Consider the following 55,968-nt stretch of genomic DNA (forward strand, 5'->3'; position numbering starts at 1 on the left):
GGGCGCCGACGGCGGCATGGCCCGTCCCAGCGGCCAGGGCGCTTCGGCTTCGCGGGCGCGCGCCCAGGCGGCGGCATGGCGGCGCGACAGGGCGGCCTTGGCGCGCGCATCGGGGGTGCAGAGCACCTCGACCGCGGCCGCGCTCAGCGTCTGGATGCTCAAAGCGACTTCAGCGCCTCCAGCACCTCTTCGGCGTGGCCGGGGACTTTCACCTTGTGCCAGATCCGTGCGATCTTTCCGTCATTGCCGATCAGGAAGGTCGTGCGTTCGATACCCATGTAGGTCTTGCCGTACATGCTCTTTTCCTTCCATGTGCCGTAGGTTTCGCACATGTCGCCGTCCGCGTCGGACAGAAGCGGCATTCCGAGCCCATGCTTCTGGACGAATTTCTCGTGTTTCGCGACGGTGTCCTTGCTGACGCCGAGCACCGCGGCGCCTGCCGCCTCGAAGGCGTCCAGCAGCCCGGTGAAGGCCACCGCCTCTTTCGTGCAGCCGCTGGTATCGTCGCGGGGATAGAAGAAGATCACCAGTGCCCGGCCCGCGAAATCGGACAGGGAAAGCGTGTCGCCCCCATCACGGGGCAGTGAAAAAGCAGGCGCGGTATCGCCCGGGGACAGCGTATCGTTGGACATTGGTCTTCTCGTTTGGTTAATGATTATTCGCTGATATGGCACCGGCAGGGGCCTCGGCAAGGGCAGGGGTCACGCTTCGGCGGGCGCCGGACACCACGGGTTGTCCATAAAATCGCCCCTTTGTGCGGGAAAGAGTTCAACTGTGAAAGGACCACGCAGATGGAAGGCAGCGGCATCGCCGCCGCCCGGGCACATGCCGCGCCGCAAAAGCCGCGCGCTGCGGCTTTGTGCGTTCTGCGCGCACCAGGCGGCCTCCATGGTTGCCCGCGCCATGAGCTTCGCGCTGCTGGTCGTGCTGCTGGTCCTGCTTGCGGTGGACGGGCGCAACCTGGTACTGGAACATCTGGACCCCAGGGCCAAGAGCTGGATCGCCGCGCGCCTCGGCGCGGATGAGATCACCGTGGGCACCATCGAATTCTCGCTCGGCGCGGGGGAGGACCCCGCCGGCCTTGTGCTGCGCGACCTGGAGATCAGCCAGGGCGATACCGGACCCAGCCTGAGCCTGCCGCGGCTTGAGACGGATTTCCAGGTGCTCGCCGGGTTGCAGGGGCAGGTGCGCCCCTCGACGCTTGAGCTGGGCGGCCTGGCCCTCAGGCTGAAGCGCAGCACCGACGGGGGGCTGCTGCTCGGGGCGGGGGGTGCGGATGCGCCGATGCTCGCGCTGCTGAAACCCGGCGGCGCGGCGGCGGCAACGCCGAATTTCGGCGCGATCCTGCAAGCCACCGAGGCGCTGGACCGGATGGACATGCTCTCGGCGCTGAAGACAGTGGATATCATCGGCGTGGACCTCGATTTCTCAGACGAAGGCACCGGCCGCGTGCTGAGCGCGAAGGACGCCACGGCCTACCTGCGCCGCGAAGGCGATGCGCTGAGCGCCGGGCTGACCGCCCGCCTGACAGAGCCGGGCGCGCGCACGGACCTGACGCTTCAGGCCAGCCTGCAACGCGCGCCGGACAGCCGCCAGACCCGCTACGCGGTGCGGTTCCAGAACGCGCGGCCCTCCGACATCGCCGACCAGGTCGGGGTGCTGACCTGGCTGTCGCTGATCGATGCGCCGGTCGATGGCGCGCTGACGGCGGAGTTCGCGGCCGACGGCGCATTGCTCGGGCTGTCGGGCACGCTGAGCATGGGGGCGGGATACGTCCGCCCCCTGCCGGAGCGGGTGGTGCCCTTCACCAGCGCTTCGGTGCGTTTCGCCTATGACGCGGCGCGCGACCGGTTCGAGATCTCGACCTTTCAGCTCGACACGATCCACGGCAAGCTGCAGGCGGCAGGCCCGCTTCTGCTGGAGCGTGACGCCACGGGCGATATCGCAGCACTTGTCGGCCAGCTTGAGCTATCAAGCGTGACGCTGGCCGCGGACAGCGTCTTCGCGGACAGTATCGACTTCGCCACCGGGCAGGCGATCGGGCGCATCACTTTCGACCCGTTCCGCCTGGAAATCGGCACCCTGTCTTTGCGCAACGGGGACCTGCGGGCCACCGTTACCGGCGCGGTGGAGGCGCGGCCCACCCACTGGCAGGTCGCGCTGAACGCCGCGCTCGAGGAGCTGCCAGTGGACCGTGTCCTCGCGCTCTGGCCCGAGGCGTTCAAGCCGAAGCTGCGCGGCTGGCTGGCCGAACATATCGAGGACGGGCGGCTGACCCATTTCACGACGCATCTGCGCCGGACCGAAGGGGGCAAGACCTCCGCCATCGATTTCGCCTTCGAGGAGGGGCGCGCGCAGCTGTTCCGCGACATGCCGCCCATCGTGAACGCCAGCGGGTCGGGCCAGCTGGTGGACGGGCGCTTCGACCTGGTGCTCGACACGGGCCACACGGCGCCGCGCCCCGGGGCCAGCGATGCGGAAGGGATCGACCTAGCGGGCAGCCGCATGGTCATCGAGGACACCCGCCAGAAACCCGCGCTGAGCGATGTGGCGCTGAAGGGGCGGGGCAATATTCCGGACATGCTGGCGCTGATCGACATGCCGCCGCTGAACCTGCTGCAACGGGTGCGGATGCCCGCCGATTTCGCCACCGGCACCGCCGAGGTGGCGGCGGACCTGCAATTCCTGATGCACCGCCAGCTGAAGCCCCGCGACGTGGCGGCCGAGGTGACCGCCACCCTGCACGACGTGGAAGCCCCGCGCATGATCCCCGGCCGCAGCATGACAGCCGAGACGCTGTCGTTGAGCGCAAGCAACGCCGGGCTGCGGATCGAAGGCCCGGTCATGGTCGCAGGGGTTCCCGTGGACGCCAGCTACACCCGCGACTTCGGGCCAGAAGCCGGTCCGCCGACCGTCACCGGGCGCTTGCCGGTGACCGTGGCCAATGCCGCCGCGCTGGGAATCGCCCTACCGGGCGACCTGATCGAGGGGCAGGGCGACGGGACCTTCCGGCTCAGCCTGCACCCCGATGCGCCGGCGGACTTCGATGCGACGGTGCGCCTATCCGGCACGGGCCTGACGATCCCGGCGCTGAACTGGCGCAAATCGCCCGCCGCGGCGGGAACCTTGCGGGTGACGGGCCAGCTTGGCGCGCCGGTGCGGATCGACCGCTTGCAACTGGACGGGCCGGGCCTTGCCCTGTCGGGCGCGATCGGCTTCGACGGGGGCAAGCTGACCGGGGCAAAGCTCGACCGGCTCGCGCTCGGACGCTGGCTGGATGCGCCAGTCACCTTCCGGCAGGGCGCGGACGGGCGGGCGAAGGTCTCGGTCAACGGCGGGCGGATCGACTTGCGCGGCGGTACGCCAACGCTAGGGCAGGGTCGCGCGGCGCTGGACCTGACCCTTGCCCCGGACGAGGTGATCGTGAGCGATGCGATCCGCCTGAGGGGCGTGCGCGGGTCACTGTCGAGCGGCGCGCGCCCGCTCGGCCGCTTCGACGCCACGCTGAACGGCGCAACCCCGATCACGGGCGTGGTGCGCAGCGGGGGCGAAGTGTTCCTGCAGGCCGACGACGGCGGCGCCGCGTTGCGCGCGGCAGGCATATTCCGCAACGCGCTTGGCGGCACGCTGCGCGTCGCGCTGAAGGCGACACAGGGCGGCGGGCCGATCAACGGCGCCTTCTCGTTGCAGAATACCCGTGTCGTCAGCGCAACGACCCTGAGCGAGATCCTGCGCCGCGCCGACGCCGGGCGGCTGGCCAGCCAGATCGACGAGGCGGGGCTGGGCTTTGACGACGCACAGGGGCGTTTCTCCATCGACAAGGGTCAGATCCTGCTGAGCGAGGCGCGAGCCGTCGGATCCTCGCTCGGGGTGACGCTTGCGGGGCGCTACGACCTGGCGAGCAGGGCGCTCAACATGGAGGGGGTCGTCTCTCCGCTTTATGCCGTCAACGGGTTGTTCGAGCGTTTGCCGGTGGTGGGCCGCCTGCTCGGCGGACGCCCCGGCGAAGGGCTGCTCGGCGCGACGTTCACGGTAACGGGATCGGGCAAAACGCCTCAGGTCGCGGTCAATCCCTTGTCATTGCTCACCCCCGGTGCCACGCGGGAGATATTCGAAACACGCGCCGGGATCGTGCCCGGCGGCTGAGCCCGACCGAGAGACCCCATGACCACCCGCCTGACGCTTGCCGACTACGATTTCGAGCTTCCCGAAGCCCTGATCGCGCTGCGCCCGCTGCGCCCGCGCCCGGCCTCGCGCCTGCTGGTAGCAGAGGGTGGCGGGATCGCAGACCGCCACGTGCGCGACCTGCCGGACATCCTGCGAAAGGGCGACCTGCTGGTGTTCAACGACACGCGGGTGATTCCCGCGCGGCTGAGCGGCACGCGCCAGCGCGAAACGCCCCACGGCAGCGGCATCGCGCGGGTGGAGATCACGCTGACCCACGCGGGCCCCGACGGGCAGTGGGACGCGCTGGCCAAACCCGCCAAGCGGCTGAGCCCGGGCGACCTGGTCCGCTTTTCCGAGCAACTCTCCGCCCGGGTGCTGACGCGCGAGGAGGGCTGGGTACGGCTCGACTTCTCGCACAAGGGCAGGGACTTCGACGCTGCGCTGGAAGCGGCGGGGCAGATGCCGCTGCCGCCCTATATCGCGGCCAAACGCGCCGCGGATGCGCAGGACCACGAGGATTACCAGACCGTCTTCGCGCGCAACCGGGGCGCCGTCGCCGCGCCAACCGCTTCGCTGCACTTCGACGAGGCGCTGCTCGCGGCGCTGGAACAGGCCGGGGTGCAAAGCACCTTCGTCACCCTCCATGTCGGGGCCGGCACCTTCCTGCCGGTCACGGTGGAGGATATCGACACCCACAAGATGCACGCCGAATGGGGCGAGATCGGCACCGAGGCAATCGCCGCGATCGCGCGCACCAAAGCCGCCGGCGGGCGCGTGATCCCCGTCGGCACCACCGCCCTGCGGCTGGTTGAGACCGCCGGCGCGCAAGCCAGCGGGCTGGCCCCGTTTCGCGGCGAGACGGATATCTTCATCCGCCCCGGCCACCGCTTCACCGTGGCTGACGGGCTGATGACCAACTTCCACCTGCCGAAATCCACCCTAATGATGCTGGTTTCAGCCCTGATGGGCGTCGAGCGGATACGCGAGATCTATGCCCACGCGATCGCGCAGGAATACCGGTTCTTTTCCTACGGGGACAGCTCGCTGCTGCTGCCCTAGGACCCGTCCTAGACATATGAAACCGACCCCCGGTGTCGCTTAAGGGTCAGACGGCTTACTGGCCGATCCCCTACCCAACCCACAGAACAAGCGGAGGCAAACGTCATGCTGAGCGTGCTGAAGAATTCCTGGGCCCTGTTTCTGGGCCTGCTTCTGCTGATGATCGGCAACGGCCTTCAGGGTACGCTGCTGGGCCTGCGCGGGGCGATCGAGGGATTCGACGCATCCATAATGTCGCTGATCATGTCCGCCTATTTCGCCGGGTTCCTGTTCGGCTCTCGGCTGACGCCGATAATGATCCGCCGGGTGGGCCACGTGCGGGTGTTCGCGGCACTCGCCTCGCTGATCTCGGCGGCATTCATCCTGTATGCGGCCCTGCCGAACCCGCTGATCTGGGGGGCGATGCGGCTGCTCGTGGGCATGTGCTTCGCGGGCGTCTACGTGGTGGCGGAAAGCTGGCTGAATGAAAGCGCCACCAACGAAAACCGGGGCCAGGCGCTGTCGCTCTACCTTATCGTGCAGATGGTGGGCGTGATCTCGGCGCAGGGGCTGCTGAACCTTGCGGACGCAGGTGGCTACACGCTGTTCGTCATCATGTCGGTGCTGGTGTCCGTTTCCTTCGCGCCGATCTTGCTGTCGGTGAGCCCGGCGCCGGTGTTCTCGGCCACCAAACGCATGACCCTGCGCGAGGTCTACAACGTCTCGCCGCTGGGCATGGTCGGCATGTTCCTTCTGGGAAGCATCGTCGCGGCGATGTTTGGCATGTCGGCGGTCTATGCCACCGAGGCGGGGCTGACGATTGCCCAGACGTCTCTTTTCGTAGCGATGATCTATTTCGGCGGCATGGTCCTGCAGTTCCCCATCGGCTGGATGTCGGACCGGATGGACCGCCGCTGGCTGATCCTCGGCTGCACCGCCGCCGGGGCGCTGTCCGTGGTGGTGCTGCTGCCCTTCGTCGATAGTTTCACCGTGGTCTGCATCCTCGGCTTCGTGATCGGGGGCGTATCCAACCCGCTTTATGCGCTGCTGATCGCCTATACCAACGACTTCCTCGAGCATGAGGACATGACGGCCGCCTCGGGTGGGCTGATCTTCGCCACCGGGGTCGGGGCGATCTTCGGGCCGCTGATCATCGGTGTTCTGATGAACGCCTTCGGCTCGTCGATGTTCTTCATCTTCATCGGCGGCGTCCTGGCGCTGATCGCGGCCTATGCCGCCTATCGCATGACGCAGCGCGCCGCGCCGAGCGCGGACGACACGTCGAGCTACGCGCCGGTGCTGCCGCAGGCCACGGCCGTCGCGGTGGAATTCGCGCAGGAATACGCCATCGAGCGCGCGATCGACGAAGAGGAAGCAGAGGACGCCGCTGTCGCCCCCGCCAGTGCCGACGCAGCACCCTGACGGGGGATTGCAGTTTCGCCACAACCTGCCACCATGCGGGGATGACGAAGAACGACATCACATATGAAGACGTGCTCCACTTCTGGATCGACGACGTGGGGCCGACGGACTGGTACACCGCCTCGGATGAGCTGGACGCCAGGATCACCAAGCGTTTCCTGCCCGCCTGGGAAGCCGTGCGTCAGGCCGGATCTGCCCCGTGGACGGACACGCCGGAGCAGATGCTGGCCTCCGCGATCCTGCTGGATCAGTTCTCGCGCAACATGCACCGGGGCAGGGCCGAGGCGTTCCTGCTGGACCCGCTGGCGCGGGACACGGTGCGCACAGCGCTTGCGCGGGGCGACGACGCGGCGATCCCCGCGCCCCAGAAGCAGTTCCTGTTCCTGCCCTTCACCCATGCCGAGGACATGGCGACCCAAGACGAGGGGCTGGCGCACCTGGAACGCGCGATGCCCGGGTCCCCGACACTCGAACACCTGCGCGCGCATCGTGAAATCATCCGCAGATTCGGCCGCTTCCCGTTCCGCAACGCGGCCCTCGGGCGCGACACCACCGCCGAGGAGCAACGCTTCATGGACAGGGGCGGATACGGCGAAATCCTCAGGGAACTGCGCGCGGCGCAGGACGAGGGTGCGGCATGACAACCGGGCGGTGGTAGTCGGCTGAGAAATGGTTTAATGGTAAGCTAATTTATCCAGGGAGGAGCCACGCAATGGCAAACCAGTCTTTCGATGTCGTCATCATCGGCGCGGGCCCCGGCGGCTACGTGGCCGGCATCCGGGCGGCGCAACTGGGACTGAAGGCCGCCGTGATCGAGCGCGAACACCTCGGCGGTATCTGCCTCAACTGGGGCTGCATCCCGACGAAGGCGATGCTGCGCTCCTCCGAGGTGTTCCACCTGATGCACCGCGCCAAGGAATTCGGGCTGAAGGCCGAGGGGATCGGCTATGACATCGACGCGGTGGTCAAACGCTCGCGCGGGGTGGCCAAGCAGCTGTCCGGCGGGGTCGGCCACCTGCTGAAGAAGAACAAGGTGACCACCATCATGGGCGAGGCGACGATCCCCGCCAAGGGCAAGGTGTCCGTCAAAACGGACAAGGGCACCGAGGAAATCACCGCCAAGAACATCATCCTGGCCACCGGCGCGCGGGCGCGCGAACTGCCGGGGCTGGAGGCGGACGGAAAGCGGGTCTGGACCTACAAGCACGCGCTGCAACCGCCGCATATGCCGAAGAAGCTGCTGGTGATCGGCTCGGGCGCGATCGGGATCGAGTTCGCCAGCTTCTACAACACGCTGGGCGCCGACACGACCGTGGTCGAGGTGATGGACCGGGTGTTGCCGGTCGAGGATGCCGAGATCTCGGGCTTCGCCAAGAAGCAGTTCGTCAAGCAGGGCATGAAGATCATGGAAAAGGCCATGGTCAAGTCGCTGGACCGCAAGGCCGACAAGGTCATCGCCGAGATCGAGACGGGCGGCAAGACCGAGAAGCAGGAATTCGACACGGTGATCTCTGCGGTCGGAATCGTCGGCAATGTCGAGGGGCTGAACCTTGAAAAGCTGGGCGTGAAGGTGGACCGGACCCACGTGGTCACCGACGAATACTGCCGCACCGGTGTCGAGGGGATCTACGCCATCGGCGATATTGCCGGCGCGCCCTGGCTCGCTCACAAGGCCAGCCACGAAGGCGTCATGGTCGCCGAGCTGATCGCGGGCAAGAACGACGTGCATCCGGTAAAACCGGAAAGCATCGCGGGCTGCACCTATTGTCACCCGCAGGTCGCCAGCGTCGGCTATACCGAGGCGAAGGCGAAGGAACTCGGCTACGAGATCAAGGTCGGCCATTTCCCCTTCATCGGCAACGGCAAGGCCATTGCGCTGGGTGAGCAGGAAGGCATGGTGAAGACCATCTTCGACGCCAAGACCGGGGAGCTTCTGGGCGCCCATATGGTCGGCGCGGAGGTGACCGAGCTGATCCAGGGCTACGTCGTCGGTCGCCAGCTCGAAACCACGGAAGAGGATCTTATGCACGCCGTCTTCCCGCATCCGACGTTGAGCGAGATGATGCACGAATCCGTGCTCGACGCCTACGGGCGGGCGATCCACTTCTAGGGCCGCGTCCCGCGCGGCGTCCGTTCACCGGATAAATGGGGGCCGCATCGCGGCCCCTTTTTCGTGCCGCGCTAGCCCGCGCGGCGGCGGGGGGCTTTGACGGTTTGCGCGGCGTCCACGGTGAAGACATCGGTCATCCGGGTCAGCTCGGACGCCATGTGGCTCAGGCTGCCCGCGCTGGCGGCGTTTTCTTCGGCCATGGTGGTGTTGGACTGGGTGATCGCGTCAAGCTGGGTGACGGCGCGGCTGACCTCGGTGACGCCCTCGGCCTGCTGGGTGCAGGCTACGGAGATATCGCTGATCCGGGTGCTGAGGTCGTGCACCGCGGTCATGATCTCCCCGATGGCGGTGCCGGAGCTGCGCACCAGTTCCGCGCCCTCTTTCACCCGCGAATCGCTTTCCCCGATCAGCTTACCGATATCCGCCGCCGCGTCGCTCGAGCGTTGCGCAAGGCTGCGCACCTCGGCCGCAACGACGGCGAAGCCCTTGCCGGCATCGCCCGCCCGCGCCGCTTCGACGGCAGCGTTCAGCGCCAGCAGGTTGGTCTGGAAGCTGATCGAATCGATCACGTTCGTGATTTCCCCGATCCGGGCAGAGACATCCTCGATCGCGCTCATCGCCTGGATGACATTTTCCACCACGGAGCGCCCCTTGCCGGCCTTGACCTGGGCATCCTCGGCAATCGCGGTGCTGCTGGTGGCGTTTTCGGCGGTGTTGGCGATCGTGGCCGAGATCTGCTCCATGGAAGCGGCGGTTTCCTCAAGCGTCGCGGCCTGCCGGTCGGCGCGCTCGGACATTTCCTTCGCACCGTCGGCGATCCTGTGGATTTCCACGTTGATCGTGCTCGCCTTCGTCGAGATCCCCGCGATCAGGTCGCCCAATTGCCCGACCATCAGGTTGAAGCCGCTTTTGAGGTTGTCGAGGTCGCTGTCGAAATCCTCGGTGATCCGGGCGGTCAGGTCCCCGTCGCGCACCTTTTGCACCGCCGCGTTAACCGCGGACAGGGCCCGCACGCGCGGGGTGCTGTCGGTGGCGAACTTGACCACGCGGATCAACTCGCCATGGGCGTTTCGAAGGGGGGTGTAGGTGGCGTTCAGATAGACTTCCTGCCCGTCGCTGCGCAGCCTGCAGATTTCCCCGGTGAAGGTTTCCCCCGCCACGATCCTTTGCCAGAACGCCCGGTACTCCGCTTCCCGCAGCAGGGACTCTGGCGCGAAGATACGGTGGCGTTTGCCCTGAAGCTCTGCCTTGTCGTACTTCAGGATCTTGCAGAAATTATCGTTGGCCCGCAGGATGTTGCCATCGAGGTCGAACTCGATCACGGCCAACCCCGCCTCAATCGCGGTCATCTTGGCGCGCTTGTGGACGATTTCCTCCATCTCCGCCGTCATTTCGGTGGCGGACATCAGGATCCGCTCAAGCCTTCCGGCGGCGTCGGGGATGCCGACATAGGTCGCCTCGAGCCAGAGCGCCTTGCCGGACTTGGCGAAGCGTCGCACGCGGTTGACGAATGGCTTTCCACTGCGCAACTCTTCCCAGAAGGTGGCGTATTCTTCGGTGCGGGAATATTCGGGCCAGACCAGCATGGCATGGCTTTGGCCGACCAGTTCCGCCCGCGTGTACCCGAAGTAATCCAGGAAGCGGTCATTCACCGCCAGGATCTGCTCATCGGGCGAGAGTTCGAGGACAAGGTAACAGTTGTCCAGCGCCTTGAATGTCCGTTCGATGGCCTGTGCATTGCGCACGGTCGCCTTCGCGGTGAAGAATCCCATCCCCTTGTCCCGTCAGGTTTCGCCTGTGCCGGGTCTAGACGACGGAAGTTCCGATTCCCTTAATCGCGGGGGCCGCCGGGCGTCACTCGAACACGTCTTCGGGACGCTCCATTTCGGTGAGCTTCAGGTACACCAGCAGCGATACCGTGGCGGACAATCCGCTCAGCGCCGCGTTCACCGCGATGATGCCCGCCTGCCAGATCAGCGCTGGCCCCACGCCTTGGACAACCTGCTGAAGGATAAGCGAAACCGGCACCGTCGCGAGGAAGAACACCAGCACCAGGCGCAGGACGACCCCGGCAAGGGGCCAGCCCTCCGGGCGGGCCAGTTCGATGGAGCGGCGCAGCGCGCCCATGCTGGGCGGCTCAAGTACGATGATCGCGGTCATAGGCAGCAACAGCGCGGCCACGTAGATGCCCGGCACTATCAGCAACAGAAGCCCGGCAACCGTCAGCCCCGCCGCGGCGACGGGCAGCACGATCAGCGGCACCAGCCGGGGCTGAAGCCGCGCCCAGACCGCCTCCAAGGGGCGGCGGCGGCCAAGGCGCCCGTCGTCCGCCAAAAGGATCTGCGCGGCGAAGATGAGCGAGCCGATCACCGTCTCGAACACCAGGGTCGGCATTGCCCCGAGGGCCGGGCGCATGATACTCGCGAAGGACCAGGATCCGAGCCCCGCGACGAAGCCGAAGGACACCAGGACGAATGCCTGCTGCTTGAAGAGTTGAAGCGCGCTCTTGAATATGGCGCCACCGTCGAATTTGAGTTGTGGCGTCACGTCTTCGGCCTCGTTTTCGTGGTCTGGTCCCGATGTAGGGGTTCAGGGCGCGATTGACCAGAGTCCGCCTCTGCAGGAACTGCAAAAGTCCGCCATGCAGGACCTGCAAACCCGGTTGCGGCGGTTTGGCCCTGACATTTGCCACGGAAGTTGTTTAATGTTCAACGACGTCCCGAATGGAGCACAGCTATGACGAGTCGTGACACCAAGACCCGCGACCTGAAGAACCGCGCCGAGCGCCACCCCGAGAAGCAGCGCCGCGAAGACGCGCCGATCCTGCGCAAGCCCGAGTGGATTCGCGTGAAGGCCCCGACCAGCCAGGGCTACCGCGACACCGCGAAGATCATGCGCGAAAACAAGCTCGTCACCGTGTGCGAGGAGGCAGGCTGCCCCAACGTCGGCGAATGCTGGAGCCAGGGCCACGCCACCATGATGATCATGGGCGAAATCTGCACCCGCGGCTGCACCTTCTGCAACGTCGCCACCGGGCGGCCCGACGCGCTGGACGTGTTCGAACCGGCCCGCGTCGCCGTGGCGGTGGATAAGCTGGGGCTGAACCACGTGGTCATCACCAGCGTGGACCGCGACGACCTGGACGATGGCGGGGCCGAGCATATCGCCCAGACCATCCGCGCGGTGCGGCGCAAGACGCCCACCACCACGATCGAGGTGCTGACGCCGGATTTCCTGAAATGCCCCGACAGCGCGCTTGAAACGGTGGTGGAGGCGCGCCCCGACGTCTTCAACCACAACCTCGAAACCGTGCCGGGCCTCTACCCGCAGGTGCGCCCGGGCGCGCGCTACTTCCATTCCCTGCGCCTGCTTCAGCGGGTGAAGGAACTGGACCCTGCGATGTTCACCAAGTCCGGCATCATGGTCGGCCTGGGCGAGGATCGCCAGTCCGTGCACCAGGTGATGGACGACATGCGCGCCGCGGACGTGGATTTCCTGACCATCGGGCAATACCTGCAACCGACGCCGAAGCACCACGCGGTGGCCCGTTTCGTCACCCCCGACGAGTTCAAGAGCTATGAAAAGGCGGCCTACGGGAAGGGCTTCCTCATGGTCTCGGCAACGCCGCTGACGCGGTCCAGCTACCACGCGGGGGATGATTTCGCCCGTCTGCGCGCCGCACGGCTGGCCAAACTGGCAGACTGACGGGGGAGGGGCCCGCGATCGCGGACCCCGGCACCTCAGGCTGCGCGCGGATTGCGATCGGGGCGCGCCTTTCCGAGCAGGCCGAACAGGTCGCGCGGGTCCGCCGGGTCGGGCAGTAGCTCGATATCCTCGGCGTAGCCGGTCCCGCGCGCAAGGTCGTGCAGGTAGGTCAGGGCGGTGAAATCCTCCACCGCGAAGCCGACGCTGTCGAACAGCGTGACGTCCTGCGGCCCGCGCCGCCCCGCCGCTGCGCCGGTGATCACTTGCCACAGCTCTGTCACCGGATGATCCGGGGCGAGTTGCTGGATCTCCCCCTCAACCCGCGTCTGCTCGGGGTATTCCACGAAGATGTTGGCCCGGTGCAGAAGCGGCGGGGCGAGTTCGGTCTTGCCGGGACAGTCGCCCCCGACAGCGTTCAGATGCACCCCGGCGCCGATCATGTTGTCGCTGAGGATGGTGGCGAACTGCTTGTCCGCCGTCACCGTGGTCACGATATCCGCGCCGGCCACCGCCGCCTCGGCGGAGGGGGCGGTGGTGACCTCGAAGCCCAGCGGGACAAGGTTGGCCCGCGCCTTTTCCGTGGCGCGCGCGTCGATATCGTAAAGCCGGAGCCGGTTGATCCCCAGCACGGCGCGGAACGCCAGGGCCTGGAACTCGCATTGCGCGCCGCTACCGATGATCGCCATGGTGGTCGAGTCCGGGCGCGCCAGGTGGCGCGCGGCCATCGCCGACATCGCCGCCGTGCGCAGCGCGGTCAGCACGGTCATCTCTGACACGAGCACCGGGTAGCCGGTCGCCACGTCCGAAAGCACCCCGAAGGCCACCACCGTCTGCAAGCCCGAGGCGGTGTTGACGGGATGGCAGTTCACGCATTTGAACCCATAGGTCTGCCCGTCCGAGGTCGGCATCAGCTCGATCACCCCGTCGCGCGTGTGCGAGCCGATGCGCGCCACCTTCTCGAAACTCTGCCAGCGGCGGTAGCTGTCCTCCATCGCCCCAGCCAGCCCCTTCAGGAACGGCTCTGGCCCGATGTCACGAACCAGGTTCAGGATGTTGGAAACGCTCACGAAATCTACCATGCTTACGTCCTCGTCTTAGGCTGCGGACCGGGTGCGCCGGTCAAGGATGCGGCGGCCCATCAGGCTGGCCGCCAGGTCCACCATCAGATGCGCGGTCCGCCCGCGTTCATCGAGGAAGGGGTTCAACTCCACCAGGTCGAGCGCGCGGAGCAGGCCGCTGTCGTGCACCATTTCCATGACCAGATGCGCCTCGCGGAACGTCGCGCCACCGGGCACGGTGGTGCCCACGGCCGGGGCGATGGCGGGGTCGAGGAAGTCGACGTCGAAGGACACGTGCAGCCAGCCCCCCGCCGCGGCGACCGCTTCAAGGAACGGCCCCAGCAGGGCGGCGATGCCGCTTTCGTCGATCGCGCGCATGTCGTGCACCGTCGCGCCGAGCGTATCAAGCCGGGCCCGCTCCGCCGGATCGACCGAGCGGATGCCCATCATGCAGACGTTGGACAGCGGGACAGGCGCGGCGGGGGCGGGAAAGGCGCCCGCGAACCCGCTCTGCCCGGTGAAATAGGCCACCGGCGTGCCGTGCAGATGGCCGCTGGTCGTCGTGTCGAGGTCATGGAAATCGGGGTGCGCGTCCAGCCACAGGACGAACAAGGGCTTGCCCGCCACCGCCGCCGCCCGCGCGACCCCGCTGACCGAGCCTGCCGCCAGAAGGTGATCCCCGCCAAGGAAGATCGGCAAGCCGCCGTCCTGCACCGCCGCGAAGGCCGCCGCCTCGATCGCGCGGGTCCAGGCGACCGCTTCTCCCAGCTTGTGCAGGGCGGGGTTCGGGTGGGGCAGGTCCGCCGCGCGATCCGGGGTGACATCGCCGAGGTCCCGCACCGGGTGGCCAAGGCTTTCCAGCGCCTCCGCCAGCCCGGCGGTGCGCAGGGCGGCGGGCCCCATCATGCAGCCGCGCATGGTGGTTCCGGCTTCGGTCGGAATACCGACAAGGGTGCAGGCCGTGCTTTTCATGTGACCAGTCTGACGCCGGGCGCTGACCATTCGCGATAGGATAATTGTCTATGATGACGGGTTATCTTTCCAGAATGGCTATCCTATATTTCCATTATGGATGATCTTGACCGCCGCCTTATCACCGCCCTGCGCCACAACGGGCGCGCCGGCATTTCCGAGCTGGCCGCGATCCTCGGGGTGACCCGGGTGACCGTGCGCAACCGCATGGCCCGGCTTGAGGAATCAGGCGAGATCACGGGCTACACGGTCGTGCTGCGCAACGACGCGATGCGCGCCAACGTGCGCGGGCTGATGATGATCGCGATCGAGGGGCATATGACCGAGCGCATCCTGCGGCGCATCGGCACGTTTCCCGAGGTTGTCGCGATCCATTCCACCAATGGCCGCTGGGACCTGATCGCGGAAATTGCCACCGACACGCTGGAGGCACTGGACGAGGTGCTGCACGCGATCCGCCGGATCGAGGGGATTACCGCGTCGGAAACGAACCTGCTGCTGTCGACCCCGCGCTCGTCCCGCGCGGCGGCGTTGTAGGCGGCCAGCCGGTCTGCCGGGGACACTGTCGCGCGCTGGCCCCGCCAAACCCGACGCATCCGGCATGTCGGAATGCTGCGCGCCGGGCTGTGACTATCCGGGAAGGACCGCCGACAGCCCGACTTCCGCGCAGATCACTTCACGAAGCGGACCTTGCCGATGTGATCCAGGTTGCGATTGCGCTGCGCGTAGTCGATGCCGTAGCCGACGACGAACTCGTCCGGGATCTCGAAACCCGTCCAGGTGGCCTTCACGTCCACCTCTCGCCGGGCGGGTTTGTCGAGCAGGGCGCAAACCTCCAGCCTTGCCGGGTGGCGGGTGCGCAGGATGTTGAGCACATGCAGCAGCGTGTAGCCGGTGTCGACGATATCCTCGACCACCAGCACGTCGCGGCCCTCGATCTCTCCCCTGAGGTCCTTCAGGATTCGCACCTCCCGGCTGGAGGTCATCCCATCGCCATAGGACGACGCTTCGAGGAAATCCACCTCGACCGGCAGGTCGAGTTCGCGCACGAGGTCGGCGATGAAGACGAACGACCCGCGCAGCAGCCCGACGACGACCAGCTTGTTCGTGCCCTTGAAATGCTGCGAGATCTGGTCCGCCAGTTCCTCGACCCGCGCGGCGATCGACTTGGCCGAAATCATCTGGTCGATCACATAGCCTGAATGATCGGGCTCCATCGCGTACTCCTTGTATTCCTTGCCCCGAGCCTGCGACAAAGCGGGGTTTTGTCAATCCGGTTCCAGCGTTGCATATAGCATCCATGCCGACGCACAACGAAGACCGACTTATGCCTTATTCCGCCGACCAGCTATACGCTTTGGTCGCGGATATCGAATCCTATCCGGCGTTTCTACCGTGGTGTTCTGCTGCGCGGATTCGCAAGCGGACGCCGACCGCCACGGGCGAGCAGATCGACGCCGATCTCGTCATCTCGTTCAAGGTGTTTCGCGAGCGTTTCGGCAGCCGCGTGCTGCTGCACCCCGAGGCGCGCAAGATCGATGTCGAATACCTCGACGGGCCTTTTCGCTACCTGAACAACCACTGGCAATTCATCCCCGAGGGCGAAAACGCCTGCCGGGTGAAGTTCTTCGTGGATTTCGAGTTCCGCTCGCGCACCTTGCAGGCGCTGATCGGCGTGGTGTTCAACCAGGCGATGCAGCGGATCGTGCGCGCGTTCGAGGAACGGGCCACGGACCTTTACGGCCCACCCGCGGGCTGACTGCCCTGCCAGCTTCATTCGGCGCGCGCGGCGTCCAGCAACAGGGACAGCGCGGTGTCCACGCTGGCGGCGCGCACGGCGCTGCGCCCGATCGGGCCGAAGTCGATCTGCCGGGTCAGGGTCGGCGCGCCTGTGCGCGCCAGCCCGAAGCAGACGCGCCCCTCCGGCTTGTGCTCTGAGCCGCCGGGACCGGCGATTCCGGTGATCGAGACGGCAAGCTCCGCCTCCGAGCGGGCGAGGGCCCCTTCCGCCATCTCCCGCGCTGTTTCTTCGGACACCGCGCCGACGCGCTCCAGCGTCTCGGGCGAAACGCCAAGAAGCTGCACCTTGGCGGCGTTGGAATAGGTGACGAAGCCGCGCTCCACCACGTCGGAACTGCCGGGGATCTCGGTCAAGGCCGCCATGACCAGCCCGCCGGTACAGCTTTCCGCCGCGGCGACGTGCCAGCCCTTCGCGCGGCAGGCGTCCAATACCTTTGCGGCGGCGCTCATACGCCCAGCATCCCGTGCGCGACGCCAGCGCCGATGACGATCAGCACCGCCGCCATCGCCCCCGCGATCACGTCGTCCAGCATCACGCCCAGGGGCGAGTGCAGCCGGTCGGCCCAGCCCACCGGGCCGGGTTTCAGGATGTCGAACAGCCGGAACAGCACGAAGGCCCCGACCCAGCCCGGCCAGGGAAACAGCGTCGGCGCGGCACCTGCGAACCACAGCCCGGCGGAAAGCGGCAGCAGGGCGATCCATTGTCCCGCCACCTCGTCGATCACCACTTCCGAGGGGTCGCTGTTCTCGGCCCCGCGGGTGAATTCCGCCGTCGCCCAGGTGCCGAGGACAAAGACAAGGACCGTGGCGATCAGCAGCAGCGGAAAGCCGCCGAGCACATGCAGCCCGTATCCCACCGGCAGGGCGGCGAGGGAGCCGAAGGTGCCCGGCGCGACCGGGATCAGGCCGACGAAACCGAAACTGGTGATGAAGCGGATCATGCGCTGACCACCGTCGCGGTGGCCATGGCGGCGATGCCCTCGCCGCGCCCGGTGAAGCCCAGCTGCTCCGAGGTGGTCGCCTTGACGCTGATGCGCCCGGACTCCACCCCCGTGATGCGGGCGATCTCGGCCCGCATGGCGGCGGCGTGGGGGCCGACCTTGGGCCGCTCGCAGATAATCGTGCAATCGATGTTGGAAACGGTGAAACCACGCGCGCTGACCCGCTCCATCGCCTTTTCAAGGAAGATGGAGGAGGCCGCGCCCTTCCATTCCACCTCGCTCGGGGGGAACCACTGGCCGATGTCGCCCTCGGCGATCGCGCCGAAAAGCGCGTCGGTGATCGCGTGCATGGCCACATCCGCGTCCGAATGCCCCGAGAGGGCCTTGTCGAAGGGGATCTCGACCCCGCACAGGGTGACGGAGGAACCGTCGGTGAAAGCGTGCACGTCGAAACCGGTGCCGGTGCGTATGTCCATGGCGTCCTTCAGCAGTCGTTCGGCCCGCACGAAATCGGCGGGCAGGGTGATCTTGAAGTTGTTGCCGTCCCCCAACACGATCCGAACGTCAAGGCCGCGCTGGCGCACCAGCGCGATATCGTCGTCCGCAGGACCGGCGGCAGCGGCGTGGGCAGCGCGGATATCGTCGAACCAGAAGCCCTGCGGCGTTTGCGCGCGCCACAACTCGTCCCGCCGCACCGGGGCGACGGCCATGGCGCCTTCGGCCCGCCAGAGCGCATCTACGATGGGCAGGGCGGGGAAGGCGGCCACGCCGGGCGCGACCGCCGCGGCCACCCGCGTCAGCACGTCTTGCGTGACGAAGGGGCGCGCCGCGTCATGGACCAGCACCCGCTCGGGCGGTTGCGCGGCCAGCGCCGCCAGCCCGGCCCCCACGGAGTCCGTGCGCGTTGCCCCACCGTGCACCGGGGACAACAGGCGCGGGTCCGCAAGCCCGTCGCAGGCAACGCGGTAGAGCGACGCATCCCCGGGGTGGATAACCGCCTGAACCCGGTCGCAGGCGGGGTCGCGAAGCACCGCCTCCAGCGTGCGGCGCAGGATGGGTTGCCCGGCAAGCATCTGATATTGCTTCGGCAAATCCCCGCCAGCGCGCACACCCCGGCCCGCGGCGACGATCAAACATGCGTAGTCCATCAAGTCCCTTTCCGTTGGCCCATATTCCCGAGCCAGTTTTGCAACACAAGGACATTGCTCCACCGCGCCGGATGGTCTAATCACGGGGAGTATCTGCACAAGGAATAACCAGTTGCCGGTCACAATCGGGTCAGAAATTCGAACGCCGCCTGTTTTTCTGGCACCCTTGGCCGGGATCACCGATCTGCCTTTCCGCACATTGGTCAGCCGCTTCGGCGCGGGGCTGGTCGTGTCGGAAATGGTGGCGAGCCAGGAAATGGTGCAGGCGCGCCCCTCGGCCCGTGCACGGGCGGAACTGGGGATCGGCGCGGGCAACACCTCGGTCCAGATCGCCGGGCGCGAGGCGTACTGGATGGCGGAATGCGCCAGGGCCTGCGTGGGACAGGGCGCGCGGATCATCGACATCAACATGGGCTGCCCGGCCAAGAAGGTGACCAATGGCTATTCCGGCTCTGCCCTGATGCGTGAGCCGGACCACGCCCTCAGCCTGATCGAGGCGGTGGTGAATGCCGTGGACGTCCCGGTCACCCTGAAGATGCGCCTCGGCTGGGACGATGACAGCCTGAACGCCCCGGACATCGCCCGCCGGGCGGAAGCGGCGGGGCTTCAGATGATCACCATCCACGGGCGCACGCGCTGCCAGTTCTACAAGGGACGCGCGGACTGGGCGGCGATCGCTGCGGTCAAGGCGGCGGTGGCGATCCCGGTGATCGCGAACGGCGATATCGTCAGCCCCGAAACCGCGACGGCGGCGCTGGAGGCATCCGGCGCCGATGGCGTGATGATCGGGCGCGGCGCGCAAGGGCGCCCCTGGGCCCTGGCGCAGGTTGCCCACGCACTTTACGGAACGCCGCGGCCCGACGTGCCGGTTGGAACCGCACGAATTGACATGATTTCAGAGCATTACGAGGCGATGCTTAGTTTCTACGGCACCCCGCTGGGGTTGAAATGCGCGCGCAAGCACCTTGGCTGGTACATGGACGGCATGGACGCGCCCAAGGCCCTGCGCCGCACGATACTGACCGCGCAAACCCCCGCCGCGACGCTGAGCGCGCTGCGCTCACTACCGAACCACACAGATATCCGGAGGGCCGCGTGATGCCCCTGCACAGTGACGCCATCTGGAGCGCGGTCCCCTATCCGGCCTTCATCCTGAGCGCCGAGAATGCCATCGAAAGTTGCAACGCGGCGGCGGAGAACCTGTTCTCCATGTCGCTGAAACAGATGGCGGGCAAACCCCTGGCCGGGTTCGTCGGGTCCGACAGCCCGATCTTCGAGAGCATCCGCCAGGCCCAGGTCGGGATGAGTTCCGTCGTGCAATACGACGTCGATATCAGCTGGGGCGACAAGCCGCCGCGCATGTTCACGCTGCACGCCAGCCAGGTGCATGACGACAGCCAACGGATCCTGCTGCTGCTGCACCCGATGGGACTGGCGGCGCAGATGGACCGCACGCTCGGGCATCGCTCGGCGGCGCGCTCTGTCTCGGGGATGGCGGCAATGCTCGCCCATGAGATCCGCAACCCGCTGGCGGGGATCTCCGGCGCGGCGCAGCTGCTGTCGATGGAACTTGGCGACGGTGACCAGGAACTGGTCGACCTGATCCAGCAGGAAACCCGGCGCATCGGCCAGCTCGTGGAACGGGTGGAGGCTTTCGGCGACCTGCGCCCCGCGCAGCGGGACCCGGTCAACATCCACGACGTGCTGGAACGCGCGCGGCGCGCCGCGCAGGCGGGTTTCGCGCGCCATATCCGATTCTCGGAAAGCTACGATCCGTCGCTGCCAAACACGGTTGGCGACGCGGACCAGCTGATGCAGGTGTTCCAGAACCTGCTGAAGAACGCGGCCGAGGCCTGCCCCCAGGTGGGCGGTGCGATCAAGATCCGCACCGGCTATCAGCCGGGCGTAAAACTGTCCCAGCCGGGGCGGCAATCCGAAAGCCTGCCCTTGCTGGTCACGATCATCGACAACGGCGGCGGCATCCCCGAAACGCTGATCCGCGACATTTTCGACCCCTTCGTCAGTTCCAAGGTGAACGGTTCGGGGCTGGGCCTGTCGCTGGTGTCCAAGGTGATGAGCGATCACGGCGGCGTCGTCGAGGTGGACAGCCACCCCGGACGCACCGAGTTTCGCGTGCGCCTGCCGGTCTGGCGGGGCGACGACACAACCCCCACGAAGGAGACTGACTGATGGAAGGCACTGTCATCGTTGCTGACGACGACCGCACGATCCGCACGGTGCTCTCGCAGGCACTGACGCGCGCGGGCTGCCGGGTCCGCTCCACCGGGACCATCTCGACCCTGTGGCGCTGGATCGAGGAGGGGGAGGGCGATGTCGTCGTCTCCGACGTGATGATGCCCGACGGGGATGCGCTGGACCTGCTGCCCGCGATCCACAAGAAGCGACCCGACCTGCCGGTGATCGTGATGTCGGCGCAGAACAACATGATGACCGCGATCCGCGCGACCGAGGTCGGAGCGTACGAATACATCCCCAAGCCCTTCGACCTGCGCGAGGTGCTGAGCCAGGTGAACAAGGCCCTGTCCCGCCAGCAGGCGCAGCGCGGCGCGCCCGCGCCCGACACGCCCGAGGACAAGGCCCAGCCGCTGCCCCTGATCGGGCGCAGCGCCGCGATGCAGGACGTCTATCGCATCATGGCGCGGCTGATGACCACAGATCTCGGCGTGATGATCTCGGGCGAGAGCGGCACCGGCAAGGAACTGGTGGCGCGCGCGCTGCACAATTTCGGGTTGCGCAAGAACGGCGCCTTCGTGGCGATCAACATGGCCTCGATCCCGTCCGACATGATCGAGGTGGAGCTTTTCGGCACCAACGACCGCCCCGGCGAGGACGGCGCGGGCAAGTTCGAACAAGCCCAAGGCGGCACACTGTTCCTGGATGAAGTCGGCGACATGCCCAACGAAGCGCAGACCCGGCTGTTGCGCGTGTTGCAGGACAACGAGTTTTCCCGCGTCGGCGGGCGTGAGACGAAACGCGCCGATGCGCGGATCATCGCCGCCACCCACCAGGACCTGCGCGCCCTGGTGAACGAGGGCCGCTTCCGCGAGGACCTGTTCTATCGCCTGAACATCGTGCCCGTGCGCCTGCCGCCGCTGCGCGACCGGCTGGATGACATCCCGGACCTTGCCCGCGCCTTCCTGCGCAACGCCGAGGCCGAGGGCCTGCCGCGCAAGGCCATCGCCCCCGAGGCGCTGGACGAATTGCGCAAGCTGGAATGGGCGGGCAACGTGCGCGAGCTTGAAAACCTGATGCGCCGCCTGGCCGTGCTCTGTCCCGACGACACGATCACCGCCACCGTCGTGCAGCAGGAAATCAAGGCCCGGCCCAGTTCCGTCTCGGGCCCGTCCGCGTCGGGGGGCCAGCGCCTCAGCCAGGCGGTGGAAGGGCACCTGAAGCGCTACTTCGACCTGCACGGCGACAGCCTGCCGCCGCCGGGCCTTTACGACCGGATCATCAAGGAAGTCGAACTGCCGCTGATCGCGCTGTCGCTGGCCGCGACACGGGGCAACCAAGTGCGCACGGCGGAACTGCTTGGCATCAATCGCAATACTTTGCGCAAAAAGATCCAGGACCTCGACATTTCGGTGACACGCGGCAAGAAAATGATGTAGCCTCGCCACAGTACCGAGAAACCACGGGTCTGTCCCAAACGTGCAACAGAGCCAACCGTACCGCCTGTCCACCCACATCCTCGACCTGTTGAGGGAGCGCCGGGTGCGCACCATCACGACCTTCGCGCTTGTGGCGCTGGGGCCGGTTCTGGCTGTCCTGACGGGACTGGCGCTGGATACGGACGAGTTGTTGCAGGACAGGCTGTTACGGCCGATCCTTCTGTTCGATTTCATCTACGTTCTGCTGATCGCGGGATTGGTGGCGAAGCGCGTCGCCGCGACCTTTGCCGCACGTCGCCGGGAACGGGCCGGCTCGCGGCTGCACATGCGGCTGATGGGCGTTTTCGCGATTATCGCGCTCGTGCCGACGATTCTCGTCGCGGTCTTCGCCACCGTCTCGCTGAACTTCGGGCTGGAGGGGTGGTTCTCGGACCGGGTGCGCAACGTGGTGGGCAATTCCCTTGCCGCCGCGCAGGCTTACGAGGATGAGCACCGCCGCAACCTGACGGCCGATGCGGAACAGCTCGCCGCCTTCCTCAACAGCCAGAAAGAACGCTTTCCGCTGATCGCCCCCAGCCAGTTCCGCGAGCTGCTGAACCGGGGGCAGGTGCAGACCCAGCGCGAGCTGGTCGAGGCCTATGTGATCGACGCCGCCGGAGAGTTGCGCGCCCGGGGCGAGCGCAGCTACCTGTTCGATTACGAACGCCCGACGGACGCCCAGATCCAGGCCGCGCTGGGGGGCGAAACGGTCATCATAGAGGATGACGAGAACTACGAGTTCCGCGCGCTCGTCGCACTGCCCGCCTTCGCGAACAGGTTGCTCTATGTCTCGCGCGAGGTTGACGGCTCCATCCTGCAACTGCTTGACGAAACACAGGAAACCGTCGGCCTGTACCAGCAGCTTGAGCGTGATCGCGGCCGGCTGCTGTTCGAGTTCGCGCTGATCTACCTCGGCTTCGCGCTGATCGTGATCCTAGCTGCGATCTGGCTTGGGCTGTGGTTCGCCGAACGCCTGTCGCGCCCGGTCGGCCAGCTTGCCGCCGCGGCGCAGCGCGTCGGCGCGGGCGACCTGGAAGTGCAGGTGCGCGAGGAAACCGGCGACGACGAGATCGCCACCCTTGGCCGTGTCTTCAACCGCATGATCAACCAGGTGCGCGGCCAGCGCGACGCCCTGGTCGAGGCCAACCGCGAGACGGAGCGCCGCCGCCGCCTGTTCGACAGCATCCTCACCAGCGTGACCGCCGGCGTCATCGGGCTGGACGCGCAAGGGCGGATCGAGATGATCAACGCCGCCGCGACCGAGATGCTGGACCTGAGCCCTGGCCAGCCGAACCAGTTGCCGCTGGACGTGGCGGTTCCGGAATTCACCCATCCCTTCAACCAGTTGGAGCAACGCATCGGGGCAGTATCCCAGGCCGAGGTCCGCCTGAGCCGCAGCGGGCGCGAGGCGGTCCTGCTGGTGCGCATGTCCACCCGCGCGGGCGCGGACGGGCTGGTCGAAGGCTACGTGGTGACCTTTGACGACGTGTCCGACCTGGTCTCGGCCCAGCGGATGGCCGCCTGGGGCGACGTGGCGCGGCGCATCGCGCATGAGATCAAGAACCCGCTGACGCCGATCCAGCTGTCCGCCGAACGGCTCAGGCGCAAGTTCGCGCCGATGGTGGGCGATTCCCGCGAGCAGCTGGAGCAATACGCCGACGTCATCATCCGCCAGACCGGCGACCTGCGGCGGATCGTGGACGAATTCTCGAAATTCGCGCGGATGCCCGAGCCTGAGCGCAAACGCGCCGACCTGATGGCGGTGATCCGCGCGGCGGTGCTATTGCAGGACAGCGGGCGGCCCGATGTGACATTCGTCCTGCAAGCCCCGGATCATCCGATCGAGGCCAGCATCGATGAGACGATGATCTCCCAGGCGCTGACGAATTTGTTCAAGAACGCCTGCGAAGCCATTGACGACCGTATGGAAAAGTCAGACACACCCTTCAAGCCGGAAGTCCGCGTCCTTGTCAGCGACATCGACGGCGCGCTTCTGGTACAGATCCAGGACAACGGCAGCGGGTTGCCGGAACAACGCTCCCGCCTGTTCGAGCCCTATGTGACGCACAAGGAAAAGGGCACCGGGCTTGGCCTGTCGATTGTGCGCAAGATCATTGAGGAACACGCAGGACAGCTGGAACTGATGGACGCGCCACGGTTTGGCGACGATCAACACAGCGGGGCCGAAGCCCGCATTCTCCTGCCGGTCGGGCAGGACGGGCTGATGCCCGAAACACCACATAAGGCGGCGAATGTCGCATGAGACTGAGGTCAGGAGGACAAGCATATGGGTGATATTCTGGTCGTCGACGACGAGCGCGACATCCGTGAACTGATCGGGGACATCCTTCGCGACGAGGGGCACAGCGTGCGCCTGGCATGGGACAGCGACAGCGCCTATGGCGAGATCAACAAGGACGCGCCTGACCTGATCATCCTGGATATCTGGCTGAAGGACAGCAAGCACGACGGGATCGATATCCTGAAGTCCGTGCGGCGCGACAACCCGGCGATTCCGGTCGTGATCATTTCCGGCCACGGCAATATCGAAATCGCCGTCGCCGCGGTGAAACAGGGCGCCTACGACTTCATCGAGAAACCCTTCAACATCGACCAGCTGATGGTGGTCATCACCCGCGCCATCGAAACCTCGCGCTTGCGGCGGGAAAACGCCGCGCTGCGCACGAAGGACGGCGCCCCGGCGGAAATGCTCGGCTCTTCGGCGGCGTTTCGCAGCCTGAAGTCCCAGCTCGAGAAGGTGGCGCGCGGCAACGGGCGCGTCATGCTGACAGGCCCGGCGGGCTGCGGCAAGGAAGTGGCGGCGCGCTTCATCCACCAGAACTCGGACCGCGCCCGCGCGCCCTTCATCGTCGGCTCCTCCGCCTCGATCGAGCCCGAGCGCATGGAAGAGGTGCTGTTCGGCCGCTTCAGCCCCGAGCGCGGCCATGAGCCGGGCCTGTTCGAACAGGCCCACGGCGGGATCCTGTTCCTCGACGAGGTGGCCGACATGCCCGTCGGCACCCAGTCCAAGATCCTGCGCGTGCTGGTGGATCAAAGCTTCCAGCGGGCAGGGGGCTCGGACATCGTGCGGGTGGATGTGCGGGTGATCTCTGCCACCAACCGCGACCTGAAGGCGGAAATCGCCCTTGGCAACTTCCGCGAGGAGCTGTTCCACCGCCTCAACGTGGTGCCCATCACCGTACCCAGCCTGGATGCGCGGCGCGACGACATTCCCGAACTGGCCAAACACTTCATTGCGGAACTGAACGCCACCCAGGGCCTGCCCCTGCGCGCGCTCTCCTCCGAGGCGGAGGCGCATCTGCAGACAATGTCCTGGCCGGGCAACATCCGCCAACTGAAGAACGTGCTGGAGCGTTGCCTGATCCTCGGCCCCGACAGCGGAGAGATCGAGGCCGCGGAATTCCCCGGCGACACGGCGGCGGCGGCGGTGGACAACGCCAGCACGCTGATCTCGGCCATCTTCGCCGGGCTGCCGCTGCGCGAGGCGCGCGAGCAGTTCGAACGGGAATACCTGGTGGCGCAGATCAACCGCTTCGGTGGAAACATCTCTCGAACCGCCAGTTTCGTGGGCATGGAGCGCTCGGCCCTGCATCGCAAGCTGAAGTCTCTGGGGGTCATCACCACCGCACGGGGCGGCGCGCGGGTGGCTGACACGGCGGAAATGGAAGACGGCATATGAAAGTCATCATCTGTGGCGCGGGACAGGTCGGCGGACAGCTGGCCCGGCATCTGGCGTCGGAAGGCAACGAGGTGACGGTGGTCGACCAAGACGCGCTGCTGATCCGCCGCCTGACCGACCAGCTGGACGTGAACGGCATCGTCGGCTTTGCCTCTCATCCCGACATCCTCGAGCGGTCCGGCGCGCGGGATGCGGACATGATCATCGCCGCGACCCAGTCGGACGAGGTGAACATGGTCACCTGCCAGGTCGCGCACTCGGTCTTCTCGGTGCCGCGCAAGGTGGCGCGGTTGCGCTCTCGCTCCTACCTCGATGCGATCTATTCCGACCTGTACCGGCGCGATCACCTACCCATCGATGTCGTCATCTCGCCCGAGCAGGAGGTGGCCGAAGCCGCACTGCGCCGCCTTGCCGCGCCGGCCGCCTTCGACACCGAAAGCTTCCTTGGCGGCAAGGCGCAACTTGTCGGGCTGAAGATCGACGCCGAATGCGCGGTGGTGAACACGCCCCTGCGCCAGTTGTCCGAGCTGTTCTCGACCCTGCGCGCGGTTGTCGTCGGCGTCCGGCGCGAGGAACGGCTATTCGCGCCGGAGCCCGAGGACCAGCTTTTCACCGGGGACGAGATCTACCTCTTCGCCGCGACCGAGGACGTGGCGCGCACGATGGAAATCTTCGGCAAGCAGAACCGCACCACGGAACGCGTGATCCTGATCGGCGGCGGCAATGTCGGCCTGACCGTCGCCCGCGCGCTGGAGGACAGCCCGCGCAAGATCCGCCTGAAGCTGATCGAACGCGACCGCGAGGTGGCCGAGCGTACCGCAGACGCGCTGAACCGCACGGTCGTGCTGCATGGCGACGGCATGGATATCTCGCTGCTTGAGGAAGCCAACCTCGAACAGGCGGACGCGGTGCTGGCGCTGACGGATGACGACAAGACGAACCTGCTGAGCTGTGCGCGCGCCAAGGCCGAGGGCTGCCCGCTGGTCATCACGCTGATCAATGACCCGTCGCTGACGCCGCTGATGCAGCCGCTGGGGATCGACGCGCATATCAACCCGCGCGCCACGACAGTGTCCTCCATCCTGCGCCATATCCGACATGGGCGGATCCAGGCGGTCTATTCCATCGGCGACGCCGAGGCCGAGGTGATCGAAGCGCAGGTGCTGGGCACATCCCCCATCGCCGGGCGCCGCCTGCGGGAAGCCGACTGGCCCGAGGGGGCGCTGGTGGGCGCGATCCTGAAGGGGGACAAGGTGATCGTTCCACGCGGGGACACAATGATCGAGGAAGGGGACACGCTGACCGTGTTCGCCCTGCGCAGCGACGTGGCGGCAGTTGAAAAACTGTTCCAGGTCTCGATCGATTTCTTCTGATCCATGCTGGAACTTCTGCGCGTCTTTCCCCTGATCGTCATCCTGTCGCTTGCGGCAAGCGTTGCGATGATCCTGCCCGCGCTCCACGCGCTGTGGCTGGGGGACTGGGTGGTGATGCGCAGTTTCGTCTTCGCGGGCACGGTCTGTTTCGCGCTGAGCGCGATGGTCGGGCTGGCCCGCTTGAACCGCCCGGTGCGCCAGACCCCGGCGCGCCAGGTGGTCAGCCTCGTTTCCGCATATGTGGCGCTGCCCTTCGTGCTGGCCATGCCCGTTGCGCTGGTGGTGCCGCCGATCACCTTCGCGCAGGCCTATTTCGAGATGGCCTCCTCCTTGACCACGACCGGCGCGACAATCTTCGAGAACCCCGCCGCGATCCCCGAGCCGATCCACCTGTGGCGCGCGCTGACCGCCTGGCTCGGGGGGTTCCTGATCCTTGTCGCAGGGGTGGCGATCCTCGAGCCGCTGCAACTGGGCGGGTTCGAGATCCAGTACGCCGTGACAAGGGTCGGGGGCGAGCAGCGCCGCTCACTCGGGGGGGCGGCGCTCGGACATGAACGGCTGGCCTACTACGCGAGCAAGACGATGCCGATCTACCTTGCACTGACGCTGCTGCTGGCGCTGATCCTGACCATCCTCGGGGATCGCACCTTCGTTGCGCTGATCCACGCGATGTCCGTCATGTCGACCAGCGGCATCACGCCGCTGAAGGAATTCGCCGACGCCAGTTCCGGTCACACGGGCGAGGCGGTGATCTTCGCCTTCCTACTGATCGCCATCACTCGGCGCGCCAACATCCTGTCGTTCCACGGCGAAATGGGCCGGCTGGAGCGCGACCCCGAACTGCGCCTGGCGCTGGCCGTGGTCTTCGCGATCACCGGCCTGTTGTTCCTGCGTCACTTCCTCGGCGCGTATGAGGTGCGCGATCAGAGCAACCTCGTCGCGGCGGTCACCGCGCTTTGGGGCAGCCTGTTCAACGTCCTGTCGTTCCTGTCCACCACTGGCTTCAACTCGCAGGACTGGGCCTCGGCGCAGGACTGGTCGGGGCTGGACACGCCCGGCCTGATCCTCTTGGTGCTGTGCCTGTTGGGCGGCGGCATCGCAACAACGACGGGCGGCGTGAAGTTGCTCAGGGTTTATGCGCTCTACAAGCACGGCGTGCGCGAGATGCAGCGCCTGATCCATCCGAACTCGGTCGGCGGGGCAGGGGTCACGGCCCGGCGCATCCGGCGCGAGGGGGCGCAGGTCGCCTGGGTGTTCCTGATGCTGTTCCTGCTCGGCCTCAGCGCGGTCATGCTGGCGTTGACCGCGCTCGGCAAGGATTTCGAGGAAGCGATGGCCCTGTCCATCGCGATGCTGACCAACACCGGGCCCGCGCACAACCTGCTCGACCCGGACCTGTCGCTCGCCGCGCAGGACTTCCAGACCAGCGTGGTTTTGTGCATTGCGATGATTTTCGGTCGGCTTGAGGTGCTAGTGCTGGTATCTGCCCTGAATCCGGGCTATTGGCGCGAATGAGGGCAGATCGCACCGGAATCGGCTTAGTTTCTGCCTCTGCACTGGAAATCTGACAATAAAACCTTACAGTCAGCACCCGACAACGATGATGCCCGCCTCACGGGCGCGAATAAAAAGGCTTAAAAACAATGGCTGCCGACAAACAAAACCTGCAGGACGCATTCCTGAACAGCGTTCGCAAAGCGAAGATCCCGGTCACCATATTCCTTGTGAATGGTGTAAAACTTCAGGGTGTGATCACCTGGTTCGACAATTTCTGCGTGTTGCTGCGCAGGGATGGGCAATCGCAGCTTGTCTACAAGCATGCGATCTCGACCATCATGCCGTCCCAGCCGGTCTCACTTTACGAAGGAGAGGACAGCGCGTAAGTGCGCACGCACGTCCTTCACCCCAGCCTTACCGCTGACAAGAACCGTCGCCCGGCCGAGCTTGCCTTGGCCGAGGCCGTCAGCCTGACCGAAGCGCTGCCCGACCTGGAGATCATGGGCGGCACCGTCGTACCCGTGCCCAAGCCCCGGGCCGGCACCCTGTTCGGCACCGGCAAGCTCGAAGAGCTGAACCAGCTTTTCAAGGAAGAGGAAGTGGACCTCGTCATCATCGACGGACCGCTTTCGCCGGTGCAGCAGCGCAACCTCGAACGGGCGTGGAAGGTCAAGATCCTGGACCGCACGGGGCTGATCCTGGAAATCTTCGGCGACCGCGCGCAAACCCGCGAAGGGGTGCTGCAGGTCGAACTCGCCCATCTGAACTACCAGAAAACCCGTCTGGTGCGCAGCTGGACCCACCTCGAACGCCAGCGCGGCGCGCTCGGCTTCGTCGGCGGCCCCGGCGAGACGCAGATCGAGGCGGACCGCCGCGCGCTGAGCGAGCGGATCCAGGCGATCCGCAAGTCGCTGGAAAAGGTCGTCAGAACGCGGGCGCTGCACAGGGCAGGGCGCAAGAAGGTGCCGTTCCCCATCGTCGCGCTGGTCGGCTACACCAACGCCGGGAAATCGACCCTGTTCAACACCATCACCGGCGCGGACACTTTCGCCGAGGACCAGTTGTTCGCCACGCTCGATCCCACCATGCGCGGCATGACGCTGCCCAGCGGGCGGCGGGTGATCCTGTCCGATACCGTGGGGTTCATCTCCGACCTGCCGACGCAGCTTGTCGCCGCCTTCCGCGCCACGCTGGAGGAGGTGCTGGACGCCGACCTGATCCTGCACGTGCGCGACATTTCGCACCCCGAGACCGAGGCGCAGGCCCGCGACGTGTCCGCCATCCTGGCCGACCTCGGCGTGGACGAGGACCGGCAGGACCTGATGATCGAGGTGCTGAACAAGATCGACCAGTTGCCGCCCGACGAAGCCACCGCGATCGAAACCCGCGCCGCGCGCGATCCGCGTCTTGTCGCCACCTCGGCGCTGAAAGGGCGCGGGATCGACACGCTGCTGAGTGCCATCGAAACCGCGTTGGGTGAGCCGGTCACCGACGCCACCCTCAAGCTGAGCTTCGCCGACGGGCGGCAGCGCGCCTGGCTGTACGACCAGGGCGTCGTCGAGTCCGAAACGCAAGGCGACGCGGGCTATGAACTGCAGGTCAGCTGGACGGAGAAGCAACGTCAGTCTTATGAAGACATGACGTCAAAGCACTGAAGTAACTGTTCTTTTCATATCTTCCAGCGGCCCGATGTCCAGCTGGAGCCAATCCTTCATGTTCGAGCGGAACCAGGTCCGTTGTCGCTTCGCGAACTGCCGCGTCGCGATGACGGACCGCTCCAGCGCCGTCTCCAGCGGCATTTCCCCGGCCAGATGCGCCATGAGCTCGGCCGCGCCAAGCGCTTTTGACGATGGCAGCGCGGGGTCCCAGCGCCCGCGCATCGCCGCAACCTCGTTCAGCGCGCCGAGGTCGATCATCTGCCGGAACCGCGCCTCGATCCGCTTTGCCAGCACGTCCGGTGCGGAGTTCAGCACCACGCCAAGGGCATTATCAAGCGAAAGCAAAGGCGAGGGCGTCTCTTCCTGCCACGCGGAAAGCGGCTTCCCGGTGGCGCGGTGAACCTCCCAGGCGCGTTGCAGGCGCATGGGGTTGTTGCGGTCGATCCGCGCCAGAAGCGCCGGGTCATGGGTGGCAAGATAGTCCAGGAACCCTTGCGGTCCGCTGGCGCGCAGCCGGTCGCCCTCGGCCCGGATGACGTCGGGCGTGGGCGGAATCTCTGCCAGGCCGCGCGTCAGGCTGCTGAGGTAAAGGCCCGTGCCGCCAACGATAATCAGGCGCTTGTCCTGCGCCAAAAGCGGCGCGACATCCCGAAGCCACGCGCCAACGCTGTAAGGCGCGTTATAGGCGACATGGCCGTAAAGCGCGTGCGGCGCCAGCGCTTCCTCGTCCAGAGACGGGCGCGCGCTGAGGATGCGCCAATTGTCATAGACCTGCAGCGCGTCCGCATTGACGACGATCCCGTCGAGGTCGCGCGCAAGGGCCAGCGCCAGCGCGGACTTGCCGCTGGCGGTCGGGCCCGCGATCAGGATGTGACGGGGATCAGGCAAGACACTCACTCAAGCAACTGGACGGCATGGGAAATTCGACGGCGGGGGACATTTCCGGATGTGTATCAAAAATTCGCATAATCAATATTATGTTAAATATGGATCATGCGAAACTAGGAAAACAACGGGAAAACCAGGATCCGCGCGTCACAGCACTTCCCGCATGGCGGTGTCCAGCGCGGTGACGATTTCGTCGATATGCGCGTCTTCCAGGATGAACGGCGGCGCCAGGAGGATGTGATCCCCGTTCTGCCCGTCGATCGTTCCGCCCATCGGATAACACGCAAGCCCGGCCTTGAACGTCGCGGCCTTCAGCTTCTTGTGCACGCCACGGGCCGGATCGAAGGGTTTCTTCGTCGCGCGATCCTCGACCAGCTCGAGACCGCGGAACAGACCGCGGCCCCGGATATCGCCCACATGCGGATGTTGCCCGAAAGCCTGCTCAAGCGCGGATTGCAGCCGCGCGCCCATATCCGCGGCACGTGCGGCCAGCCCGCCATCGGTCAGCTTGCTCAGCACGACGTTCGCCGCCGCGCAGGCCATGGGATGCCCGATATAGGTGTGGCCGTGCTGAAAGAAACCCGAGCCGTTTTCGATCGCGGCATAGATCTGCCCGGTGCACAGCATCGCGCCGATCGGCTGGTAGCCCGCGCCAAGGCCCTTGGCGATGGCGCAGATGTCCGGCGCAACGCCGTCCTGTTCGCAGGCGAACAGCGTGCCTGTGCGCCCCATGCCGCACATCACCTCGTCCAGGATCAGCAGGATGCCGTGGCTGTCGCAGATCTCGCGCACGCGCTTGAGATAGCCCTCCACCGGCGGCACCGCGCCAGCGGTTGCGCCCACGACGGGTTCCGCGACGAAGGCCATGACGGTTTCCGGTCCGAGGCGCTGCACCTCTGCCTCCAGCTCGTTCGCGACGCGCTGGCCGTAGTCGAAGGCGCTCTCGTCGTCGCGGCGGCCGCGATACTCGTAACATGGCGAGATATGCGTGGTTTCGATCATCATCGGCGCGAACGGCTCACGCCGCCACTGGTTGCCGCCGGTCGCCAGCGCGCCAAGCGTGTTGCCGTGATAGCTTTGCTGGCGCGCGATGATGCGATGGCGCTGCGGCTGGCCGATCTCGAGGAAATACTGCCGCGCCAGTTTCAGCGCCGCTTCCATTGCCTCGGACCCGCCGGAGACAAGATAGACCCGCTCAAGCGCGCCCGGGGCATGGGCGATCAGCTTGTCCGCCAGCGCCTCGGCCGGGGCCGAGGTGAAGAAGGACGTGTGTGCATAGGCGATGGTATCCGCCTGCGCCTTGATCGCCGCCGTCACCTCCGCGTCGCCGTGGCCAAGGCAGGACACGGCCGCGCCGCCGGATCCGTCGAGGTAGCGCTTGCCGTCCGTGTCATACAGGTACACGCCCGTCCCATGCGAAATCATGGGCAGTTTCGACTTCGTGTGGCGTGGAAATACATGACTCATAGCGCGCTTCCGATCCTTTTGTGCGGGGCAAGACAGCGCCCCCCTGCCCCAGCTATAGCCCGCCAAACGCCCTGCGGAAAGGGTTGCGGACCCATGGACAGGGCCGCCTTGCTGTCGCAAATAGGCTGTCCATGTCGTTTTTAGGGGTTGCCCCCATGCCACGGAATTGCAACGATTTAAGGGACCACAAGAAGTGCCGGGCCTTCTGTCCGGCTCAACAGGTCCGGAGGGATATATATGCAAGGGGTAATCGCGCTTGTCGGCAAGCGTCTGTTACTTGGCCTTGGCACCCTGCTCGTCGTATCGATCATCATCTTTGGCGCGGTAGAGCTGCTGCCGGGTGACCTGGCGCAGCAGATCCTTGGCCAATCCGCTACCGAAGAAACAGTCGCAAACCTGCGCGAAGAACTCGGCCTGAACGACCCCTCTTATATTCGATATTTCCAGTGGCTGGGTGGCGCCGTCCAGGGGGACTTCGGCATCTCGCTCGCAAACAAGCGCTCGGTCGCGGAGCAGCTGGCCCCGCGTTTCGCCAACACGCTGTTCCTTGCCGGCTACGCCGCGCTGATCGCGGTGCCGCTGGCGATCATCCTTGGCGTGCTGGCCGCGCTGCTGCGCAACTCGGTCTTCGACCGGGTGTCCAACGCGCTGAGCCTCGTGTCGATTTCAAGCCCGGAGTTCTTCCTAGGCTATATCCTGATCGTGCTGCTTGCGGTGCAGAACCCGGTCTTCCCGGCGATTTCAAACGTGAACCCCGACATGGGGCTGTGGGAGCGGTTAAATCGCACCACCCTGCCCGCCCTGACCATGGCGCTGGTCGTCACCGCCTACATGATGCGCATGACCCGCGCGGCGATCATCAACCTGCTCGCCTCGCCCTATATCGAGATGGCGCGGCTGAAGGGCGTTCCCAACGGGCGCGTGATTACCCGCCACGCGCTGCCGAACGCCTTGGCGCCGATCATCAACGTGGTGGCGCTGAACCTGGCCTACCTGATCACCGGCGTGGTGCTGGTCGAGGTTGTCTTCGTCTATCCCGGCGTCGGCCAGTTGCTGGTGGACAGCGTGACCAAACGGGACTTCCCGGTGGTGCAGGCCTGCTGCCTGATCTTCGCGGCGACGTTCATCCTGTTCAACCTGCTGGCGGATGTGGGGGCGATCCTGTCCAACCCGCGCCTGCGGCATCCGAAGTGAGGGCGGGATCATGACAGCATTCACCATCATCTATTTCGCCTTCCTGATCACGGCCAGCTGCGCGGCGGCCTTCTACAAGTACAAGTCCGCGCTGCTGTTGCTGTTCACGTTGCTCTGCGTTTCTCTTCTTGCGGGGCTGCTCGGGGGCAGCGGAGTGCTGGTCAACATCGCCATCGGCTTCGGGCTGCTGGCGGCAGCGGGCGGCATAAGCTACGCGTTCCGTGAATCGATGGTCCAGATCCTGCCAGGCGAAGGCGCGAAACTGATGCGCACCGCTCCGCTGACTGCCGCCTTCGGGTTGCTGGTGATCATCACCTATGTCATTGCCGCCGTTTTCGCCCCTGTCATCGCGCCCTTTGGGGAAGCGGAGGTCGTGGGCGCATCCTTCGCGCCGGCGGATGACGTGATGATCCTTGGCGGCGATCAGCTGGGGCGGGACATGTTCTCTCGGCTGATCTACGGGGCACGCAACACGGTCGGGATCGCGATGATGACGACGGCGATCGCGTTTACCATCGGCACTATCGCGGGGCTTGTCGCCGCATCGGCCGGTGGCTGGGTCGACCAGGTGCTGGGCCGGATCGTGGACACGCTGATGGCGATCCCGCAGCTGATCTTCGCGCTGCTGCTGCTGACCATCGTCGGCACCAGCGTCGTGAACCTGACGCTGGTGATCGCGCTGCTCTACTCGCCGCTGATCTTCCGCCTGGCGCGGGCCGTGGCGGGCAACATCGTGGTGATGGACTATATCGAGGCGGCGCGCCTGCGCGGTGAAAAGACCTGGTACATCATCGCGCGCGAGGTTCTGCCCAACATCACCGCCCCGCTCGCGGCGGAGTTCGGGCTGCGGTTCTGCTTCGTGTTCCTGGCGATTTCCGCGCTGTCCTTCCTGGGCCTCGGCATTCAGCCGCCCACGGCGGACTGGGGCTCCATGGTGCGGGAGAACGCGACGCTGATCTCCTTCGGTGAGATCACTCCGCTGATCCCCGCCGCCGCCATCGCGCTGCTGACCGTCGCGGTCAACTTCGTGGTGGACTGGATGCTCCACATCTCCTCCGGGCTGAAGGAATAATCCCATGCCAAAAGACCAATCCGTCCTGCTGGAGATCCGGGACCTTCGCATCGAGGGCTACTCCGACGAACAATGGATCGAGATCATCCACGGCATCGACCTGACCCTGCACAGGGGTGAGGTGGTGGGCCTCATCGGGGAATCCGGGGCCGGCAAGTCCACCATCGGGCTGGCCGCCATGGGGTTCACCCGCGACGGCTGCCGGATATCCGACGGTACGGTGGAATTCGACGGCATGGACCTGACCTCGGCCACCCAGTCCGAGCGGCGGGCCCTGCGCGGCAAGCGCATCGCCTACGTCGCGCAATCGGCGGCGGCGTCGTTCAACCCGGCGCACAAGCTGATCGACCAGCACACCGAAGCGCCGCTATTGCACAAGCTGATGACCAAGGCGGAAAGCCAGGCCGACGCGGTCGAGCTTTACCGCCGCCTGCGCCTGCCCAATCCTGAGGACATCGGCTTTCGCTATCCCCACCAGGTGTCCGGCGGCCAGTTGCAGCGCGCCATGACGGCCATGGCCATGTCCTGCCGCCCGGACCTGATCATCTTCGATGAGCCAACGACCGCGCTGGACGTGACCACCCAGATCGAGGTGCTGGCCGCGATCCGCGACATCGTGGAGCAGTTCAACACCGCCGCGCTCTACATCACCCATGACCTCGCGGTCGTGGCGCAGATGTGCGACCGCATCAAGGTTTTCCTGAAGGGCGACGAGGTGGAGGAAGCCGCCACCCGCGAAATGCTCGAACACCCGAAGGAGGAGTACACCAAGTCCCTCTGGGCAGTGCGCAGCTTCCAGCGTGAGCAGAAGCCGCGCCCGCCGGAAGGCTCGACGCCGCTGGTCTCGATCCGCAACATCTCGGCTGCCTATGGTGATGTGAAGGTGCTGAACGATGTCTCTTTCGATATCCACCCCGGCATGACCGTCGCGGTGGTGGGGGAATCCGGGTCCGGCAAATCCACCACGGCGCGCTGCATCACCGGCCTGCTGCCCCCGACCGAGGGCGAGATCATGTTCAACGGCACCGCCCTGCCCCCGCGTTACCAGGACCGCACCAAGGACCAGTTGCGCCAGGCGCAGATGATCTACCAGATGGCGGATACGGCGCTGAACCCGAAGAAGACCATCGGCGAGATTATCGGGCGACCCTTGCAGTTCTACGCCGGGCTGCGGGGTGCCGACCTGAAGAAACGCGTCGATGAACTGCTGGACCAGATCGAGCTGGAGCCGTCGAAATACTACCACCGGCTGCCCTCGGAACTGTCGGGGGGCCAGAAACAACGGGTCGGCATCGCGCGCAGCCTTGCGGCGGAGCCGTCGTTCATCATCTGCGACGAGGTGACGAGTGCCCTCGACCAACTGGTGGCAGAGGGCATCCTGCGCCTGCTCGACCGGCTTCAGAAGGACCTGGGCTTGGCCTACATGTTCATCACCCATGACCTCGCGACCGTGCGTTCCATCGCGGACGAGGTCGTCGTGATGAAAGAGGGCAAGGTGGTCGAGGCGGGGCCGAAGGACGTGATGTTCCGCCCCCCGCACCACCCGTATACCGACCTTCTGCTCAGCTCGGTCCCGGAAATGGACCCGGATTGGCTGACCAACCTGCTGAACGAACGCGGGGTCGACAACGTCGGCGAAGCCGCCGCCGCCAGTTCAGGCGGCAACTGAGCCGGACCGCGCGGGAAAAGGCCCCCTTGCCCGGCCATGTACGCCGCTTTGCGTTCTGTGCAAGGTGGGTTTGCCGTATGGGCGTTTGATAAGCGCTAACATCGGTCATACCTGTGACGTGTCCAAGGGATGGGCCCTGGGACACGTCAAGGGATGAATGACATGAACGCGATCATCAACACGCTGAAAACTTCCGCAAGGAAGCGCCGTGCCTACAACCGCACCGTTGCCGCGCTGTCGGCCATGAACATCGATACCCGCCTCGACCTGGACATCTACGAAGGCGATATCCGCAAGATTGCCCGCAACGCCGTGTACGGCGCATGAGCGAGCAGAGGTCCGGGATCGGCCGGCCAAAGGCTTCCACGCCAAAACGAGATTGAAACGGGCTTGCATCATGCAGGCCCGTTTCGCGTTTAAGCCCCCCGTGTCAGCCCACGTATAGGCCCCACAAGGGCATAGGCAGGGGGCCGCAAAGCCCCCCGCCCTTGTCAGATCAGGCGAACCACCAGCGGTGATAGCCGCGCGCGCCGTCCAGCTCCCAGTTCGAGGCGATGTTTTCCTCGTGCATGACGTTGTCGCGCCGCGCCATCGTCCGGTTGCGGAAGAAGGGCACGATCGTGCCCCCGTCATCGCGGCAGAGCGTATGCATCTCGGTGTACATCTCCTGGCGCTTGGCGTCGTCCAGTTCCGCCTTGGCCAGCAGCAGCAGTTCGTTGAACCGCTCGTTCTGCCAGTGGCTTTCGTTCCAGGCGGCGTCGGACTTGTAGGCGAGCGAGTACATCACGTCCGGCGTCGGGCGTGCGCCCCACTGAACGAAGATGAACGGCTTCGTCAGCCAGACGTTGGACCAGTAGCCGTCGTTCGGCTCGCGCACCACCTCGATGTCGATCCCGGCGGCCTTGGCCTGCTCGGAATAGAGCACGCACATGTCGACCGCGCCGGACATCACCGAATCCGCCGCAGAAAGGCTGACCTTCAGGTTCTCCATCCCTGCTTCCTTCAGGTGGAACTTCGCCTTGTCGGGATCGTACTGGCGCTGCTCCAGGTCTGCCCAATAGGGCAGCGAGGGCGCGATCGGATGGTCGTTCCCGATGGAGCCATACCCGAAAAGGATCTTCTGAATGATCTCTTCGCGGTTGATCGCGTATTTCAGCGCCAGGCGCACGTTCACGTCGTTGAAGGGCTCCACGTCGCAGAACATCGGCAGCGTTACATGGCTGCCCGAGGGCACGTCGTCGATCAAGATGCCCGGCGCGCGGGTAAGAAGGCCCACGGTCTTCAGGTCGACGTCGGTGATCGCGTCGATGTCGCCGGTAATCAGCGCGGTCTGACGGGCGTTGGCGTCGTTCAGAACGACCATTTCGACCGCGTCGAACCAGGCGCCTTCGCGGTGCCAGCCGTCGTGGCGCTCAAGCTGGGTGCGCACACCCGGCTCATGCGCGACGATCTTGTAGGGGCCGGTGCCGTCCTGCGTGTCGAAGATCGCGTTGCCCGACCCGTCCGAGGGCAGCATCACGAGGTGATAGTCCGACAGAAGATATGGCAGATCGGCGTTGCCCGAGCGCAACTTGATGATCACGGCGTTGTCGCCATCGGCGACCACGTCGGTCACATCCGCCAGCAGCGCCTTCGCGGCGGAGGTGGTGTCATCGCCACGGTGATGGTTGAGCGAGGCGATCACGTCGTCCACGGTCAGGCTCTTGCCGCTGTGGAAGGTCACGTCCGGGGCCAGCTCGAAGCGCCACTCGGAGGCGTCGTCGGACGCGGACCAGCTTGAGGCGACGTCGGGTCCAAGCTCGTTCGTGTTGGTGATTTCGGTCAGGAAACTGCGGTGACAATGGGCCAGCTGGATTTCGAACACGGAGTCGTACTGCCCCGGGTCCATGCTGTCGGACGTGTTGCCGTCGTGCACACCGACGCGGAACGTCCCGCCCCTCTTGGGGGTCTGGGCTGCGACCTTGCTTGCCCACATGGTCGACGCGGCGGCTACACCTGCGCCAGTCGCCATCATGCCTTCCATGAAACCACGACGCCCGATGCGCTTGTTGCGCGCGGCCGACATGATGTCCGCCACAATTTTATCGGTTTCTCTGTCGCTCATATTACCTCCCGAGGTATGTATTTCGTCCGCTACAGCCTACCTGACTGATCAAGGATTGGAAGGTCAGACTTCCCCGAGTTCCAGTTCACGACAAATTCATCCGCTGTACGATAGGTTTCGGGCGGTTGCGTCCGCCCATTCTGCGCACCGGCGCGCGGCCTGCAATCATCGGCGCAAGCGGCGGGCCGGGCGTCGTCATGATTGATGTGGCCACGCGGCGGCGCTATGGCTGGTGGGATCAGGGTCACGCCACCCGCACATCGCCATTACCTCGGGATATCAGCTTTGGCCAAATCGCATCGCACCCGCCATCCGTTACTGCCCTCACCACCGCACGCTGGGGACGAACTGTCGAGGCGGGAGTTCCTGGCAACGGCCACCGCCCTCGGGATGAGCGCGTCGGCCGCCTATGGCGCGCTGGGCCTGGCCTTGCCCGGCCGCGCCCGCGCGCAGGACGCCGCTCCGACGGCGGCGACGCTGCGCTGCCAGATGCCCGTCTTCGACATCGGCGATCCGCGGCTGTTCGACTGGCCCGAGATGGGCAACGTCGCGCGAGGCCTGGTCGAGAACCTGGTGCGCTACACCCCCGATTTCACCCTGGAGCCCTGGCTGCTCGAAGGTTGGGACGTGTCCGAGGACGCGATGCGCTACACCCTGCGGCTGCGCCCCGGCGTGCAATGGTCCAACGGCGATCCGTTCACCGCCAAGGACGTGGCCTACAACCTGACCCGCTGGTGCGACCGCTCGTTGCCCGGCAACTCCATGGCCGACCGCATGAGCGCACTGATCGATCCCGCCACCGGCCAGCTCGCCACCGGCGCGATCGAGGTCACCGATGAGCTGACCCTCGTGCTGATCCTGCGCGCGGCGGACATCACCCTGATCCCCAGCATGGCGGATTACCCCGCGCTGATCGTGCACCCGGGTTTCGACGCCGCCGGCGCGAACCTCAGTGCGACCCCGATCGGCACCGGCCCCTACATGCTGAGCAGCGTCACCCCCGGCGTCAGCGCCGTGCTGGAGCGGCGCGCGGGCTGGTGGGGCGGCGAGGTTCCGATCGAGCGGATCGAGTATGTCGATCTCGGAACCGATCCGGCCGATTTCATCGCCGCCTTCGAAAGCGGTGCGATCGACATGTGCGACGACAGCACCGGCCCGTTCGTGGAACTGTTCGACAGCCTCGGCCTGATCCGCGAGGAGGTGCTTTCCGGCGCCACGCTCGTCGCGCGGGTGAACCGCACGACCGCCCCGGAAGAGGCCGGGTACACCGACGTGCGCGTGCGCCGTGCGCTGGCCCTTGCCGTGGACAACGCGGTGGTGCTGGAACTCGGCTACGCAAACCTCGGTGCGGTGGCCGAGAACCACCATGTCGGTCCGATGCACCCCGATTACGCGGATATCGGCCCGCCCCCGGTGGACCCGACGCGCGCGTTTTCCCTGATCGAGGAAGCGGGCGTCGCCGATTACGAGCATGAGCTGATCTCCGTCGATGACGACTGGAACCGCGCCACCGCCGACGCCATCGCCGCGCAGTTGCGCGACGCCGGGATCAAGCTGCGCCGCACGATCCTGCCCGGCGCGCAGTTCTGGGCGGACTGGCGCACCCATCCGTTTTCCTGCTCGGCCTGGGGCATGCGCCCCATGGGCGTGCAGGTGCTGAGGCTGGCCTACACGTCGGACGGGATGTGGAACGAAACCGGTTTCGCCGACGCCTCCTTCGATGCCCGGCTTGCCGACGCGCTTGGCACCGTCGCGCCGGAAGAGCGGCGCGCGATCATGGCCGAGCTGGAGCAGATGCTGCGCGAAGACGGCACGATCATCCAGCCCTACTGGCGCAAGCTGTTCCTGCACCACACCGACCGGGTGCAGGGCGTGCGCCGCCACCCGACGGACGAGCATCACCACGATCTCTGGTCGCTTGCCGCATGAGGGGGCGGGCGCGCCTCTCGCTGATCCTTCTGGGTCTTCTGAGCAGCGCGCCCCCGCTTTCCGCGACAACGATCGGCGGCGGTGTGACCGGCGGCGGCGGCGGCGGTGAGTTCCGCCTGCTGGATGCGCGCGACGGGCTTGTCGTCGGGCGCAACGCGCAGCAGAGCCCCGACCTCCATGCCTTTGACGAGGATCAGAATATCCTGATCGAACAGGATATCGCGGTGGATATCGGCGCTTACGGGCTGACCATCCCGGCGGGCTCCGTCGTTGCCAGTCACTACGTTTTCTTCGATCCCGCAGGGCCGATGCGCCAGGCGGGCTATGTGGAATTCGACGCGCCGATCCTTGGCATCGCGACCAGCCAGCGCACCATGGCGGCGACGGATTTCCTGGCCAACACGGATGTCACCTACCTCAACCCGCGCCTGCGGGGGTTGGAAAGCCGTGACATGGTCTGGATCGATACCGAGAACCCGTTCCGCGTCCGGGTCCTGTGGAGCGCCTCTTCCCCCGGGGATTACATCCGGGTGTTCACCTCGAAAAGCCCCGGGGTCTGAACGAAAAACCGCCGCGCAAAGGGTGCGCGGCGGCGGTAAACCTTGTCAGGTCCGCAGGGTGGCGTCAGGTGCGGGCCTTGCCCACCAGCTTCCAGGCCAGCGGCAGCAGCAGCGCCGCGAGGCCCAGCTTCAGCGCATCGCCGATCATGTAAGGCGTCACGCCCCAGGCCAGGGTCTGATCCCAGGCGGTGGCGAACTGGGCGGCGTTGAACAGCCCACCGTCCACCAGCGTGTAGAGCCAGGGCACACCGAGCGCATATATCACCACGTTGCCGAGCAGCATCGCCGCGCCCATCTTCACCACGCTCTTGTCCCAGCCGCGCCGGGCCAGTGCGCCGAGCAGCATGACCGCCAGCACGTAACCGGCCAGGAAGCCCCCGGTGCCGCCCATCATGTAGGCGAGCCCGTTCACCGACGACGACGACGAAGCAAACACATCGTAGCCAAGCGCGCCGATCAGCATGTAGCCGAGGATCGTCACCAGCCCAAGTCGCATCCCGTAGGCCGCGCCGATCGTCAGAACAGCGAAGGTCCCCATGGTGATCGGCACCGGCGACGGCCACATCGGCACGCTGATCTTGGCCGCAACGGCAAGCGCCGCGATACCGCCCGCGACAAGGGCGGCGCGCTTCGCCCAAAGGGCAGCGCCGCTGGTCGGGCCGAGGTCGGCCAGAACGCGGTCATTGATGGCAATACTCATGGGGTTTTCCCTCCTGCTCTTGGCATATGGCTTTGGTTTTGCACCCTGACCTGCAAGGTTGCAAGGGCGATCATCCGTCCGGGCGATAAGTCGAGGTCATCGTGTAGTCCTTGCGCGGGCCGCGCACGGTCCAGACCGCGCGCCACGCGGGCCAGTCCCGGAAATCATAGTGAACGTGGTAGTCGTCCGGGGCGCAGTGATGACGCGCCTCGGGGGTGGCCGCATCGGCGGGCACCTCGTGAAACGGGCGCATGTCCGGGAAACGGATGATCAATGTCCCGCCGTCCTGCGCCCAATGGTAGCTTTGGCGCGCCTCCATCGGGGCGGCGTCGCCCAAGGTCAGCAAACCGTGCTCGGCATAGTGCAGGCCCTTCTCATCCGCGCTGAAGCAGGCCTGACCGGTGAAACGCCCCGACGCCGCCGCACGGCGGTCCTCGATCACCCTCGCGATCCGCCAATCTCCCAGAAAGCTCATAAGGTCAGGCACTTGTCAAACCACCTTCATATCCGCCCGCAACACCGCCACCCTTCTGGCGGCATCGTCGCGCGGGGCCACATGCCACCTGTTGCCGCATATGCCCGCCCGTCCCTTGCCGCCATTGGCGCCGCAGTCTATGACGGCGCCACAGCGCACTCAAGCAAGGCTGATCCAAATGATCCCCAGATATTCCCGACCCGACATGGTGGCCATCTGGTCGCCCGAAACCAAGTTCCGCATCTGGTACGAGATCGAGGCACACGCCTGCGATGCGATGGCCGACCTCGGCGTGATCCCGAAGGAAAGCGCGGAAGCGGTGTGGAAAGCCAAGGACGTTGAGTTCGACGTCGCCCGCATCGACGAGATCGAGGCCGTGACCAAGCACGACGTCATCGCCTTCCTCACCCACCTGGCCGAGATCATCGGCAACGAGGAAGCGCGCTTCGTCCACCAGGGCATGACCAGCTCGGACGTGCTGGACACCACGTTCAACGTACAGCTGGTGCGCGCCGCCGACATCCTGATCGCGGACATGGAGGGGCTGCTCGCCGCCCTGAAACGCCGCGCGCTGGAGCACAAGGACACGATCCGCATCGGGCGCAGCCACGGCATCCACGCCGAGCCGACGACCATGGGCCTGACCTTCGCCCGCTTCTACGCCGAGATGGACCGCAACCTCGAACGCCTGCGCGTCGCGCGCGCCGAAGTGGCCACGGGCGCGATTTCCGGCGCCGTCGGCACCTTCGCCAACATCGACCCTTCGGTCGAGGCGCATGTCTGTGAAAAACTGGGCCTGAAGCCCGAGCCGATCTCCACCCAGGTGATCCCGCGCGACCGTCACGCGGCGTTCTTCGCCGCCCTCGGCGTTGTAGGCAGCTCGATCGAGAATATCGCGACCGAAATCCGCCACATGCAGCGCACCGAGGTGCTGGAAGCGGAGGAGTTCTTCTCCAAGGGGCAGAAGGGCAGCTCTGCGATGCCCCACAAGCGCAACCCCGTGCTGACCGAGAACCTGACCGGCCTCGCGCGGCTGGTGCGCATGGCGGTGGTTCCGGCCATGGAAAACGTCGCCCTCTGGCATGAGCGCGACATCAGCCATTCCAGCGTCGAGCGCAACATCGGCCCCGACACCACCGTGACGCTGGACTTCGCCCTGTCGCGCCTGACCAGTGTCGTGGACAAGCTGGTGATCTATCCCGACAACATGATCGCCAACATGAACAAGTTCCGCGGCCTGGTGCATTCCCAGCGCGTACTGCTGGCGCTAACCCAGAAAGGCGTCAGCCGCGAGGATGCCTATACCCTGGTCCAGCGCAACGCCATGAAGGTCTGGGAGCAAGGCGCTGATTTCATGGAGGAACTCAAGGGCGACGCCGATGTGCGCGCGGTGATGAGCGAGGCAGAGATCGAAGAGAAATTCGACCTCGGTTATCACACCAAGCACGTGGACACGATCTTCGCGCGGGTCTTTTCCTGATCCCGATCGCGCGGCGCCCTTAGGCCCGCGCCCGTGAAAACCCGAAGGGCGCGTGAAACCATTTCACGCGCCCTTTCGTATATCCTTCCAAGACGGAGGATATGATGCTGACACGACGGTTCGCCCTTGCCCTGCCCCTGCTCGCGCTGAGCCTGCCCGCCCTGGCGGCGGCGCCTGAGTTCACCTTCCCCTCGATTGACGGCGGCACGATCGATCTGGCCGCACTGCGCGGCAAGCCGGTGCTGGTGGTCAATACCGCCTCGCAATGCGCCTACACCCCCCAATACGACGCGCTTCAGGCCCTGCACGAGTCCTACGCCGGCCGCGCGACGGTGCTTGCCGTGCCATCGGACGATTTCGGCGGGCAGGAACTGGACGACGCAGCGGCGGTGAAGGAATTCTGCGAGGTCAATTTCGCCCTGACCCTGCCGATGACCGATATCCAGGTCGTGCGCGGCGCAGGGGCGCACCCCTTCTACGCCTGGGCGGCGGAACAGGGCGTCACGCCGAGCTGGAATTTCCACAAGATCCTGCTGGATTCAGAGGGGCGGATCGTCGCGGAGTTCAACTCCAACGTCCGGCCCGACAGCGCGCAGGTCCTGCGCGCGATAGACGCGGCGCTGTAATGCGCCGCTTCCGGCCCTGTCAGGATGCCGCGCCGTTGCGTCGGCAGCGTTCGGAACAATAGCGCACGCTGTCCCAGTCGCGGGCCCACTTCCTGCGCCAGGTGAATGGACGCCCGCAGGCGGCGCATGTCTTGCTGGGCAGGTTGGCGGGGTTGCGGAACCCCGCCTTGGGTTTACTCACCCTTCTCCGTCAGGATCTGGTCCTTGGCGACAAGCATCAGCTCGGCCATCTTGGCGCGCAACTCGTCCTCTTCGACCATCTCGCCCAGGTCCGCGGCGACCTTGCGGTACACGTCCTCGTCCCCGGCTTCCTGGAAGTCCGCCTTGATCACTTCGCGCGCATAGGCATCCGCGTCATCCCCGGTCTTGCTCAGCATTTCCGCGGCCCAGAGCCCGAGCAGCTTGTTGCGCCGCGCTTCGGCCTTGAATTGCATCTCCGCATCATGGGCGTATTTGTTCTCAAACGCTTTCTCACGATCAGGGAAGTTTGACATGGGCACAGCCTCCGGCCGGTAAAATGTTGACGTCGCAATCTATCTATTCGTGTGCCCGTCGCGCGGCAAGGGGGCGCGCCGCGAATCCTTGCCCCCACCGGCCGCATTGCCTATAGGCTAAGCTCAATTCCAGTTAACGGAGCATGGCCAATGGCACGCCGCCGCATGATTTATGAGGGCAAGGCGAAGATCCTCTATGAAGGGCCCGAGCCCGACACGCTGATCCAGTACTTCAAGGACGACGCCACCGCCTACAACGCGGAAAAGCGCGATGTCATCGAAGGCAAGGGCGTGCTGAACAACCGACTGTCCGAGCATTTCATGACCGGACTGAACCAGATCGGTGTGCCGACCCACTTCATCAAACGCCTGAACATGCGCGAGCAACTCGTGCGCATGGTCGAGATCATCCCGCTTGAGGTGGTTGTGCGCAACGTCGCCGCGGGCTCCATGTCCAAGCGGCTCGGCGTGGACGAGGGCACCGCCCTGCCCCGCCCGATCATCGAGTTCTACCTCAAGGACGACGCGCTCGGCGATCCGCTGGTCACCGAAGAGCATATCATCGCCTTCAACTGGGCCAGCCAGCAGGACGTGGACGACATGATCGCACTGGCGCTGCGCGTCAACGATTTCATGTCCGGCCTGATGTATGGCGTCGGCATTCGCCTGATCGACTTCAAGATCGAGATCGGGCGCATCTTCGAAGGTGACTTCCAGCGCCTGATCGTCGCCGATGAAATCAGCCCCGACAGCTGCCGCCTGTGGGACATCGAAAGCGGTCAGAAGCTGGACAAGGACGTGTTCCGCCGCGATCTCGGCAACCTGGCCGACGCCTATACCGAGGTGGCCCGCCGCCTTGGCGTGCTGCCGCGCAACGGCTCCACCGTGCCTGGTCCGAAACTCGTTCAGTAACCTAAGAATACAAGGGAACGCGCATGAAAGCCCGTGTCTATGTCACCCTGAAAAACGGCGTCCTGGATCCCCAGGGCGAAGCGGTGCGCCACGCGCTCGGCTCGCTCGGCTTCGAGGGGGTCACCGGCGTGCGCCAGGGCAAGGTCATGGACCTCGACCTCGAGGCGAGCGATGCTGCCGCCGCCGAAGCCGATGTCGCGAAGATGTGCGAGAAGCTGCTCGCCAACACGGTGATCGAGGATTACCGGATAGAGATCCTCGGCGCATGAAGGCCGCGGTCATCGTCTTTCCCGGCTCGAACTGCGACAGGGACATGGCCGTCGGGCTGGAGCGCGCCACCGGCCGCGCCCCGCAGATGGTCTGGCACAAGGACGCCAGCCTGCCCGAAGGGCTGGACCTGGTCGCAATTCCGGGCGGTTTTTCCTTCGGCGACTACCTGCGCTGCGGCGCGATCGCGGCCCGTGCGCCGATCATGCGCTCGGTTGTGGATTTCGCGGCGCGCGGCGGTCATGTGCTGGGCGTGTGCAACGGCTTCCAGGTGTTGATAGAGGCGGGTCTGCTGCCCGGCGCGCTGATGCGCAACGCGCAACTGAAATACGTCTGCAAGGTAACCCCGCTGCGCGTGGCGACCAACGACAGCGCCTTTACCTGCGGCTACACCCGCAACCAGCGCATTGACATTCCCATCGCCCACCACGACGGCAACTACCTGGCGGAGCCCGCGCTGCTGGACCGGCTGCGCGGTGAGGACCGGATCGCCTTCACCTATGAGCAGAACCCGAACGGCTCCACCGCCGATATCGCCGGGATCCTGTCTGAGAACCGGCGCATCCTTGGCATGATGCCGCACCCCGAGCGCGCGAACGACCCGGCCCTGGGCGGGACCGACGGCGCCCCGTTCTTCGCGGGACTTGCCGAAGGTGTGATGGCCGGGGCCTGATCCCGGCCGCATCGCGCCCTTGCCCGTGCAGGCCGCCTCACTTAGCCTTTCATCATGAGCGACAGCGCCCGCATCCCTATTTTCCACACGACCATGTCCGCATGGATGCGCCTCGCAGTGCTGGCGTTCGTCGCGTTCGGCCTGGCGCTGATGGTGGTGACGAACCAGTACCTGACGCAGCGCTTTTCCGAAACGCAACGCACCGAAAGCCAGCTGCGCGCCGCCCTTTACGCGGGCAACATGGTCACGCTGCTGCGCCAGCAATCGCTGGTGCCGCTGCTGCTGGCGCGCGACCCGGTTTTCGTCACCGCGTTGCAGACCAAGGACTACACCTCGACCTCCCAGCAGCTGATCGAGGTGGCGACGGATATCCGCGTCGACACGATCGAGCTGCTGGACGTTGACGGGCGGGTTGTCGCATCGTCTGAGCGGCGCAACATCGGTGCGAACCGCAGCGAACAGTCCTATTATTCCAATGCCTTGCGGGAGTCGGGCACGATCTTCACCGTCTCGGGCGAGGAGGACAGCGGCCCGCTGGGCTTTCACTACGCGCGCAAGGTCGTGCAGGGCAACACGCCCATCGGCGTGATCGTCGTCGCGGTGGACATGCGCCAGTTGGAGGTCAGCTGGCGAAACCGCAACGACCTGGTCGCGGTGACCAACACCAGCGACACGGTGGTCCTTGCCTCCAACACGCGATGGCGCAGCAACACGCTGACCAACGTGCTCGCCTCCGAACCGCCGCCGAGCACGGTGCGGCGCGCGCTGGGCCTGACGCGCAACTCGGTCGAGGACAATCCCTACGTCTTTCTTGACGAGCAATGGCTGCTGCGCACCGAGGTGAAGACCGGCTTTCGCGGCTGGCGGCTGACGTATTTTTCCTCTCTCACCGGGGTCCGGGCGCGGGTGAACGCCATCCTGGCGCTGGAACTGACGGGGCTGGCGCTGCTGCTGGCGATGTTCCTGTTCCTCGCCAACAAGCGCTTGCAGCGGCAAAGCCGCCTGATCGCCGAGGAATCCGGCCAGCTGCGCCGCCTGAACGCCCGCCTCAGCGAGGAAATCGAGGAACGTCAAAGGGTTGAGCGCAACCTTGAAGTTGCCGAGCAATCGCTGGAACAGGCCTCCAAACTGGCGGCCATCGGGCAGATGTCGGCCGCTGTCAGCCATGAGCTGAACCAGCCGCTGGCGGCGATGCGCACCTATCTTGCCGGCGCGCGCCTGCTGCTTGAGCGGGACCGCAAGGACGAGGCGCTGAGTTCCTTCCACCGCATCGACGACCTGCTGGAACGGATGGGCACCATCACCAAGCAGATGAAATCCTACGCGCGCAAGGGCTCGGACGCGCTGAGTCTGGTGGACCTGCGCGACGCGGTCGACGGCAGCCTCGCGATGATGGCGCCGCAGCTTGGACAGACCAGCGTGGATATCCGCAAGTCCCTGCCCGCGACGCCGGTGATGGTACGCGCCGATCCGGTGCGGCTGGACCAGATCATCATCAATCTTCTGCGCAACGCGCTGGACGCGGTTTCGGACGTGGACGACCCGGTGATCGACATCCTGCTGGTGCAGGGGCGGCAGGTCTCGCTTTCGGTGCGCGACAACGGCCACGGCATCGACGACGCAGAGGCGCTTTTCGAGCCATTCTACACCACGAAGAAACCCGGAGAGGGCGTTGGACTCGGCCTTGCCATCTCGGCCGGGATCGCGAATGAATTGGGTGGGCGTCTTTTTGCCAGAAACGCCGAACCACACGGTGCAGTCTTCGAACTGCAGCTTCCCCGTGCCATGGATAATTCGACCCAAGCAGCGGAGTAACAGGTTCAAATGTCAAGCAAACCCATGGTCGCGATCGTCGATGACGAGGCGGATATGCGCGGCTCCATCGCGCAGTGGCTGAACCTTTCAGGGTTCGAGACCGTGACCTTTGACAGCGCCGAAGCGGCACTGCGCGATGTGCGGGCGGATTTCCCCGGCGTCGTGATTTCCGATATCCGGATGCCCGGGATCGATGGCATGGCGTTCCTGAAGCGCCTGCAAAGCGTGGACCCGTCCCTGCCGGTGATCATGATCACCGGGCACGGCGACGTGTCGCTGGCCGTCGAAGCCATGCGCATCGGGGCCTATGACTTCATCGAGAAGCCCTTCGACCCCGAGCGATTGGCCGACATGACGCGCCGCGCCGCCACCACCCGGCGGCTGACGCTCGACAACCGCCGCCTGCGCCGCGAGATGTCGGATGGCACGATGCTGCTGCGCAAGCTCGTCGGCTCCTCCGCCGTGATCGAGCGGCTGCGCGAAACGATCCTCGACGTCGCACAAGCGGATGGTCACGTCATGATCACCGGCGAAACCGGCACCGGGAAATCCCTGATCGCACACGCGCTGCACGCCTGCGGGCCGCGCAAGGGCAAGCCCTATGTTTACGTGAACTGCGCCGCATTGAACGCTGAAGACATGGAGAAATCCCTGTTCGGCCCCATCGAAGAGCCGGAGCGTCGCCCCGCCGTGGAAGCCTCGGACGGGGGCACGCTGGCGCTTGAGAACATCGAGGCGCTGCCGCTGGCGCTGCAGGCCCGTCTGGTGACGGAGCTGCGCCACGGTGAAGGCGGCGACACGGAAACCGCGCCGCGCAACCTGCACATCATCTCCATCTCCAGCTCCATCTCCAGCGGGGACACCCCGCCCGAGGGGATGAGCGAGGGCCTATTCTTCCGCCTCTCGGCGTTGCACCTGTCCACCCCGCCGCTGCGCGACCGGGGCGAGGATATCCTGCTGTTGTTCAACCGTTTCTGCGCCCAGTTCGCAGAGGATTACGGCTGCGAGCCGCCCGAGGTTTCGGCCGAGGACGCCGCGCGCCTGATCCAGGCGCCCTGGCCCGGCAACATCCGCCAGCTGATGAATGTCGCCGAGCGCGCGGTGCTGCACAAGCGGCGCGGGGAAGAGGGGCTCGCCCCGCTGCTGGACGACGGGGAAATGCGCCCGAGCGCGCCGCAGATCATGGTCGAAAAACCCCTGCGCGAACATGTCGAGGCATTTGAAAAGATGTTGATCGACAATGCCTTGCGCCGTAACCGCGGTGCCGTCTCTGCGGTGATGGAGGAACTGGCCCTGCCCCGCCGCACCCTGAACGAGAAGATGGCGAAATACGGGTTGGTGCGCGGCGAATACCTATGACGCCGCGTTCAGCGCCACTGCAAGGTCGCCATACCCGGTGAAACGATAGCTGTACGCCAGCCCCAGGCGGCGTGCAGCCTCCCGCGCCTTTTCCTCCAGCGCGGGATCCCGCGTCTGGGCCAGGTAAACCAGCCGTTCGTAGTTGCCGAAAAGCATGTCGCGCAGCTCAGGATGGCGATCCAGCCCCATGGGCCGCCAGACGAAGGCGTCGAACTGCTTCACCAGGAAATCCGTCAGGTAGAAGCAGGTGATCTCGTCCTCGAGGCGGCTCATGAAGGCGTCGTTCCCGTCGAAGAACGCGTAGCAATGGGGGCCCGGGACCATGCCGACCCCCAGCGCATCGCATCGCGCCTGCAACAGGCCGCCGGTGCCGCAATCGGCGTAAACCACGAAGATATCGGCATAATCCTTGCGCGCGTCCTTGACCGCCGCCTCCACCGCATCGGGGATGCGGTCGGGGTGCAGGTGCAGCTTCGCGGGCAGGCACTGAAGGTCCATATGCGTCCAGCCATTGGCCGCCTTCAGCGCCAGGATCTCGCGCGCAAGCGCACCGCAGGCGATCAGCAGGATGCGGCCCTGCCCTTTCGGCGCGAGGCCCTTCTCGGTCAGGTCCGTATCGCTCGGGACCGGGGGCACGGGATCATTCGCCTCATCGCTCATGCAACTATTGCCTTCGTCTTCACTTTGCTAAACAAATTTCAAACACACACAACTCACCCAAACAGTTCGGAGCGTGACTATGCGTCTGAAGAAACGCATTCGCAAGATCATCAAATGGGGCCCATGGAGCTATCGCTTCTGGCGCGAGTTGATGCGTCGGCCCTATGAAATCGCCTTCCCCACGCCCGCGATTGCCGACGATATCCTTTCGGAATTCCCCGAAGCCGCCGAATTGCGCGACAAGTACCCCGAGTTGCGCGCCGAGGCGCTGAAGATCTCCATGGGCCGTGAGCTGCCCGCCAACCACGAGATCATGGCCGCGCAGACCACCTTCTACGACTTCGACAAGATCCCCTGGCGGATGGCGAACCTGCGCGCCTATGGTTTCGACTACCCCGACAACATGGCAGAAATGCCGATCATGGCCGATTTCCTGCGCCGCAATCCGCATGTGGTTTCGGCCACGATCTCGGTCTTTCCGGCCGGCAAGCACCTGCGCCCGCACCGTGGCCCCTGGAAAGGCGTCTGGCGCTACCACCTGCCCTACCTGGTGCAGGACCTGGGCGACGGCAGGACATCCTGCGAACTGATGATCGACGGCCGGGACTACTTCCTCAAGGAAGGCGAGGATATGCTGTGGGACGATACCTTCATGCATTCCGCCACCAACCGCTCGGATACGCCGCGCATCGTGCTGTTGCTGGACGTCTACCGCAAGAACCACCCGTGGTGGCTGAACTGGATCTCGCGGGGCGTGCTCGGCGCGGCCAGGATCGGCCAGCGCACGCAGGGAATGCGCGCGAAGGCCGCCATCGGCACCTGAGGGATCAGGCCTCTGCCAGCTGGTTGTGCTTGCGCTGGATGAAGTCCTTCGCCGTTTCCACCGCGACGGCGGCATCCCGGCAATAGGCGTCCGCGCCGATCGCCTTGGCGAATTCCTCGTTCAGGGGCGCGCCGCCCACCAGCACGATGTAATCGTCACGGATGCCCTTTTCGACCATCGTGTCGATCACGACCTTCATGTAGGGCATCGTCGTCGTCAGCAGCGCGGACATGCCAAGGATATCGGCCTGTTCCTTTTCCGCCGACTCGAGGTAATTCTCGACCGGGTTGTTGATGCCAAGGTCCACCACCTCGAACCCGGCGCCTTCCATCATCATCGCGACGAGGTTCTTGCCGATGTCGTGGATGTCGCCCTTCACGGTGCCGATCACCATCTTGCCCAGGCGCGGTGCGCCGGTTTCGATCAGCAGCGGCTTCAGGATGCCCATGCCGCCCTTCATCGCGTTGGCGGCAAGAAGCACCTCGGGCACGAACAGGATTCCGTCGCGGAAATCGATACCCACGATGCGCATCCCCTCGACCAGAGCCTTGGTCAGGATGTCATAGGGCGTCCAGCCGCGTTCCAGCAGGATATTGACGGCTTCCTCGATCTCGTCCTTGAGACCGTCGTAAAGGTCATCATGCATCTGCTGAACGAGCTCTTCGTCATCGAGTTCGCTCAGAACGATGTCGTCTTCCTCGTCAGCCATTGTTGCCATCCCAAAATGCCCGGTCGTCCCCGGGGGTTGCACGTCTCTGACACTTCCGTTGTATCAGGTTGCCGGTCTGGTAACGCAGCGACACTTCATTGTCGATAATCGACGAAAAGCAAATTGCCGCAATGCGCGCCCGTGTTTCGCCTTGCCGACGGGGGCCGCGGTCCACGCCCCCCTGTCCCGGCAATGTCCGGTTCATACCCGCCGGCGGCGGTTGCTGGAGCGCCGCTTCGCGGTCGGCGCGCCGGTCCCGTCGGAGTCCGACGAGAAGCCGCCGAGCCGGGCCTCGATCTCCTCCAGAGTGGGGGGATCGCCGGGCACCATCTCGCTCAGGCGGGCATGCATGGCGCGCAGGTGCTCGGGGCCGGTGCCGCAGCAGCCGCCGATGATCGTCGCACCGATCTCGCGCGCCAGGGCGGCGTAATCGGCCATCAGCTCGGGCGTGCCGTCGTAGTGCACGTGCCCGTCCACGAACTTCGGAATCCCGGCGTTGCCCTTGGCGATCAGGGGCAGGTCCGGGGCCGCTTCCTTCATGCCGCGCAGGGTGCGCAGGATGTCCGATGCGCCCACGCCGCAGTTCGCGCCAAAGGCCAGCGGGCGATGCTCCAGGCTGTCCACGAGCCGCACCATGTCGGCAGAGGTCACGCCCATCATCGTGCGCCCGGCGGTGTCAAAGCTCATCGTGCAGCACCAGGGCGCGCCAACACGCCCGATGCCGATGGCCGCGGCGCGCAGCTCCTCTGGGGCCGAGATCGTCTCAACCCAGAGCACATCCGCCCCGCCGTCCATCAGGCCGCGGGCCTGTTCCTCGAACATGTCGGCGGCATCGGCCACGGACAGGGTGCCCACGGGCTCCATGATGTCTCCGGTCGGGCCCATGGAGCCCGCGACGATCACCGGGCGGTCGGCGGCGTCGGCCACCTCGCGCCCCAGCGCGGCGGCGGCCTTGTTCAGCTCGTGCACCCGGTTCTGCGCGTGGTGCAGCTTCAGGCGGGACGCGTTGCCGCCGAAACTGTTGGTCAGGAACAGGTCGCTTCCCGCGTTCACGGCGCTACGATAGAGGTTGCGGATCTTCTCCGGCTCGTCGGTGTTCCAGAGTTCGGGCGCCTCGCCCGCGGGCAGGCCCTGGTTGAACAGGTTGGTCCCGGTCGCGCCATCGGTCAACAGCCAGTCGCGGCTGGCGAGCATCGTTTCAAGGTCTGTCTTCATGCTGCGGCTCCTTCGGCACGGGCGGCAATCTCTCGGATACGGGCGATCATCGCACGCAGCCCATTCGAACGCTGGGCGGACAGGTGACTGTCCAGCCCCAGCTCGGCGAAACGGGCCTGGGCGTCGATCCGGGCGATCTCGGCCGCGGTGGACCCGCTGTACAGGGCCCGCAGGATCGCGATCAGCCCCTTGACGATCATCGCATCGCTGTCGCCCTCGAAACGGATCCGCGCATCGGGGCCCTGCCCCTCGACATGGGGGACGAGCCAGACCTGGCTGGCGCAGCCCTCCACCTTGGTGGCGGGCACCTTCTGGGACTCCTCGATGCCGGGCATGTCCTTGCCGAGGTCGATCACGTAACGATAGCGGTCCTCCCATTCGTCGAGGAACGCGAAGTTTCCGGCAATCTCTTCGAAATCGGCGGCGGCCATTGGGAGTGCTCCAGCTTTGGTCTGTGGCCTTGGATGTAAGGGCAATTGGCCTGAACGTCCAGACGCCCCTTTTCCTGAAGGGGCTTTGTCTCTAAACCCTGAAGAACGCGACGAGGGAGGAATATCAATGAGTTTGCGTGTCATCGCCTGCGGGCTGGTCCTGGCGCTCGGCGCCTGTTCGGGTGGATCGGGCAGCAACCCGCTCGGCTCTTTCCCGTCGCTCGGTTCGCTCAATCCCTTTGGGGGGAATGACGACGGGTCGGACGCCACTGTCGCTGGGGTGGTCGCGGATGACACCGTGCTGGTCGCGCAACTGGAGTCGGTCACCCCTGAGTCGGCCCTGCGCGGGGTCATCCTGAAGGCCACCGGCATCGCGCCCTCTGTCGGGTATTACAACGCGCAGCTGGTGCCGGTGAACGGCGGGCTGCCCGACGAGCGCGGGATCGCGACCTATGACTTCCGCGTCACCCCGCCCGAGGTGTCTTCGGGCGGACCGGTGCAGGCGCGCCGGTTGATCGCCGCGACCTTCATCCATGACGACGATCTTGCCGGGATCCGCGGGTTCCGCGTGCGCTCTGCCGGCAACACCGTGGACCTGCGCCGCTAGACGCGCGCAGGTCCGCCGGGCCGGGCGGGAGTCGCGCGCTCAGATGCTGATGGTGATGACCTTGTCGCCATTCGCCGACAGCGCGATCTGGCCCGACTTCAGCCGCATCGCATCGGCGCCGAAGACTTCGCGCCGCCATCCGTGCATGACGGGGGAATCCTCGCCCGCGGCGATGTCATCCAGGTCGGAGACCGTGGCGATCAGCTTCTGCGCCACGCCTGCTTCCTCGGCCTTGGCCTTCAGCAGGACGCGCAGCAGGTCAGCCAGCCCCTCCTGGCCCTGGCGGCGCTGGCGCTGGGCGGGCACCTCGGGCAGGTCGGACTTGGGCAGGTCCATCGCCTTGTCCACCGCCGCGACGATGGCGTTGGCCAGGTCGCCCCGGCGCGCCTCTCGCTGAAGCAGGCGGGACTTTGACAGGTCGTCCAGCTGGCGCGGGCGCGTGGCGGCCAGTTCGAGGATCACGTCGTCCTTGAAGATGCGGTTGCGCGGCACGTCGCGGCTTTGGGCCAATTCCTCCCGCAGCTCGGCCAGGGCGCGCACGATGGCTAGGAAGCGCGGGGAATTGGTGCGCGTCTTAACCCGGCGCCAGGCTTCCGAGGGGGTCGTGACATAGGTTTCGGGGTTGGCGAGGACGGCCAGCTCCTCCTCCAGCCAGTGCGCGCGCCCGGATTCGTCGAGCTGCGCCTTGAGCGCCGTGTACACCTCCCGCAGGTGGGTGACATCGGCCAGGGCATAGACTTTCTGCTTCTCGCTCAGCGGGCGTCGGGACCAGTCCGTGAAGCGGGACGACTTGTCGATGCCCTCGTTGCAGATCTTGCGCACCAGGGTTTCATAGCCGACCTGCTCTCCGAAGCCGCAGACCATGGCGGCGACCTGCGTGTCGAACAGCGGCGTCGGCAGTGCGCCGCTGTCGACGTAGAAGATCTCCAGGTCCTGGCGCGCGGCGTGGAACACCTTCACGACGGAGGTGTCGGCGAACAACTCGTACATCGGGGCCAGGTCAAGCTCCGGCGCCAGCGTGTCGATCAGCACGGCATCTTCGTCGTCGTCCCCCGGCACGGCCATCTGCACAAGGCACAGCTGGGCGTAATACGTGCGCTCCCTCAGGAACTCCGTATCGACGGTGACGAATGGATAGCTCGCGGCATGGGCGCAGAAGGACCGCAGCGCCTCGGTCGTGGTAATGGTGATCATGCGCCGTTTATACGACGGCCCCGCGGGATTGACTATGGGGGATCTTCACCGTTGCGCGGGGCCATGAACGGCAGGATCGCGGTGATCCGCGCGCCGCCGCCGCGCGGGCCTTCGCCAACCTCGATCTGGCCGCCGAGGCAGGCGACCCCCTGCCAGAGCATCGCCAGGGCCAGCGCGGTTGGGGGCGGAATCGTCTCGCTCGGGCGGCCCGAGAATATCGCGCCCCGCGCTTCCGCCACGATGGGCGGGCCGGGGAAGATGACGCTGAGGCGCAGGACCTGCCCGGCGCGGATCGCGCGAAAGCCGATCACGTCACCCGCCCGCCGCGCAGCACCAAGGCCGGCATCCAGCAGCGCCGCCCCGATCGCCGAGAACACCACCGGGT

At 65.9% G+C, this 55,968-nt stretch carries 54 protein-coding genes (1 of these 54 only partly in view); 32 read left to right on the top strand and 22 right to left on the bottom strand.

Features of this window, described 5'->3' with window-relative positions; all coding sequences use genetic code 11:
- Positions 1 to 158: 158 nt before the first annotated feature.
- Positions 159 to 632, bottom strand: coding sequence for a thioredoxin-dependent thiol peroxidase (gene bcp, locus DJ029_RS17385; protein WP_112323768.1), 474 nt, complete (start codon positions 630 to 632; stop codon positions 159 to 161).
- A gap of 256 nt (positions 633 to 888) precedes the next feature.
- Between bcp and DJ029_RS17390 the strand changes: the two genes are divergently transcribed.
- From DJ029_RS17390 to lpdA, 5 genes are all read left to right on the top strand, one after another.
- Positions 889 to 4,146, top strand: a complete 3,258-nt coding sequence (locus tag DJ029_RS17390; protein ID WP_157966427.1) for an AsmA-like C-terminal region-containing protein — start codon at positions 889 to 891, stop codon at positions 4,144 to 4,146.
- A 30-nt stretch (positions 4,147 to 4,176) separates the two neighbouring features.
- The gene (queA, locus tag DJ029_RS17395) at positions 4,177 to 5,226 is read left to right on the top strand and encodes a tRNA preQ1(34) S-adenosylmethionine ribosyltransferase-isomerase QueA (RefSeq protein ID WP_112323882.1); all 1,050 of its coding nucleotides are present in this window, start codon (positions 4,177 to 4,179) and stop codon (positions 5,224 to 5,226) included.
- A gap of 105 nt (positions 5,227 to 5,331) precedes the next feature.
- On the top strand, positions 5,332 to 6,627 hold the full coding sequence (locus tag DJ029_RS17400; protein WP_112323770.1) for an MFS transporter: 1,296 nt from the start codon (positions 5,332 to 5,334) through the stop codon (positions 6,625 to 6,627).
- Between the two features lie 41 nt (positions 6,628 to 6,668).
- The gene (locus DJ029_RS17405; RefSeq protein ID WP_112323771.1) at positions 6,669 to 7,268 is read left to right on the top strand and encodes a DUF924 family protein; all 600 of its coding nucleotides are present in this window, start codon (positions 6,669 to 6,671) and stop codon (positions 7,266 to 7,268) included.
- Between the two features lie 71 nt (positions 7,269 to 7,339).
- Positions 7,340 to 8,737 (top strand): dihydrolipoyl dehydrogenase, encoded by a 1,398-nt coding sequence (lpdA, locus tag DJ029_RS17410; RefSeq protein WP_112323772.1) that lies wholly within the window; start codon positions 7,340 to 7,342, stop codon positions 8,735 to 8,737.
- 71 nt (positions 8,738 to 8,808) lie between these two features.
- Here lpdA and DJ029_RS17415 read toward each other — a convergent pair whose 3' ends face one another.
- Together DJ029_RS17415 and DJ029_RS17420 are read right to left on the bottom strand one after the other, a co-directional pair.
- Positions 8,809 to 10,509: a methyl-accepting chemotaxis protein gene (locus DJ029_RS17415; RefSeq protein WP_112323773.1), complete on the bottom strand. Its 1,701-nt coding sequence runs from the start codon at positions 10,507 to 10,509 to the stop codon at positions 8,809 to 8,811.
- Positions 10,510 to 10,591: 82 nt separating this feature from the next.
- Complete coding sequence (locus tag DJ029_RS17420; protein ID WP_112323774.1) at positions 10,592 to 11,284, bottom strand: hypothetical protein; 693 nt, start codon at positions 11,282 to 11,284, stop codon at positions 10,592 to 10,594.
- A gap of 189 nt (positions 11,285 to 11,473) precedes the next feature.
- Between DJ029_RS17420 and lipA the strand changes: the two genes are divergently transcribed.
- Complete coding sequence (gene lipA, locus DJ029_RS17425) at positions 11,474 to 12,442, top strand: lipoyl synthase (protein WP_112323775.1); 969 nt, start codon at positions 11,474 to 11,476, stop codon at positions 12,440 to 12,442.
- Between the two features lie 35 nt (positions 12,443 to 12,477).
- Here lipA and DJ029_RS17430 read toward each other — a convergent pair whose 3' ends face one another.
- On the bottom strand, positions 12,478 to 13,521 hold the full coding sequence (locus DJ029_RS17430) for an ornithine cyclodeaminase (protein ID WP_112323776.1): 1,044 nt from the start codon (positions 13,519 to 13,521) through the stop codon (positions 12,478 to 12,480).
- A 15-nt stretch (positions 13,522 to 13,536) separates the two neighbouring features.
- Complete coding sequence (rocF, locus tag DJ029_RS17435; RefSeq protein ID WP_112323777.1) at positions 13,537 to 14,472, bottom strand: arginase; 936 nt, start codon at positions 14,470 to 14,472, stop codon at positions 13,537 to 13,539.
- A 96-nt stretch (positions 14,473 to 14,568) separates the two neighbouring features.
- On the opposite strand from rocF, the gene DJ029_RS17440 reads away from it, so the two are divergent.
- Positions 14,569 to 15,009: an Lrp/AsnC family transcriptional regulator gene (locus DJ029_RS17440; protein WP_112323778.1), complete on the top strand. Its 441-nt coding sequence runs from the start codon at positions 14,569 to 14,571 to the stop codon at positions 15,007 to 15,009.
- Between the two features lie 134 nt (positions 15,010 to 15,143).
- Here the strand turns inward: DJ029_RS17440 and hpt are convergent, their stop codons facing one another.
- On the bottom strand, positions 15,144 to 15,689 hold the full coding sequence (hpt, locus tag DJ029_RS17445; RefSeq protein ID WP_112323779.1) for a hypoxanthine phosphoribosyltransferase: 546 nt from the start codon (positions 15,687 to 15,689) through the stop codon (positions 15,144 to 15,146).
- Between the two features lie 83 nt (positions 15,690 to 15,772).
- Between hpt and DJ029_RS17450 the strand changes: the two genes are divergently transcribed.
- Positions 15,773 to 16,231, top strand: a complete 459-nt coding sequence (locus DJ029_RS17450; protein WP_112323780.1) for a type II toxin-antitoxin system RatA family toxin — start codon at positions 15,773 to 15,775, stop codon at positions 16,229 to 16,231.
- Positions 16,232 to 16,245: 14 nt separating this feature from the next.
- On the opposite strand, the gene DJ029_RS17455 is transcribed toward DJ029_RS17450, so the two are convergent.
- The 3 genes from DJ029_RS17455 to DJ029_RS17465 are packed head-to-tail and all read right to left on the bottom strand — an operon-like array spanning position 16,246 to position 18,361.
- The gene (locus tag DJ029_RS17455; protein WP_112323781.1) at positions 16,246 to 16,722 is read right to left on the bottom strand and encodes a CinA family protein; all 477 of its coding nucleotides are present in this window, start codon (positions 16,720 to 16,722) and stop codon (positions 16,246 to 16,248) included.
- Positions 16,719 to 17,213 carry a phosphatidylglycerophosphatase A family protein gene (locus DJ029_RS17460; RefSeq protein WP_112323782.1) on the bottom strand — a complete coding sequence of 165 codons (495 nt, stop codon included), beginning with the start codon at positions 17,211 to 17,213 and terminating at the stop codon, positions 16,719 to 16,721. The genes DJ029_RS17455 and DJ029_RS17460 overlap by 4 nt, the downstream gene beginning before the upstream one ends.
- Positions 17,210 to 18,361, bottom strand: a complete 1,152-nt coding sequence (locus tag DJ029_RS17465) for a bifunctional 2-C-methyl-D-erythritol 4-phosphate cytidylyltransferase/2-C-methyl-D-erythritol 2,4-cyclodiphosphate synthase (RefSeq protein WP_112323783.1) — start codon at positions 18,359 to 18,361, stop codon at positions 17,210 to 17,212. Before DJ029_RS17465 ends, DJ029_RS17460 begins: the two co-directional genes overlap by 4 nt.
- A gap of 112 nt (positions 18,362 to 18,473) precedes the next feature.
- Here DJ029_RS17465 and dusB point away from each other — a divergent pair, with 112 nt between their 5' ends.
- From dusB to hflX, 9 genes are all read left to right on the top strand, one after another.
- On the top strand, positions 18,474 to 19,460 hold the full coding sequence (dusB, locus tag DJ029_RS17470; RefSeq protein WP_112323784.1) for a tRNA dihydrouridine synthase DusB: 987 nt from the start codon (positions 18,474 to 18,476) through the stop codon (positions 19,458 to 19,460).
- Complete coding sequence (locus DJ029_RS17475; protein WP_112323785.1) at positions 19,460 to 20,551, top strand: two-component system sensor histidine kinase NtrB; 1,092 nt, start codon at positions 19,460 to 19,462, stop codon at positions 20,549 to 20,551. The genes dusB and DJ029_RS17475 overlap by 1 nt, the downstream gene beginning before the upstream one ends.
- A complete protein-coding gene (gene ntrC, locus DJ029_RS17480) occupies positions 20,551 to 21,993 on the top strand; it encodes a nitrogen regulation protein NR(I) (protein WP_258165099.1) in 1,443 nt (480 codons plus the stop codon). Before DJ029_RS17475 ends, ntrC begins: the two co-directional genes overlap by 1 nt.
- A 40-nt stretch (positions 21,994 to 22,033) precedes the next feature.
- Positions 22,034 to 24,295, top strand: a complete 2,262-nt coding sequence (locus DJ029_RS17485) for a sensor histidine kinase NtrY-like (protein WP_112323787.1) — start codon at positions 22,034 to 22,036, stop codon at positions 24,293 to 24,295.
- A gap of 24 nt (positions 24,296 to 24,319) precedes the next feature.
- Positions 24,320 to 25,732 (top strand): nitrogen assimilation response regulator NtrX, encoded by a 1,413-nt coding sequence (gene ntrX, locus DJ029_RS17490; RefSeq protein WP_112323788.1) that lies wholly within the window; start codon positions 24,320 to 24,322, stop codon positions 25,730 to 25,732.
- Positions 25,729 to 27,105, top strand: coding sequence for a Trk system potassium transporter TrkA (trkA, locus tag DJ029_RS17495; RefSeq protein ID WP_112323789.1), 1,377 nt, complete (start codon positions 25,729 to 25,731; stop codon positions 27,103 to 27,105). The genes ntrX and trkA overlap by 4 nt, the downstream gene beginning before the upstream one ends.
- A gap of 3 nt (positions 27,106 to 27,108) precedes the next feature.
- Positions 27,109 to 28,620 carry a TrkH family potassium uptake protein gene (locus DJ029_RS17500; RefSeq protein ID WP_112323790.1) on the top strand — a complete coding sequence of 504 codons (1,512 nt, stop codon included), beginning with the start codon at positions 27,109 to 27,111 and terminating at the stop codon, positions 28,618 to 28,620.
- Positions 28,621 to 28,748: 128 nt separating this feature from the next.
- A complete protein-coding gene (gene hfq / locus DJ029_RS17505) occupies positions 28,749 to 28,988 on the top strand; it encodes an RNA chaperone Hfq (protein WP_112323791.1) in 240 nt (79 codons plus the stop codon).
- Entirely contained in the window at positions 28,989 to 30,257 is a 1,269-nt protein-coding gene (hflX, locus tag DJ029_RS17510) for a GTPase HflX (protein WP_112323792.1), read from the top strand.
- On the opposite strand, the gene miaA is transcribed toward hflX, so the two are convergent.
- Together miaA and DJ029_RS17520 are read right to left on the bottom strand one after the other, a co-directional pair.
- A complete protein-coding gene (gene miaA, locus DJ029_RS17515; RefSeq protein WP_232823125.1) occupies positions 30,246 to 31,148 on the bottom strand; it encodes a tRNA (adenosine(37)-N6)-dimethylallyltransferase MiaA in 903 nt (300 codons plus the stop codon). The two genes, hflX and miaA, sit on opposite strands and share 12 nt — an antisense overlap.
- 147 nt (positions 31,149 to 31,295) lie before the next feature.
- A complete protein-coding gene (locus tag DJ029_RS17520) occupies positions 31,296 to 32,615 on the bottom strand; it encodes an aspartate aminotransferase family protein (protein WP_112323794.1) in 1,320 nt (439 codons plus the stop codon).
- A 237-nt stretch (positions 32,616 to 32,852) separates the two neighbouring features.
- Between DJ029_RS17520 and DJ029_RS17525 the strand changes: the two genes are divergently transcribed.
- The 4 genes from DJ029_RS17525 to DJ029_RS21960 all read left to right on the top strand — a co-directional run bounded on the left by DJ029_RS17525 (position 32,853) and on the right by DJ029_RS21960 (position 36,877).
- The gene (locus DJ029_RS17525; protein WP_112323795.1) at positions 32,853 to 33,809 is read left to right on the top strand and encodes an ABC transporter permease; all 957 of its coding nucleotides are present in this window, start codon (positions 32,853 to 32,855) and stop codon (positions 33,807 to 33,809) included.
- Between the two features lie 10 nt (positions 33,810 to 33,819).
- Positions 33,820 to 34,881 (top strand): ABC transporter permease, encoded by a 1,062-nt coding sequence (locus tag DJ029_RS17530; RefSeq protein WP_112323796.1) that lies wholly within the window; start codon positions 33,820 to 33,822, stop codon positions 34,879 to 34,881.
- Between the two features lie 4 nt (positions 34,882 to 34,885).
- The gene (locus tag DJ029_RS17535; RefSeq protein ID WP_112323797.1) at positions 34,886 to 36,550 is read left to right on the top strand and encodes an ABC transporter ATP-binding protein; all 1,665 of its coding nucleotides are present in this window, start codon (positions 34,886 to 34,888) and stop codon (positions 36,548 to 36,550) included.
- A gap of 162 nt (positions 36,551 to 36,712) precedes the next feature.
- A complete protein-coding gene (locus DJ029_RS21960; protein ID WP_198671185.1) occupies positions 36,713 to 36,877 on the top strand; it encodes a hypothetical protein in 165 nt (54 codons plus the stop codon).
- 169 nt (positions 36,878 to 37,046) lie between these two features.
- On the opposite strand, the gene DJ029_RS17540 is transcribed toward DJ029_RS21960, so the two are convergent.
- Positions 37,047 to 38,654 (bottom strand): ABC transporter substrate-binding protein, encoded by a 1,608-nt coding sequence (locus tag DJ029_RS17540; protein ID WP_112323798.1) that lies wholly within the window; start codon positions 38,652 to 38,654, stop codon positions 37,047 to 37,049.
- Positions 38,655 to 39,044: 390 nt separating this feature from the next.
- Here DJ029_RS17540 and DJ029_RS17545 point away from each other — a divergent pair, with 390 nt between their 5' ends.
- Both DJ029_RS17545 and DJ029_RS17550 read left to right on the top strand, forming a co-directional pair.
- On the top strand, positions 39,045 to 40,583 hold the full coding sequence (locus DJ029_RS17545; protein ID WP_232823126.1) for an ABC transporter substrate-binding protein: 1,539 nt from the start codon (positions 39,045 to 39,047) through the stop codon (positions 40,581 to 40,583).
- Positions 40,580 to 41,143: a hypothetical protein gene (locus DJ029_RS17550; RefSeq protein ID WP_112323800.1), complete on the top strand. Its 564-nt coding sequence runs from the start codon at positions 40,580 to 40,582 to the stop codon at positions 41,141 to 41,143. The genes DJ029_RS17545 and DJ029_RS17550 overlap by 4 nt, the downstream gene beginning before the upstream one ends.
- 64 nt (positions 41,144 to 41,207) lie before the next feature.
- On the opposite strand, the gene DJ029_RS17555 is transcribed toward DJ029_RS17550, so the two are convergent.
- Together DJ029_RS17555 and DJ029_RS17560 are read right to left on the bottom strand one after the other, a co-directional pair.
- Positions 41,208 to 41,843, bottom strand: a complete 636-nt coding sequence (locus DJ029_RS17555; protein WP_112323801.1) for a biotin transporter BioY — start codon at positions 41,841 to 41,843, stop codon at positions 41,208 to 41,210.
- Positions 41,844 to 41,913: 70 nt separating this feature from the next.
- Positions 41,914 to 42,330, bottom strand: coding sequence for a DUF6314 family protein (locus tag DJ029_RS17560; RefSeq protein ID WP_232823127.1), 417 nt, complete (start codon positions 42,328 to 42,330; stop codon positions 41,914 to 41,916).
- Between the two features lie 166 nt (positions 42,331 to 42,496).
- Between DJ029_RS17560 and purB the strand changes: the two genes are divergently transcribed.
- Both purB and DJ029_RS17570 read left to right on the top strand, forming a co-directional pair.
- A complete protein-coding gene (gene purB / locus DJ029_RS17565) occupies positions 42,497 to 43,798 on the top strand; it encodes an adenylosuccinate lyase (protein ID WP_112323803.1) in 1,302 nt (433 codons plus the stop codon).
- A 107-nt stretch (positions 43,799 to 43,905) separates the two neighbouring features.
- Entirely contained in the window at positions 43,906 to 44,424 is a 519-nt protein-coding gene (locus DJ029_RS17570; RefSeq protein ID WP_370445254.1) for a glutathione peroxidase, read from the top strand.
- A 19-nt stretch (positions 44,425 to 44,443) separates the two neighbouring features.
- On the opposite strand, the gene DJ029_RS17575 is transcribed toward DJ029_RS17570, so the two are convergent.
- On the bottom strand, positions 44,444 to 44,605 hold the full coding sequence (locus DJ029_RS17575) for a DUF2256 domain-containing protein (RefSeq protein ID WP_112323804.1): 162 nt from the start codon (positions 44,603 to 44,605) through the stop codon (positions 44,444 to 44,446).
- Positions 44,598 to 44,918, bottom strand: coding sequence for a DUF1476 domain-containing protein (locus DJ029_RS17580; RefSeq protein ID WP_112323805.1), 321 nt, complete (start codon positions 44,916 to 44,918; stop codon positions 44,598 to 44,600). Before DJ029_RS17580 ends, DJ029_RS17575 begins: the two co-directional genes overlap by 8 nt.
- Before the next feature lie 150 nt (positions 44,919 to 45,068).
- Here DJ029_RS17580 and purC point away from each other — a divergent pair, with 150 nt between their 5' ends.
- From purC to DJ029_RS17605, 5 genes are read left to right on the top strand one after another with little or no spacing between them, the layout of a single operon-like run.
- Entirely contained in the window at positions 45,069 to 45,830 is a 762-nt protein-coding gene (gene purC, locus DJ029_RS17585) for a phosphoribosylaminoimidazolesuccinocarboxamide synthase (protein ID WP_112323806.1), read from the top strand.
- A gap of 23 nt (positions 45,831 to 45,853) precedes the next feature.
- A complete protein-coding gene (purS, locus tag DJ029_RS17590) occupies positions 45,854 to 46,099 on the top strand; it encodes a phosphoribosylformylglycinamidine synthase subunit PurS (RefSeq protein WP_112323807.1) in 246 nt (81 codons plus the stop codon).
- Positions 46,096 to 46,770 (top strand): phosphoribosylformylglycinamidine synthase subunit PurQ, encoded by a 675-nt coding sequence (purQ, locus tag DJ029_RS17595; protein WP_112323808.1) that lies wholly within the window; start codon positions 46,096 to 46,098, stop codon positions 46,768 to 46,770. The genes purS and purQ overlap by 4 nt, the downstream gene beginning before the upstream one ends.
- Positions 46,771 to 46,824: 54 nt before the next feature.
- Entirely contained in the window at positions 46,825 to 48,585 is a 1,761-nt protein-coding gene (locus DJ029_RS17600) for a sensor histidine kinase (RefSeq protein WP_112323809.1), read from the top strand.
- A 9-nt stretch (positions 48,586 to 48,594) separates the two neighbouring features.
- Positions 48,595 to 49,944: a sigma-54-dependent transcriptional regulator gene (locus DJ029_RS17605; protein WP_112323810.1), complete on the top strand. Its 1,350-nt coding sequence runs from the start codon at positions 48,595 to 48,597 to the stop codon at positions 49,942 to 49,944.
- Here DJ029_RS17605 and DJ029_RS17610 read toward each other — a convergent pair.
- Complete coding sequence (locus tag DJ029_RS17610; RefSeq protein WP_112323811.1) at positions 49,939 to 50,604, bottom strand: DUF1638 domain-containing protein; 666 nt, start codon at positions 50,602 to 50,604, stop codon at positions 49,939 to 49,941. The genes DJ029_RS17605 and DJ029_RS17610 overlap by 6 nt on opposite strands.
- A 79-nt stretch (positions 50,605 to 50,683) precedes the next feature.
- Between DJ029_RS17610 and DJ029_RS17615 the strand changes: the two genes are divergently transcribed.
- Positions 50,684 to 51,427, top strand: coding sequence for an aspartyl/asparaginyl beta-hydroxylase domain-containing protein (locus DJ029_RS17615; protein WP_112323812.1), 744 nt, complete (start codon positions 50,684 to 50,686; stop codon positions 51,425 to 51,427).
- A gap of 4 nt (positions 51,428 to 51,431) precedes the next feature.
- On the opposite strand, the gene DJ029_RS17620 is transcribed toward DJ029_RS17615, so the two are convergent.
- The 3 genes from DJ029_RS17620 to DJ029_RS17630 all read right to left on the bottom strand — a co-directional run bounded on the left by DJ029_RS17620 (position 51,432) and on the right by DJ029_RS17630 (position 53,782).
- Positions 51,432 to 52,136: a corrinoid protein gene (locus DJ029_RS17620; protein ID WP_112323813.1), complete on the bottom strand. Its 705-nt coding sequence runs from the start codon at positions 52,134 to 52,136 to the stop codon at positions 51,432 to 51,434.
- A 201-nt stretch (positions 52,137 to 52,337) separates the two neighbouring features.
- Positions 52,338 to 53,351, bottom strand: coding sequence for a betaine--homocysteine S-methyltransferase (bmt, locus tag DJ029_RS17625; protein WP_112323814.1), 1,014 nt, complete (start codon positions 53,349 to 53,351; stop codon positions 52,338 to 52,340).
- Positions 53,348 to 53,782 carry a SufE family protein gene (locus DJ029_RS17630; protein ID WP_112323815.1) on the bottom strand — a complete coding sequence of 145 codons (435 nt, stop codon included), beginning with the start codon at positions 53,780 to 53,782 and terminating at the stop codon, positions 53,348 to 53,350. Before DJ029_RS17630 ends, bmt begins: the two co-directional genes overlap by 4 nt.
- Positions 53,783 to 53,909: 127 nt before the next feature.
- Here DJ029_RS17630 and DJ029_RS17635 point away from each other — a divergent pair, with 127 nt between their 5' ends.
- Positions 53,910 to 54,389 (top strand): hypothetical protein, encoded by a 480-nt coding sequence (locus DJ029_RS17635; RefSeq protein ID WP_112323816.1) that lies wholly within the window; start codon positions 53,910 to 53,912, stop codon positions 54,387 to 54,389.
- 39 nt (positions 54,390 to 54,428) lie between these two features.
- Here DJ029_RS17635 and rnd read toward each other — a convergent pair whose 3' ends face one another.
- Complete coding sequence (rnd, locus tag DJ029_RS17640; RefSeq protein WP_112323817.1) at positions 54,429 to 55,583, bottom strand: ribonuclease D; 1,155 nt, start codon at positions 55,581 to 55,583, stop codon at positions 54,429 to 54,431.
- 32 nt (positions 55,584 to 55,615) lie between these two features.
- Positions 55,616 to 55,968: the final stretch of a hypothetical protein gene (locus DJ029_RS17645; RefSeq protein ID WP_157966429.1), read on the bottom strand. Its footprint extends 463 nt past the window's final position; only the last 353 of its 816 coding nucleotides appear in the window; the start codon falls outside the window, past its right edge; it ends in the stop codon at positions 55,616 to 55,618.

Source organism: Oceanibium sediminis, assembly GCF_003265325.1.
GTDB classification, from domain to species: domain Bacteria; phylum Pseudomonadota; class Alphaproteobacteria; order Rhodobacterales; family Rhodobacteraceae; genus Halovulum; species Halovulum sediminis.

Bases quoted from the DNA above. Each gene is read 5' to 3' on its own strand.
- DJ029_RS17550 (WP_112323800.1), top strand. From the start codon at position 40,580: ATGAGGGGGCGGGCGCGCCTCTCGCTGATCCTTCTGGGTCTTCTGAGC.
- DJ029_RS17540 (WP_112323798.1), bottom strand. From the start codon at position 38,654: ATGAGCGACAGAGAAACCGATAAAATTGTGGCGGACATCATGTCGGCC.
- DJ029_RS17600 (WP_112323809.1), top strand. From the start codon at position 46,825: ATGAGCGACAGCGCCCGCATCCCTATTTTCCACACGACCATGTCCGCA.
- DJ029_RS17555 (WP_112323801.1), bottom strand. From the start codon at position 41,843: ATGAGTATTGCCATCAATGACCGCGTTCTGGCCGACCTCGGCCCGACC.
- purQ (WP_112323808.1), top strand. From the start codon at position 46,096: ATGAAGGCCGCGGTCATCGTCTTTCCCGGCTCGAACTGCGACAGGGAC.
- DJ029_RS17415 (WP_112323773.1), bottom strand. From the start codon at position 10,509: ATGGGATTCTTCACCGCGAAGGCGACCGTGCGCAATGCACAGGCCATC.
- bcp (WP_112323768.1), bottom strand. From the start codon at position 632: ATGTCCAACGATACGCTGTCCCCGGGCGATACCGCGCCTGCTTTTTCA.
- DJ029_RS21960 (WP_198671185.1), top strand. From the start codon at position 36,713: ATGAACGCGATCATCAACACGCTGAAAACTTCCGCAAGGAAGCGCCGT.
- ntrC (WP_258165099.1), top strand. From the start codon at position 20,551: ATGGAAGGCACTGTCATCGTTGCTGACGACGACCGCACGATCCGCACG.
- ntrX (WP_112323788.1), top strand. From the start codon at position 24,320: ATGGGTGATATTCTGGTCGTCGACGACGAGCGCGACATCCGTGAACTG.
- DJ029_RS17405 (WP_112323771.1), top strand. From the start codon at position 6,669: ATGACGAAGAACGACATCACATATGAAGACGTGCTCCACTTCTGGATC.
- DJ029_RS17580 (WP_112323805.1), bottom strand. From the start codon at position 44,918: ATGTCAAACTTCCCTGATCGTGAGAAAGCGTTTGAGAACAAATACGCC.
- lpdA (WP_112323772.1), top strand. From the start codon at position 7,340: ATGGCAAACCAGTCTTTCGATGTCGTCATCATCGGCGCGGGCCCCGGC.
- trkA (WP_112323789.1), top strand. From the start codon at position 25,729: ATGAAAGTCATCATCTGTGGCGCGGGACAGGTCGGCGGACAGCTGGCC.
- purB (WP_112323803.1), top strand. From the start codon at position 42,497: ATGATCCCCAGATATTCCCGACCCGACATGGTGGCCATCTGGTCGCCC.
- DJ029_RS17535 (WP_112323797.1), top strand. From the start codon at position 34,886: ATGCCAAAAGACCAATCCGTCCTGCTGGAGATCCGGGACCTTCGCATC.
- DJ029_RS17530 (WP_112323796.1), top strand. From the start codon at position 33,820: ATGACAGCATTCACCATCATCTATTTCGCCTTCCTGATCACGGCCAGC.
- DJ029_RS17455 (WP_112323781.1), bottom strand. From the start codon at position 16,722: ATGAGCGCCGCCGCAAAGGTATTGGACGCCTGCCGCGCGAAGGGCTGG.
- DJ029_RS17430 (WP_112323776.1), bottom strand. From the start codon at position 13,521: ATGGTAGATTTCGTGAGCGTTTCCAACATCCTGAACCTGGTTCGTGAC.
- DJ029_RS17620 (WP_112323813.1), bottom strand. From the start codon at position 52,136: ATGGCTGACGAGGAAGACGACATCGTTCTGAGCGAACTCGATGACGAA.
- DJ029_RS17525 (WP_112323795.1), top strand. From the start codon at position 32,853: ATGCAAGGGGTAATCGCGCTTGTCGGCAAGCGTCTGTTACTTGGCCTT.
- DJ029_RS17615 (WP_112323812.1), top strand. From the start codon at position 50,684: ATGCGTCTGAAGAAACGCATTCGCAAGATCATCAAATGGGGCCCATGG.
- DJ029_RS17475 (WP_112323785.1), top strand. From the start codon at position 19,460: ATGCCCCTGCACAGTGACGCCATCTGGAGCGCGGTCCCCTATCCGGCC.
- DJ029_RS17450 (WP_112323780.1), top strand. From the start codon at position 15,773: ATGCCGACGCACAACGAAGACCGACTTATGCCTTATTCCGCCGACCAG.
- DJ029_RS17460 (WP_112323782.1), bottom strand. From the start codon at position 17,213: ATGATCCGCTTCATCACCAGTTTCGGTTTCGTCGGCCTGATCCCGGTC.
- DJ029_RS17630 (WP_112323815.1), bottom strand. From the start codon at position 53,782: ATGGCCGCCGCCGATTTCGAAGAGATTGCCGGAAACTTCGCGTTCCTC.
- DJ029_RS17500 (WP_112323790.1), top strand. From the start codon at position 27,109: ATGCTGGAACTTCTGCGCGTCTTTCCCCTGATCGTCATCCTGTCGCTT.
- purS (WP_112323807.1), top strand. From the start codon at position 45,854: ATGAAAGCCCGTGTCTATGTCACCCTGAAAAACGGCGTCCTGGATCCC.
- DJ029_RS17520 (WP_112323794.1), bottom strand. From the start codon at position 32,615: ATGAGTCATGTATTTCCACGCCACACGAAGTCGAAACTGCCCATGATT.
- DJ029_RS17545 (WP_232823126.1), top strand. From the start codon at position 39,045: ATGAGCGCGTCGGCCGCCTATGGCGCGCTGGGCCTGGCCTTGCCCGGC.
- DJ029_RS17465 (WP_112323783.1), bottom strand. From the start codon at position 18,361: ATGGACTACGCATGTTTGATCGTCGCCGCGGGCCGGGGTGTGCGCGCT.
- purC (WP_112323806.1), top strand. From the start codon at position 45,069: ATGGCACGCCGCCGCATGATTTATGAGGGCAAGGCGAAGATCCTCTAT.
- DJ029_RS17635 (WP_112323816.1), top strand. From the start codon at position 53,910: ATGAGTTTGCGTGTCATCGCCTGCGGGCTGGTCCTGGCGCTCGGCGCC.
- DJ029_RS17390 (WP_157966427.1), top strand. From the start codon at position 889: ATGGTTGCCCGCGCCATGAGCTTCGCGCTGCTGGTCGTGCTGCTGGTC.
- DJ029_RS17605 (WP_112323810.1), top strand. From the start codon at position 48,595: ATGTCAAGCAAACCCATGGTCGCGATCGTCGATGACGAGGCGGATATG.
- rnd (WP_112323817.1), bottom strand. From the start codon at position 55,583: ATGATCACCATTACCACGACCGAGGCGCTGCGGTCCTTCTGCGCCCAT.
- DJ029_RS17610 (WP_112323811.1), bottom strand. From the start codon at position 50,604: ATGAGCGATGAGGCGAATGATCCCGTGCCCCCGGTCCCGAGCGATACG.
- hfq (WP_112323791.1), top strand. From the start codon at position 28,749: ATGGCTGCCGACAAACAAAACCTGCAGGACGCATTCCTGAACAGCGTT.
- rocF (WP_112323777.1), bottom strand. From the start codon at position 14,472: ATGAAAAGCACGGCCTGCACCCTTGTCGGTATTCCGACCGAAGCCGGA.
- DJ029_RS17400 (WP_112323770.1), top strand. From the start codon at position 5,332: ATGCTGAGCGTGCTGAAGAATTCCTGGGCCCTGTTTCTGGGCCTGCTT.
- hpt (WP_112323779.1), bottom strand. From the start codon at position 15,689: ATGGAGCCCGATCATTCAGGCTATGTGATCGACCAGATGATTTCGGCC.
- bmt (WP_112323814.1), bottom strand. From the start codon at position 53,351: ATGAAGACAGACCTTGAAACGATGCTCGCCAGCCGCGACTGGCTGTTG.
- lipA (WP_112323775.1), top strand. From the start codon at position 11,474: ATGACGAGTCGTGACACCAAGACCCGCGACCTGAAGAACCGCGCCGAG.
- DJ029_RS17440 (WP_112323778.1), top strand. From the start codon at position 14,569: ATGGATGATCTTGACCGCCGCCTTATCACCGCCCTGCGCCACAACGGG.